Annotated in this window: 51 protein-coding genes and 1 tRNA gene (2 of these 52 cut by a window edge); 22 read left to right on the forward strand and 30 right to left on the reverse strand. The window is 66.5% G+C overall.

Annotated features, from left to right (window positions below; all coding sequences use genetic code 11):
* The 10 genes from rsmB to C7411_RS03105 all read left to right on the forward strand — a co-directional run.
* A protein-coding gene (gene rsmB / locus C7411_RS03060; protein ID WP_110383181.1) for a 16S rRNA (cytosine(967)-C(5))-methyltransferase RsmB crosses the window boundary here: on the forward strand, positions 1-1,504 show its 3' portion. The gene continues 35 nt to the left of window position 1, outside the view; the window shows 1,504 of its 1,539 coding nt (coding positions 36-1,539); its start codon lies beyond the left edge, outside the window; the stop codon is at positions 1,502-1,504.
* Positions 1,501-2,094, forward strand: a complete 594-nt coding sequence (locus C7411_RS03065) for a DUF4390 domain-containing protein (RefSeq protein WP_042266116.1) — start codon at positions 1,501-1,503, stop codon at positions 2,092-2,094. The genes rsmB and C7411_RS03065 overlap by 4 nt, the downstream gene beginning before the upstream one ends.
* Positions 2,084-4,525, forward strand: a complete 2,442-nt coding sequence (locus tag C7411_RS03070) for a sensor histidine kinase (RefSeq protein ID WP_110383180.1) — start codon at positions 2,084-2,086, stop codon at positions 4,523-4,525. Before C7411_RS03065 ends, C7411_RS03070 begins: the two co-directional genes overlap by 11 nt.
* Positions 4,526-5,224 carry a response regulator transcription factor EsaR gene (gene esaR, locus C7411_RS03075; RefSeq protein WP_110383179.1) on the forward strand — a complete coding sequence of 233 codons (699 nt, stop codon included), beginning with the start codon at positions 4,526-4,528 and terminating at the stop codon, positions 5,222-5,224. It begins immediately after the preceding gene.
* Between the two features lie 94 nt (positions 5,225-5,318).
* Positions 5,319-5,394: transfer RNA gene (locus tag C7411_RS03080), tRNA-Phe, on the forward strand.
* Positions 5,395-5,720: 326 nt separating this feature from the next.
* A complete protein-coding gene (gene queC / locus C7411_RS03085; RefSeq protein ID WP_110383178.1) occupies positions 5,721-6,452 on the forward strand; it encodes a 7-cyano-7-deazaguanine synthase QueC in 732 nt (243 codons plus the stop codon).
* 158 nt (positions 6,453-6,610) lie between these two features.
* Positions 6,611-7,243 carry a 7-carboxy-7-deazaguanine synthase gene (queE, locus tag C7411_RS03090; RefSeq protein WP_110383177.1) on the forward strand — a complete coding sequence of 211 codons (633 nt, stop codon included), beginning with the start codon at positions 6,611-6,613 and terminating at the stop codon, positions 7,241-7,243.
* Positions 7,244-7,274: 31 nt separating this feature from the next.
* On the forward strand, positions 7,275-7,718 hold the full coding sequence (queD, locus tag C7411_RS03095) for a 6-carboxytetrahydropterin synthase QueD (protein WP_028203213.1): 444 nt from the start codon (positions 7,275-7,277) through the stop codon (positions 7,716-7,718).
* 232 nt (positions 7,719-7,950) lie between these two features.
* On the forward strand, positions 7,951-8,733 hold the full coding sequence (locus tag C7411_RS03100; RefSeq protein ID WP_110383176.1) for an HpcH/HpaI aldolase family protein: 783 nt from the start codon (positions 7,951-7,953) through the stop codon (positions 8,731-8,733).
* Entirely contained in the window at positions 8,730-9,476 is a 747-nt protein-coding gene (locus tag C7411_RS03105) for a tetratricopeptide repeat protein (RefSeq protein ID WP_110383175.1), read from the forward strand. Before C7411_RS03100 ends, C7411_RS03105 begins: the two co-directional genes overlap by 4 nt.
* 99 nt (positions 9,477-9,575) lie before the next feature.
* Here the strand turns inward: C7411_RS03105 and rodA are convergent, their stop codons facing one another.
* The 5 genes from rodA to C7411_RS03130 all read right to left on the reverse strand — a co-directional run bounded on the left by rodA (position 9,576) and on the right by C7411_RS03130 (position 16,252).
* Complete coding sequence (rodA, locus tag C7411_RS03110) at positions 9,576-10,742, reverse strand: rod shape-determining protein RodA (protein WP_110383174.1); 1,167 nt, start codon at positions 10,740-10,742, stop codon at positions 9,576-9,578.
* A gap of 65 nt (positions 10,743-10,807) precedes the next feature.
* The gene (mrdA, locus tag C7411_RS03115; protein ID WP_110383173.1) at positions 10,808-13,285 is read right to left on the reverse strand and encodes a penicillin-binding protein 2; all 2,478 of its coding nucleotides are present in this window, start codon (positions 13,283-13,285) and stop codon (positions 10,808-10,810) included.
* 113 nt (positions 13,286-13,398) lie between these two features.
* Positions 13,399-13,911: a rod shape-determining protein MreD gene (mreD, locus tag C7411_RS03120; RefSeq protein ID WP_110383172.1), complete on the reverse strand. Its 513-nt coding sequence runs from the start codon at positions 13,909-13,911 to the stop codon at positions 13,399-13,401.
* A complete protein-coding gene (gene mreC, locus C7411_RS03125) occupies positions 13,911-15,017 on the reverse strand; it encodes a rod shape-determining protein MreC (RefSeq protein WP_110383171.1) in 1,107 nt (368 codons plus the stop codon). The genes mreD and mreC overlap by 1 nt, the downstream gene beginning before the upstream one ends.
* Before the next feature lie 191 nt (positions 15,018-15,208).
* Complete coding sequence (locus C7411_RS03130) at positions 15,209-16,252, reverse strand: rod shape-determining protein (RefSeq protein WP_004189550.1); 1,044 nt, start codon at positions 16,250-16,252, stop codon at positions 15,209-15,211.
* 430 nt (positions 16,253-16,682) lie between these two features.
* On the opposite strand from C7411_RS03130, the gene gatC reads away from it, so the two are divergent.
* The 5 genes from gatC to C7411_RS03155 all read left to right on the forward strand — a co-directional run bounded on the left by gatC (position 16,683) and on the right by C7411_RS03155 (position 22,095).
* The gene (gatC, locus tag C7411_RS03135; protein WP_028211911.1) at positions 16,683-16,982 is read left to right on the forward strand and encodes an Asp-tRNA(Asn)/Glu-tRNA(Gln) amidotransferase subunit GatC; all 300 of its coding nucleotides are present in this window, start codon (positions 16,683-16,685) and stop codon (positions 16,980-16,982) included.
* 192 nt (positions 16,983-17,174) lie between these two features.
* Positions 17,175-18,764: an Asp-tRNA(Asn)/Glu-tRNA(Gln) amidotransferase subunit GatA gene (gene gatA, locus C7411_RS03140; protein WP_110383170.1), complete on the forward strand. Its 1,590-nt coding sequence runs from the start codon at positions 17,175-17,177 to the stop codon at positions 18,762-18,764.
* Between the two features lie 2 nt (positions 18,765-18,766).
* Complete coding sequence (gene gatB / locus C7411_RS03145) at positions 18,767-20,242, forward strand: Asp-tRNA(Asn)/Glu-tRNA(Gln) amidotransferase subunit GatB (protein WP_110383169.1); 1,476 nt, start codon at positions 18,767-18,769, stop codon at positions 20,240-20,242.
* Positions 20,243-20,394: 152 nt separating this feature from the next.
* Positions 20,395-21,231: a PPK2 family polyphosphate kinase gene (locus tag C7411_RS03150; RefSeq protein ID WP_110383168.1), complete on the forward strand. Its 837-nt coding sequence runs from the start codon at positions 20,395-20,397 to the stop codon at positions 21,229-21,231.
* A gap of 84 nt (positions 21,232-21,315) precedes the next feature.
* The gene (locus C7411_RS03155; RefSeq protein ID WP_110383167.1) at positions 21,316-22,095 is read left to right on the forward strand and encodes an exodeoxyribonuclease III; all 780 of its coding nucleotides are present in this window, start codon (positions 21,316-21,318) and stop codon (positions 22,093-22,095) included.
* Positions 22,096-22,125: 30 nt separating this feature from the next.
* On the opposite strand, the gene C7411_RS03160 is transcribed toward C7411_RS03155, so the two are convergent.
* The 8 genes from C7411_RS03160 to argB form a co-directional block, all read right to left on the reverse strand.
* Complete coding sequence (locus C7411_RS03160; RefSeq protein ID WP_243413025.1) at positions 22,126-23,256, reverse strand: M48 family metallopeptidase; 1,131 nt, start codon at positions 23,254-23,256, stop codon at positions 22,126-22,128.
* Positions 23,253-24,647, reverse strand: coding sequence for an AmpG family muropeptide MFS transporter (locus C7411_RS03165; protein WP_110383166.1), 1,395 nt, complete (start codon positions 24,645-24,647; stop codon positions 23,253-23,255). Before C7411_RS03165 ends, C7411_RS03160 begins: the two co-directional genes overlap by 4 nt.
* Positions 24,648-24,728: 81 nt before the next feature.
* Entirely contained in the window at positions 24,729-25,337 is a 609-nt protein-coding gene (metW, locus tag C7411_RS03170) for a methionine biosynthesis protein MetW (RefSeq protein ID WP_042265442.1), read from the reverse strand.
* The gene (metX, locus tag C7411_RS03175) at positions 25,334-26,479 is read right to left on the reverse strand and encodes a homoserine O-succinyltransferase MetX (RefSeq protein WP_110383165.1); all 1,146 of its coding nucleotides are present in this window, start codon (positions 26,477-26,479) and stop codon (positions 25,334-25,336) included. The genes metW and metX overlap by 4 nt, the downstream gene beginning before the upstream one ends.
* Positions 26,480-26,799: 320 nt before the next feature.
* Complete coding sequence (locus C7411_RS03180; protein ID WP_207786522.1) at positions 26,800-27,390, reverse strand: HdeD family acid-resistance protein; 591 nt, start codon at positions 27,388-27,390, stop codon at positions 26,800-26,802.
* A 60-nt stretch (positions 27,391-27,450) separates the two neighbouring features.
* Complete coding sequence (slmA, locus tag C7411_RS03185) at positions 27,451-28,137, reverse strand: nucleoid occlusion factor SlmA (RefSeq protein WP_110383164.1); 687 nt, start codon at positions 28,135-28,137, stop codon at positions 27,451-27,453.
* Between the two features lie 45 nt (positions 28,138-28,182).
* Positions 28,183-28,926, reverse strand: coding sequence for a pyrimidine 5'-nucleotidase (locus C7411_RS03190; RefSeq protein ID WP_110383163.1), 744 nt, complete (start codon positions 28,924-28,926; stop codon positions 28,183-28,185).
* A 52-nt stretch (positions 28,927-28,978) separates the two neighbouring features.
* On the reverse strand, positions 28,979-29,878 hold the full coding sequence (gene argB / locus C7411_RS03195; protein ID WP_028203194.1) for an acetylglutamate kinase: 900 nt from the start codon (positions 29,876-29,878) through the stop codon (positions 28,979-28,981).
* A 354-nt stretch (positions 29,879-30,232) separates the two neighbouring features.
* Here argB and C7411_RS03200 point away from each other — a divergent pair, with 354 nt between their 5' ends.
* Positions 30,233-30,469, forward strand: coding sequence for a cysteine-rich CWC family protein (locus C7411_RS03200; protein ID WP_110383162.1), 237 nt, complete (start codon positions 30,233-30,235; stop codon positions 30,467-30,469).
* Here the strand turns inward: C7411_RS03200 and C7411_RS03205 are convergent.
* Entirely contained in the window at positions 30,459-32,102 is a 1,644-nt protein-coding gene (locus tag C7411_RS03205) for a hypothetical protein (protein ID WP_110383161.1), read from the reverse strand. The two genes, C7411_RS03200 and C7411_RS03205, sit on opposite strands and share 11 nt — an antisense overlap.
* A gap of 117 nt (positions 32,103-32,219) precedes the next feature.
* Here C7411_RS03205 and C7411_RS03210 point away from each other — a divergent pair, with 117 nt between their 5' ends.
* Both C7411_RS03210 and C7411_RS03215 read left to right on the forward strand, forming a co-directional pair.
* A complete protein-coding gene (locus C7411_RS03210; RefSeq protein ID WP_110383160.1) occupies positions 32,220-33,653 on the forward strand; it encodes an ATP-binding protein in 1,434 nt (477 codons plus the stop codon).
* Between the two features lie 18 nt (positions 33,654-33,671).
* Complete coding sequence (locus C7411_RS03215) at positions 33,672-34,214, forward strand: response regulator transcription factor (RefSeq protein WP_028203192.1); 543 nt, start codon at positions 33,672-33,674, stop codon at positions 34,212-34,214.
* A gap of 76 nt (positions 34,215-34,290) precedes the next feature.
* On the opposite strand, the gene hslU is transcribed toward C7411_RS03215, so the two are convergent.
* The 9 genes from hslU to C7411_RS03265 form a co-directional block, all read right to left on the reverse strand.
* Positions 34,291-35,652, reverse strand: coding sequence for an ATP-dependent protease ATPase subunit HslU (hslU, locus tag C7411_RS03220; RefSeq protein ID WP_110383159.1), 1,362 nt, complete (start codon positions 35,650-35,652; stop codon positions 34,291-34,293).
* A gap of 36 nt (positions 35,653-35,688) precedes the next feature.
* Positions 35,689-36,225, reverse strand: coding sequence for an ATP-dependent protease subunit HslV (gene hslV, locus C7411_RS03225; RefSeq protein WP_110383158.1), 537 nt, complete (start codon positions 36,223-36,225; stop codon positions 35,689-35,691).
* Between the two features lie 337 nt (positions 36,226-36,562).
* Entirely contained in the window at positions 36,563-36,982 is a 420-nt protein-coding gene (gene dksA, locus C7411_RS03230; RefSeq protein ID WP_028203189.1) for an RNA polymerase-binding protein DksA, read from the reverse strand.
* 596 nt (positions 36,983-37,578) lie between these two features.
* Positions 37,579-38,682, reverse strand: coding sequence for a CobW family GTP-binding protein (locus tag C7411_RS03235; protein WP_181431309.1), 1,104 nt, complete (start codon positions 38,680-38,682; stop codon positions 37,579-37,581).
* A gap of 276 nt (positions 38,683-38,958) precedes the next feature.
* Positions 38,959-40,173 (reverse strand): class I SAM-dependent rRNA methyltransferase, encoded by a 1,215-nt coding sequence (locus tag C7411_RS03245; RefSeq protein ID WP_110383155.1) that lies wholly within the window; start codon positions 40,171-40,173, stop codon positions 38,959-38,961.
* 60 nt (positions 40,174-40,233) lie between these two features.
* Positions 40,234-41,136 carry a tyrosine recombinase XerC gene (gene xerC, locus C7411_RS03250; RefSeq protein ID WP_221206566.1) on the reverse strand — a complete coding sequence of 301 codons (903 nt, stop codon included), beginning with the start codon at positions 41,134-41,136 and terminating at the stop codon, positions 40,234-40,236.
* A 57-nt stretch (positions 41,137-41,193) separates the two neighbouring features.
* Positions 41,194-41,877: a DUF484 family protein gene (locus C7411_RS03255; protein ID WP_110383153.1), complete on the reverse strand. Its 684-nt coding sequence runs from the start codon at positions 41,875-41,877 to the stop codon at positions 41,194-41,196.
* Positions 41,878-42,014: 137 nt separating this feature from the next.
* Positions 42,015-42,893, reverse strand: a complete 879-nt coding sequence (gene dapF, locus C7411_RS03260; protein WP_110383152.1) for a diaminopimelate epimerase — start codon at positions 42,891-42,893, stop codon at positions 42,015-42,017.
* A 58-nt stretch (positions 42,894-42,951) separates the two neighbouring features.
* Positions 42,952-43,839 (reverse strand): lipid A biosynthesis lauroyl acyltransferase, encoded by an 888-nt coding sequence (locus C7411_RS03265; protein WP_110383151.1) that lies wholly within the window; start codon positions 43,837-43,839, stop codon positions 42,952-42,954.
* A gap of 272 nt (positions 43,840-44,111) precedes the next feature.
* Between C7411_RS03265 and metK the strand changes: the two genes are divergently transcribed.
* The gene (gene metK, locus C7411_RS03270; protein WP_110383150.1) at positions 44,112-45,302 is read left to right on the forward strand and encodes a methionine adenosyltransferase; all 1,191 of its coding nucleotides are present in this window, start codon (positions 44,112-44,114) and stop codon (positions 45,300-45,302) included.
* Positions 45,303-45,424: 122 nt separating this feature from the next.
* On the opposite strand, the gene C7411_RS03275 is transcribed toward metK, so the two are convergent.
* Complete coding sequence (locus tag C7411_RS03275; protein ID WP_110383149.1) at positions 45,425-45,793, reverse strand: hypothetical protein; 369 nt, start codon at positions 45,791-45,793, stop codon at positions 45,425-45,427.
* 526 nt (positions 45,794-46,319) lie between these two features.
* On the opposite strand from C7411_RS03275, the gene C7411_RS03280 reads away from it, so the two are divergent.
* Complete coding sequence (locus C7411_RS03280) at positions 46,320-47,081, forward strand: phytanoyl-CoA dioxygenase family protein (RefSeq protein WP_110383148.1); 762 nt, start codon at positions 46,320-46,322, stop codon at positions 47,079-47,081.
* Positions 47,082-47,104: 23 nt separating this feature from the next.
* Here C7411_RS03280 and C7411_RS03285 read toward each other — a convergent pair whose 3' ends face one another.
* Complete coding sequence (locus C7411_RS03285) at positions 47,105-47,311, reverse strand: DUF3185 family protein (protein WP_042265473.1); 207 nt, start codon at positions 47,309-47,311, stop codon at positions 47,105-47,107.
* Positions 47,312-47,553: 242 nt separating this feature from the next.
* On the opposite strand from C7411_RS03285, the gene mgrA reads away from it, so the two are divergent.
* The gene (gene mgrA / locus C7411_RS03290) at positions 47,554-48,597 is read left to right on the forward strand and encodes an L-glyceraldehyde 3-phosphate reductase (protein WP_110383147.1); all 1,044 of its coding nucleotides are present in this window, start codon (positions 47,554-47,556) and stop codon (positions 48,595-48,597) included.
* Between the two features lie 178 nt (positions 48,598-48,775).
* Positions 48,776-49,804, forward strand: coding sequence for a fatty acid desaturase family protein (locus tag C7411_RS03295; RefSeq protein WP_243413026.1), 1,029 nt, complete (start codon positions 48,776-48,778; stop codon positions 49,802-49,804).
* A gap of 134 nt (positions 49,805-49,938) precedes the next feature.
* Here the strand turns inward: C7411_RS03295 and C7411_RS03300 are convergent, their stop codons facing one another.
* From C7411_RS03300 to C7411_RS03320, 5 genes are all read right to left on the reverse strand, one after another.
* The gene (locus C7411_RS03300) at positions 49,939-50,124 is read right to left on the reverse strand and encodes a hypothetical protein (RefSeq protein ID WP_042265480.1); all 186 of its coding nucleotides are present in this window, start codon (positions 50,122-50,124) and stop codon (positions 49,939-49,941) included.
* 331 nt (positions 50,125-50,455) lie between these two features.
* Positions 50,456-51,697 carry an MFS transporter gene (locus tag C7411_RS03305; RefSeq protein ID WP_243413027.1) on the reverse strand — a complete coding sequence of 414 codons (1,242 nt, stop codon included), beginning with the start codon at positions 51,695-51,697 and terminating at the stop codon, positions 50,456-50,458.
* 111 nt (positions 51,698-51,808) lie between these two features.
* Positions 51,809-53,350 (reverse strand): efflux transporter outer membrane subunit, encoded by a 1,542-nt coding sequence (locus C7411_RS03310; RefSeq protein ID WP_110383144.1) that lies wholly within the window; start codon positions 53,348-53,350, stop codon positions 51,809-51,811.
* Positions 53,347-54,618, reverse strand: a complete 1,272-nt coding sequence (locus C7411_RS03315; RefSeq protein WP_110383143.1) for an efflux RND transporter periplasmic adaptor subunit — start codon at positions 54,616-54,618, stop codon at positions 53,347-53,349. The genes C7411_RS03310 and C7411_RS03315 overlap by 4 nt, the downstream gene beginning before the upstream one ends.
* Positions 54,619-54,628: 10 nt before the next feature.
* A protein-coding gene (locus C7411_RS03320; protein ID WP_110383142.1) for an efflux RND transporter permease subunit crosses the window boundary here: on the reverse strand, positions 54,629-56,878 show its 3' portion. 933 nt of this gene lie beyond the right edge of the window; the window shows 2,250 of its 3,183 coding nt (coding positions 934-3,183); its start codon lies beyond the right edge, outside the window; it ends in the stop codon at positions 54,629-54,631.

Here is a 56,878-nt window from a genome sequence, read left to right on the forward strand (position 1 = left end):
GTCTCACGGCAAAAAGCGTTCCGCATCGCCCGCGCGCCAGCAGGGCGCGGCGCCGACGCGCAGCCAGGCCGTGCACCTGGCCCCCGATTCGCTGGGCTTCGCGCTCGACCAGGCCGCCCAGGCGGTCGGCGCGGTGCGCGCCGGTGCGGCGCTGCCCGCCGCGCTCGCGAGCGCCTTCGCCGCCTTGCCCGCCGACTTCGCGCCGCAGGCTCGCGGTGCCGTGCAGGACATCGCGTATCGCACCATGCGGCGGCTCGGCACCGCCGACTGGCTGATCCGGCAGCGGGTGAGCAAGGCACCGCCGCCGCACGTCGCGAACGTGCTGGCCTGCGCCCTGGCGTTGCTCGCCGAAGACGAGGCGAGCGCCGCCTACACGCCGTTTACGGTCGTCGATCAGGCCGTGAGCGCCGTGGCCGCGCGCCGCGAGGCCGCCTTCGCGAAAGGGCTCGTCAATGCGGTGCTGCGCGGCTTTTTGCGCGAACGCGAGACCGCGCTTGCCGCCGCCCAGGCCGATGAAACCGCCCGCTGGAACTATCCGCGCTGGTGGATCGACGCCGTGCGCGCCGCGTGGCCCACGCAGTGGCAGGCGATTCTCGCCGCGGGCAACAAGCAGGGCCCGCTCACGCTGCGCGTGAATGCGCGCCGTGCGAGCGCCGCCGAATACGTCCAGCGGCTCGCCTCCGAAAACATCGCCGCCACGCAGATCGGCGAACACGCTGTGCGCCTCGCCGCTGGGTTGCCGGTCGATCGCATCCCCGGGTTCTTCGCGGGCGACGTGTCCGTGCAGGACGCCGGCGCGCAGGTGGCCGCGCCAATCCTCGGCGTGCGTGACGGCATGCGCGTGCTCGACGCGTGCGCGGCGCCCGGCGGCAAGAGCGGCCATCTGCTCGAGCTTGCCGACATCGACCTGATTGCGCTGGAGAGCGACGCGACACGCGCCGCGCGCATCGGCGAAAACTTCGCGCGCCTCGGTTTCGCGCAGGACGATCCCGCGCATCCCATGCGGCGTGCCAAGATCGTGGTCGGCGACGCGGGCAATCCTGCCGCCTGGCGTGACGGCGAAGGCTTCGATCGCATCCTCGCCGACGTGCCGTGCTCGGCCTCGGGCATCGTGCGCCGCCATCCGGACATTCGCTGGCTGCGCCGCGAGAGCGACATCGCGGCGCTTGCCGCCGAGCAGCGCCGCATCGTCGATGCGCTGTGGCCGCTCGTGAAGCCGGGCGGCGAACTGCTTTACGTGACCTGCTCGATCTTCCCCGAGGAAGGCGAGGCGCAGGCGCGCTGGTTTGAAAGCACCCACGCGGATGCGGTACGATTGGACGCCCCGGGGCAACTGCTGCCCGAGGCGTTCGGCGCGCCGGCCCGGGGGCCAGAAGATGGCGCAGCCGGTGAAGAGCGGCACGATGCCGCTGCAAAGGCCGAAGTGACGACAACTGTCTTTCCCGTTCCCGATCGCACCGCAGATCACGACGGATTCTTCTACGCGCGCTTTCAGAAACGGTGACCATCAAACGCTTCTTCCCGCTGCGCTTCGCGGCCCTGATCTGGCTGGTGCTTGCCGTCGTCGGCTTCGTGGCCGCCGCGCCGGCGCGCGCCGACTCGATCTCGGTGCAGCGCGCGTCGCTCCAGGCCGACAGCAACGGCTGGAGCCTCGACGCCCGCTTCGATTTCGACCTCAACAGCAGCCTGGAAGACGCGGTCAACAAGGGCATTCCGCTCTACTTCACCACCGACTTCGAGCTCACGCGCGCGCGCTGGTACTGGTTCGACGAACAGCCGGTGAGCGTTTCGCAAAGCATTCGCCTGTCGTTCCAGCCGCTCACGCGCGAGTACCGCGTTTCGAGCGGCGGCCTGCAGCTCGGCTTCTCGACGCTCGCGGACGCGCTCGCGGTCATCAAGCACGTCACCTCGTGGCACGTGATCGACCGCAACGACGTGCATCCCGGCGAAACGTACACGGCCTCGGTGCGCATGCAGCTCGACGTCGCGCTGATGCCCAAGCCGTTCCAGATCGACGCCGTGAACAACCGCGACTGGAACCTCGCTTCCGACTGGAAGCGTTTTAACTTCACGGTGACCGAACGTGCTAAATAAAGTGCGCCGCGCCACCAGCTTCAGCAGCGTCGTCGTCAAGCTGCTCGTTTCCACCGTCGCGTTCACCGCGACGCTTCTGCTCGTCCTGCTCGCCGCGGCGAGCGCGAACACCGAGTTCTTCGACCGCTACTACGGCTGGCTCTACGCGGCCAATATCGTCGTGGCGCTGATCTTCCTGTCGGTGGTCACGGCGCTCATGATCGTGATCGTCGTGCGCCTGAGGCGCGGCAAGTTCGGCACGCGGCTGCTCGCGAAGCTCGCGTTCTTCTTCGCGCTCGTGGGCGTGGTGCCGGGCGGCATCATCTATATCGTTTCGTATCAGTTCGTCTCGCGCTCGATCGAGTCGTGGTTCGACGTGAACGTGGAAACCGCGCTCACCGCAGGCCTCAATCTCGGCCGCGGCATGCTCGACGCATCGCTGTCCGACCTGCAAACCAAGGGTCGTCTGATGGCGGAGCAGATCGCGAGCGGCGACGCCGCGGGCACGACGCTCACGCTCCTGCGCGCGCGCGACCAGTTCGGCGTGCAGGACGCGATGATCGTCGAGCCGGTGCGCAGCATGTCGGGCGCCGCGCCCGACATGCACGTGGTGGCGCAGGCGTCGAGCAACTTCTCGTCGCTCATGCCCGCCGACATGCCCACGGCGCTCATGATCGATCAGGCGCGCGGGCGCGGCTACGCGGCGATCGAAGGCGAAGTGGATGGCGACCCGCATCAGCTCGGCTCGAAGGGCGCGCTTCGATTGCGCGTGGTCACGCGCATACCCGATGCGAACACAACGGATCTGCAGCCGGTCGAGCGTTTCCTGCAGCTCGAGCAGCCGGTGCCGGCCGCGCTCGCGCGCAACGCCGACGCCGTGCAGCGCGCGTATCGCGAGTATCAGGAGAAGGCGCTCGGTCGCACGGGCCTGCGCAAGATGTATATCGGCACGCTCACGCTTGCGCTCTTTCTCGCCACCTTCGTCGCGATGATGCTCGCGCTCGCGCTCGGCAACCAGCTCGCGAGGCCGCTCTTCCTGCTCGCGCAGGGCACCAAGGAAGTGACCGAGGGCGACTACACGCCCAAGCGCGAAATCAAGTCGCGCGACGAACTGGGCTTCCTCACCCAGTCCTTCAACGCGATGACGCGCCAGCTTTCCGAGGCGCGCCAGGCCGTGGAGAAGAACCGCGTCGCGCTCGAGCACTCGAAGGCCTACCTCGAAAGCATTCTCGCGAACCTCACGGCGGGCGTGTTCGTGTTCGACCGGCAGTTTCGCCTCACGACGGCGAACCCAGGTGCGGAGCGCATCTTCCGTCAGCCGTTCCAGACGCAGCTCGGCGTCGCGCTCGATCATATCGGCGCGCTCACGGAGTTCGGCGCGATGGTGCGCAAGGCCTTCGCCGATCAGGAAGCGGCGCGCACGGATCGCGAAGGCGGCGATCGCGATCGCGGCCACTGGCAGCAGCAGTTCTCCGTGCCGATTCCGGGCGAGACCGATCCGCTCACGCTGCTCGTGCGCGGCGCGCGCCTCGTATCCGACACGGGCCGCGACGCGGGCGACATGCAGACCTCGGGCTATGTCGTGGTGTTCGACGACATTTCCGACGTGATCTCGGCGCAGCGCTCGGTGGCGTGGGGCGAAGTCGCGCGGCGTCTTGCGCACGAGATCAAGAATCCGCTCACGCCGATTCAGCTCTCGGCCGAACGCCTGCAGATGAAGCTCTCCGACAAGCTCGCGCCAAACGACGCCGAAGTGCTCAAGCGCGGCGCGACCACCATCGTCAACCAGGTCGCGGCGATGAAGCAGATGGTCGACGACTTCCGCGATTACGCGCGCACGCCGCCTGCCGTGCTCGCGAGCCTGCAGCTCAACGAGCTCGTGAGCGAAGTGCTCACGCTCTACGGCGCGGAAGAAGGCAAAAGCGCGATCAAGGTCGAGCTCTCCGACTTGCCGGTGATACGCGGCGATGCGACGCAGTTGCGCCAGGTGATCCACAACCTGCTGCAAAACGCGCAGGACGCGGTGGCCGACACGCAGAATCCTCGCGTGACGCTCGAGACCCGCGCCGTAGAATACGGGGACCCCGACGCGCAAGGCCGCACGCGCGTGGCGGTTCGTCTCACGGTATCGGACAACGGGCCGGGTTTCCCGGCGCGCATTCTCACGCGCGCGTTCGAACCCTACGTGACGACCAAGGCCAAAGGAACAGGACTCGGGCTTGCGATGGTCAAGAAGATCGTCGACGAGCACGGCGCGCGCATCGACATCCGCAATCGAATGAGAGCGGGCGATGTGATCGAAGGCGCGCAGATCTCGATTCTCTTTCTCCAGCTGGCGGGCGACATCCCCCCGGATGCCGCCGCGCCAGGACCCGGACGGTCCGGGGACGGGCAGGCGCGTGCCGAAGCGGAGCAGGGATCAAAAGCAACAGTGCAGACAAGGGCAGCGTAAATGGCAACCATCCTGGTGGTAGATGATGAAATGGGCATCCGGGAATTGCTCTCGGAGATCCTCAGCGACGAAGGGCACGTCGTGGAGCTCGCGGAAGATGCGCAACAGGCGCGCGACTTCCGGCAGCGCCAAGTGCCGGACCTTGTGCTGCTCGATATCTGGATGCCGGACACCGACGGCGTGACGCTGCTCAAGGAATGGGCCGCGCAGGGCCATCTCACGATGCCGGTCATCATGATGTCGGGGCACGCGACCATCGACACGGCCGTCGAGGCGACGAAGATCGGCGCGCTGAACTTCCTCGAAAAACCGATCGCGCTGCAAAAGCTGTTGAAGGCGGTCGAGCAGGGGCTCGCGCGCGGTACGGCCGCGCCGGTCGCGCCGGCCACGGCGGCGGCGGGGAAATCGGCGACGGGCGGACCCGCGGTCGTGGCATCGGCGGCGGCGCTGCCGGTGCTGGGCGCCGACGGCGTGCATGGCATGCAGGCGGGCGCGGCCACGCAAACGGCATCGATCTCGTTCGACATCCCGCTGCGCGATGCGCGCGACGCATTCGAGCGCGCCTACTTCGAGTACCACCTCGCGCGCGAGAACGGCAGCATGACCCGCGTGGCCGAGAAAACGGGGCTTGAGCGCACGCACCTGTATCGCAAGCTCAAGCAGCTCGGCGTGGACCTCGGCAAGAGCAAGGGCGAATGAACGGGGGCGGGTGAGCGGCGCGGCCAGACGCTTCAATTTTGCGAAAGCCACTTGGCAAACGCCGATTTCATCGCTATACTCTTCTTTCTTCGTTGGCCCGGTAGCTCAGTTGGTAGAGCAGCGGATTGAAAATCCGCGTGTCGATGGTTCGATTCCGTCCCAGGCCACCAGAATGCAGCCCCAGGAGATCGTTCGATTCCTGGGGCTTTTTCGTTGTGCACGCGTGGCGCTCCTTGTCCTGCGGCTCCAATTCGAGACATCGCGAAGCATCGCGAGACATCGACGGTATCCAGGGTATAAGGGTGCGCCGATGCCCGTGCAGATGCCCCGGCCTATACTGCATGAGCCGGCTTCATGAGCCGGCGCGGAGGTTGTCCCCGCCGGTCCGCCCGCGCGCATCGAGCATCGCAGGCAGTAATGCAGTCAGCAACGCAGGCAGCAGCGCGGCCAGGCAACGAACGCATTCGCGCGGAAACCTCATACACGGAGTTTCACGGTGACTCGAACAGAAGCGAAGGGCGCGCTCGTACTGTTTTCCGGCGGCCAGGATTCGGCCACGTGCCTTGCTTGGGCGCTCGACCGCTACGAGAGCGTCGAGACGCTCGGCTTCGATTACGGCCAGCGTCATCGCGTCGAACTGGAATGCCGCGAGGGTTTTCGCGCGGCGATTGCCCGCGCATTCCCCGAGTGGGGCGAGCGTCTCGGCGACGATCACATGATCGACCTCTCGGTGCTCGGCTCGATCAGCGACACGGCCATGACGCGCGAGATCGAGATCGAAACCGCCGCGAGCGGCCTGCCGAACACCTTTGTGCCGGGCCGCAACCTGATGTTCATGCAGATCGCCGCAGCGATCGCTTATCGTCGCGGGCTCAAGGTGCTCGTGGGCGGGATGTGCGAAACGGACTTCTCGGGCTACCCCGACTGCCGCGACGACACGATGAAGGCGCTGCAAGTGGCGCTCAATCTCGGCATGGACACGCGCTTCGTGCTGGAAACGCCGCTCATGTGGCTCGACAAGGCCGACACGTGGCGGCTAGCCGAACAGCTGGGCGGCGCAGCGCTGGTGGACATGATCCGCGTGGAAACGCACACCTGCTACGTGGGCGAGCGCGCCGAGCTCCACGCGTGGGGCTTCGGTTGCGGCGAGTGCCCGGCGTGCAAGTTGCGCAAGCGCGGGTACGAAGCGTATCTCGCCGGCGGGAACGTGACGGAAGCCCCGGTCTGAGCATGAGCCTCGGGCCGCGCGTGTGGCTTTCGCAGTGAACGAATAAGGTCCCAAGGGCGCGCACGGGCGGCGCGCCTCCGCGGACACGATGATTTCGCGCCCGAGACCAACCGGCTTTGCACGCGCGTTGCGCGCATGAGCCAGAACCAGGCTGCACGATGACTTACGCGGTAAAGGAAATTTTCTACACGTTGCAGGGCGAGGGCGCGAACGCCGGGCGCCCGGCCGTGTTCTGCCGGTTTGCCGGCTGCAATCTCTGGTCGGGCCGCGAGGAAGATCGCGAGCAAGCCGTTTGCCGCTTCTGCGACACCGACTTCGTCGGCACCGACGGCGAGAACGGCGGCAAATTCCGCACGCCGGAAGAACTCGTCGCGAAGATCGCCTCGCTGTGGCCAGAAGGCGAGGGCAACCGTTTCGTGGTCTGCACGGGCGGCGAGCCCATGCTGCAGATCGACCCGCCGTTCGTCGACGCGCTGCACGCCGCCGGTTTCGAGATCGCGATCGAAACGAACGGCTCGCTGCCGGTGCTCGACACCATCGACTGGATCTGCGTGAGCCCGAAGGCCGACGCGCCGCTCGTCGTCACGAAGGGCAACGAGCTGAAGGTTGTCGTGCCGCAGGAGAATCAGCGCCTCGCCGACTACGCGAAGCTCGATTTCGAGTATTTTCTCGTGCAGCCCATGGACGGCCCGTCGCGCGACCTGAACACGAAGCTCGCCATCGACTGGTGCAAGCGCCATCCGCAGTGGCGCCTGTCGATGCAGACCCACAAATACCTGAACATTCCCTGATTCACGCGAATTTTTCTGAAGAAGCGCCGTGCTGACGATCACCCGAAAACTCGAATTCGACGCGGGCCACCGCATCCCCGACCACCGCAGCCAGTGCCGTAACCTGCACGGCCACCGCTACGTGCTCGAAATCACGCTGGAAGGCGACCTCGTCGAAACCGAGGGCGCGCCCGATCGCGGCATGGTGATGGACTTCGCCGACGTGAAGTCGCTCGCGAACCAGCATCTCGTCGATCTGTGGGATCACGCGTTCCTCGTCTTCGCGGGCGATACGCAGGTGCGCGGTTTTCTCGAAACGCTGCCTGGCCACAAGACGGTCGTGATCGACCGCATTCCGACCGTGGAGAACCTCGCGGCCATCGCGTTCGACATTCTCGCGAACGTGTACGACGCGCACTATGGCGTGAATCTGCGCCTGCACAAGCTGCGCCTGTACGAGACGCCGAACTGCTGGGCCGAGGTCACGCGCGACTGACGCGCGCAAGCTTCGCCTCACCCTCGCTCCGACGACCCGCGCAAGGCGGGTTTTCCGTGCCGGCCGGCAAATTTTTGTCGCGGTATGATCATTGCCGCAAGGCCTGCGCATCCCCGCGTGCGGCCCGACAAACACATAACGGAGCGAGACCTGCCGGCTGCCGCGCTGCCGGGCGGATAAACCCGCCCGCGCCAGGCGTATGCGTCCACGCAGCCTCGCCGGGAGCACGGCGATGAGCACCTTCACGAATCCCCTCAAGGAACGCCTCAGGGAGGCGGATCCGCTATTCGGTCTATGGCTTTCGATGGGCAGCGAAACCGCCGCCGAGGCGCTCGCGCACGCCGGCTTCGACTGGCTGCTGATCGACATGGAGCACGCCCCCAACGACAGCGCCGACACCATCGCCCAGCTGCGCGCCATTGCGGCGGCGCATATGCCCACCGAGCCCGTGGTGCGTCTGCCCGACAGCGAGCCGTGGCTCGTGAAGCACGTGCTCGACGCGGGCGCGCGCACGGTGATGTTCCCGAACGTGGCCTCGGCTGAGGAGGCCGCGCGCGCCGTGAGCCTCACGCAGTACCCCGACGCGCGCACGCCAGGCGGCCAGCGCGGTGTGGCGGGCGTGGTGCGCGCGGCGGCCTATGGAATGCGGCGCGATTACCTCCAGGGCGCGAACGCGCAGATCGCGACGATCGTCCAGATCGAGTCGGCGGCGGCGCTGGGCGAAGTCGAGAAGATCGCGAAGGTGCCGGGTGTCGACTGCCTGTTCGTGGGCCCTGCCGATCTCGCGGCGAGCCTGGGCCATCTCGGCGACTCGAAGCATCCCGACGTGCTCGCCGCCATGCGTCGCGTCGTGGCCGCGGCGCGCGAGGCGGGCGTCGCGTCGGGCATTTTCGCGATGGATCCGGCTGGCGCGAAGCAGTATCGCGAGATGGGCTTCAGCTTCATCGCCCTCGCCGCCGACGTGATCTGGCTCGTGCGCGCAACGCGCCAGGCGCTCCAGGAGGCGAGATCATGAAGCGTCCGAAAGCGCTTTTTGAGCGGCTTCCTGAACGGATCGCGCGCGCGCTCGCCATTGGGTGTCTGGCGGGCGCGGCGCTCGGCGTGAGCGGCGTCGCGGCCGCAGCCGACGCCGCCAGCGCCGCCGCCAGCGCAGGCGCCGAATCCGATCCGCAGACGGCCAGCGCCGTTGCCGACTACAACGCGGGCAATCTCAGCGCGGCGCGTGCCGAGTTCCAGGCGGCGGCCGAGCGCGGCAACCGGCTGGCTCAGTTCAACTACGCGATGATGCTCGTGAACGGCGAAGGCGGCGCAGCCGACGTGGCCGAGGGCCGCAAGTGGCTGCGCAAGGCGGCGGACGCGAACATGTCGCATGCGCAGTACGTGTACGGCAAGATGTACGACGACGGCGACTTCGTCGAGCGCGATCCCGTGCAGGCGCACCAGTGGTTCCTCAAGGCGGCGAAGCAGGGCCATGTGCAGGCGGAGCTTGCGCTCGCAAACCAGTACCTCGACGGGCGCGGCACCACGCGCGACAACAAGCAGGCGTTCTACTGGTACAAGAAGGCCGCCGAGGGCGGCGACATGACGGCGCAATACGTGACCGGCTCGTTCTACGAGCGCGGCGGCGACGGCGTGGCGAAGAACCTCAACGTCGCGCGCGCGTACTATGCCGCCGCGGCGGCCCAGGGCGATCCCGTGGCACGCCTGAAGTACCAGCAGTTGAGCGCAGAGCTGATGAAGTCGGCGCCCACGCAGTAAGCGCCACAAATCGACCGCCGAAAAAAACGCGCCGGACAATGCCGGCGCGTTTTCTTTTACTGCTGCGATCGAGCGGGCCTAACCGCCCCCGCCGAGCCCTCAACTCTGCATCAGCCGCTTCTGGCGTCCCACGCTCATGATGAGCCCGATCGCCACGCCGAGCGTCGTGAGCGCCGTGCCGCCGTAACTCATGAACGGCAGCGGCACGCCCACCACGGGCAGGATGCCGCTCACCATGCCGATGTTGACGAATGCGTAGGTGAAGAACGCCATCGTGAGCGAGCCGGCCAGTAGCCGTCCGAAGAGCGTCGCGCCGTTCGCGGCGATGTAGAGCCCGCGCGCGATCAGACACATGTAGAGCGTGAGCAGCACGAGGCCGCCCGCCATGCCGAACTCCTCGGAGAACACCGCGAAGATGAAGTCGGTGTGCTTTTCGGGGATGAATTCCAGGTGCGACTGCGTACCCTTCAGCCAGCCCTTGCCGAGCGGGCCGCCCGAGCCGATCGCGATCACGGCCTGGATGGTGTGGAAGCCCTTGCCGAGCGGATCGGAAGTCGGGTCGAGCAGCGTGCAGATGCGGTGCTTCTGGTAGTCGTGCATGAGCGGCCAGTTCACCTGCGGCTGGCAGATCTTGTCCTGGAACGCCGCGATCGAGGCGACGGCGATCACGCCCGCGATCAGCACCGGCACGATCAGCTTGAACGAGAGCCCCGCGAAATAGATGACGAAGAGGCCCGACGCGAACACGAGCACGGCGGTGCCGAGGTCGGGCTGCTTGGCGATGAGCCCCACGGGCACGAGCAGAATCACGAAGCCGACGAGGAAGTCGTACCAGCGCATCACGCCTTCGCGGCGCTGGTAGTACCAGGCGAGCATGAGCGGCGTGGCGATCTTGAGGATTTCCGAGGGCTGGATCACCACGCCCACGTTGATCCAGCGCTTTGCGCCCTTGCGCGTGAGGCCGAATAGCGCCACGGCAACGAGCAGCGCGATGCCGAAGGTATAGATCGGCACTGCGAAGCGCATGAGTGTGTTGGGCGGCACATTGGCGAGCGCCCACATCAGCACGAAGGTGAGCATGATGTTGCGCAACTGGTCTTCCACGCGGCCCGGCACGTCGAGGCTCGCGCTGTACAGCGTGACGATGCCCACGCACAGCAGCAGGAACACGGTGAGCGCGAGCGGGCGGTCGAAGCCGAGGAACATCTTGCGCAGCGTGTCGAGCACCGCGCGCTTGTCGATCTTGTCGAACTGAAGGAAAGGCATTGTGTCTCCTGTCGATCCGGAGTTTGCGCTTCAGCGCCTACGCCGGTCCCATGCAAGGTACTTGCTCACTCGTCGATGCCGCCCGTTGCGGGCCTGGGCGGCGGGGCGAGCGTGGCCGCGTCGCTCGCGCCGGCGGGGCGGCGCGGGCGATGGGGGCCGGGACCGAAGTGGCGGGGCTCGGAGGCCGGCGCGGGGCGGGCGGCGCTCGTGTCGGGCATGTCGTTCGCGCCGGCGGTGCCGCCGTTCACGGCGTCGGTTGCAGCGGGCGCATCGGGGCTGACGTTCTGGCGGGGCTTGCGAGCCTTGCCGGCAGCGTTGCTGGCCGGCGTGGGCCGTGCCGCCGCGCCGGAGGCCGCAGCCGCAGCGGAGGCAGCCGCGGCGGAGGCAGGCGCAGCGGCTGCCTCCCCCGAGGCTTGCGAAGCCGCCACAGCAGCGGAAGCCGCCGCGGCCGCAGATGCCGCGCCGGGAACCGGCAGCGGCGTGAAGCCGGCGGCGACCCTCACGGGCTGCACGGCGGGCGTGGCCGAGGCGGCACCCGGCGCCGCGGACGCTGCCGATGCGGCTTCGGGCGGTGCGCCGATCACGGGCGCGGACGCATCCTCCGTGGCCGAAGCCGCCGCGCTCACGGCCGCCTGTTCGACGCCGGGCTTCAAGCGGTCGACGAGCCAGTAATCCAGCACGCGGCGCGCGATCGGGCCTGCGGCCTGCGCGCCCCAGCCGCCGTTTTCGACGATCAGCGCGACGGCGATCTGCGGCTTCTCGGCCGGTGCGAACGCGATGAAGAGCGCGTGGTCGCGCAGATTCTCGGCGAGCGCATGCGCCTTGTACTTGCCGCCCTGCAGCGAGAACACCTGTGCCGTGCCGGTCTTGCCCGCCGAGGTGTACGGCGCGTTGCGGAACACCTGGTAGGCTGTGCCGGAGGGATTCATCGTCACGTTCTCCATGCCGCGCTTCACCACGTCGATATCGGCCTGGCTCACGTTCAGGCGCCCGCTTTCGCTCGGCACCGTGAGGCGCTCCTGCTTCGTGATCGGATTCTCGATCTCCTTCACGAGGTGGGGTTTCATCAGGATGCCGTTGTCGGCGAGCGTGGCCGTGGCGTGCGCGAGCTGCAGGATCGTGAACGAGTTGTAGCCCTGACCGATCCCCAGGCTGATCGTCTCGCCCTCGTACCAACGCTGCTGCTCGGGCTTGCGGTACGCCTTGCGCTTCCACTCGGTGGAAGGCAGGATGCCGCGCGCCTCGCCCGCGATGTCGATGCCGGTGAGCTGGCCAAAGCCGAGCGGCTTCATGAAGTTCGCGATGTTGTCCACGCCCAGGTCGTGCGCGAGCATGAAGAAGTAGGTGTCGTTCGACACCATGATCGCGCGGTTCATGTCGATCCAGCCCTGGCCCGAGCGCACGTCGTTGTTGAAGCGGTGGCCGCCGAACATGTAGTAGCCGGGGTCGGAGAAGCCCCACTGCGGCGTGCGCTTGTGCAGCGTGAGCGCGGCGAGCGCCATGAATGGCTTGTAGGTCGAGCCCGGCGGGTAGGTGCCGTGCAGCGGACGGTTCAGCAGCGGGTGATCGGGCGAGTTGTTGAGCTCGTCCCAGGTCTGCTGGTCGATGCCGTCCACGAACGAGTTCGGATCGAAGCTCGGCGCCGAGACGAACGCGAGAATGTCGCCCGTCGAAGGCTCGATGGCCACGAGCGCGCCGCGCTTGCCTGCGAAAGCCTGCTCGGCCACCTGCTGCAGGCCGATGTCGATCGAGAGCACGAGGTTGTTGCCGGGCGTGGCCTGGGTGCGCGAGAGCGTGCGCACGGGGCGCCCGCCCGCCGTCACTTCCACTTCCTCGAAGCCGGTCAGGCCGTGCAGCTCGGTTTCGTAGCTCTGCTCGACGCCGATCTTGCCGATGTAGTCGGTGCCGTTGTAGTTGTTCGCGTCCAGACGCGGATCGTAGTGCTCGGGATCGCTGTCGTTCTTGTCGGAGAGGTCGTCGATGCGCTCCTGGTCGCGCTGCGAAATCCGGCCGATATAGCCGATCACGTGCGCGGCCGTGGGCCCGAGCGGATACTGGCGGAACAGCCGCGCGCGCACTTCCACGCCGGGGAAGCGGAAGCGCTGGGCTGTGAAGCGCGCGACTTCGTCGTCGGTCAGGCGCGTGCGGATCGGCAGGCTCTCGAAGTTCTTCGAATCTTCGAGCAGCTTCTTGAAGCGGCGGCGATCGCGCGCATCGATCGGGATCACAGTCGAGAGCTCGTCGATCGTGTTGTCGAGCGTGTCGGTGAGCTTCGAGGGCGTGATTTCGAGCGTGAACGCCGAGTAGTTCTTCGCGAGCACGACGCCGTTGCGGTCGGTGATGATGCCGCGGTTCGGCACGATCGGCGCGACGGAAATGCGGTTCTCGTCCGCCTGCAGCGAGTACTTGCTGTGGTTCCAGACCTGCAGATAGAGGAAGCGGAACGCGATCAGCCCGAAGCAGACGAACACGAACAGCCCCGCCGCCGCGACGCGCAGGCGGAACTTCGTGAGCTGCTGCTGGGTGTCCTTGAATTCGGTCATGCTGTCAGACCCGGGCGCCACGGTTCCGATCGCGAGGAGCGGCGGGCCAGGGTGCGTAGGAGGTAGTCAGGCAGGTAGTCAAGCGAGTCTTCCGGCGGCGAGCGGCGCGCCGCTCAAATGGGCCGGGTGTCGTCGGGATCGACGGGGCGGCGCTGCGGCAGGAGCAGCAGCACGCTCGCGACCGGCCAGAGGATCGCCTCGACGAAGCCGCTGATGAGGTAACCCCAGCCCGGAAACGACGCGCCCATCAGCAGGCGGATCACGAACGGCACGACCTGCGCGCCGACCAGCATGGGCGTGACGGCGAACATCTGCAAGCCGATCGACATCCACAGCACGCGGCGGTGAATGGTGATCGCGCCATACGAAAGCAGCGTGTATGCGAGCGCGTGCTCGCCGAGCAGGTTCGCGTTGTGGACGTCCATGAGGAGCCCGAGGAAGAACGCGACGCCCATGCCGACCTTGCGCGGCTGGTGAATGTTCCAGAACAGCAGTACGAGCGCGACGAAGTCGGGCACGCCGGGCAGCTTGCCCCAGGGCAGCAGGTTCAGCAGGAACGCCGCCGCGAGGCTGAAAACGATGAAGTACGGATTGACCGGCTGCAGAATGTATTGCGGACGCGGCATCAATGGCCCCCTTTCTCGACGGCCTTCGCCGCCTCTTCCCGCAGGTTCTCCCTGGGCCTTCTCCCGGGCTGCTTTGGCTGCGCCGGTTTTGTATCTGCCGCGGCCGGTTTGGTCTGCTGCGCCGGGGCCGATGCAGCGGCGGCGGGTTTCGCCTTCGCGTCATCGGCCTTCTTGTCGCTCTTCTTGTCCGCGGCCCTGGCGGGCTTCTTCTTCGCGTCCTTCGCCTCGGCGGCTGCAGCGGCTTCTTCGGCGGCGATCGGGTTGGGCGGCACCTGCGGCACATAGTGCAGCACGAGCACCTGGCGCGCCCCGCGTACGGCGGCGAGCGGCAGGCAGACCACGCGTGCAAACGCGGTATCGGCCTGCTTGTCCACGCGCAACACCTTCGCGACCGGCAGCCCTTGTGGATAGATGCCGTCGAGTCCGCTCGTCACGAGTTCGTCGCCCACTTGCAGATCGGCGCTGATCGGCACGAAGCGAAGATCGAGCAGGTCGCCCTTCGCCGTGCCGTAGATCACGCTGCGCAGGCCCGTGCGCACGACTTCGACCGGCACGGCCTGGTCCTTGTCGGTGACGAGCGTGACTTCGGACTGCATCGGGAATACGCGCGTGACCTGGCCGATCACGCCGTCCTCGCTCAATACCGGCGAGCCGTTCTGGACGCCCTGTTGCGAGCCGCCGCCGATCACGACCTTCTGCGTGAACGGGTCGCGCGTGTCGTACTGGATTTCCGCTGGCGTGGTTTGCGCGCCGATGCGCTGCGAGAGCTGCAGAAGCGCGCGCAGGTGCGCGTTTTCGGCGGCGAGGGAAGCGGCCTCGTTGGCCTGCTGCGAAAGCTGGAGATTGCGCGCGTGCAACTGGGTGTTTTCGGTGCGCAGCGCGGAACTCGTCACGGCCAGATCGGCGGCGCCCATAAAGAAGTCGCGCGGCACGAGGGCCGCGCGTTGCAGCGGGTAGAGGCCCGCGCCGAGTACGCCGCGCACGATTTCGAGCGTCTTGAAACGCGCGTCGGAGACGAGGAGCGCGAGCGACAGCACGACGAAGAAGATCAGCCGTGCGAGTGCCGATGGGCCCTGTTTAAAGAGGGGCGGCGGACTGTATTCCATGGTCGGCGCCGGGGGCGTGTGCGGTTCGGTGAAACAGAGGGTGTAACGGCGGGCACGACGAAGTGTGAAACTTCGGCGCCCCGAAGGACGCCCCGTTGCGGGCGCCGTGGCGGCGCGCGTGCCGCCGCGCCATCAGCGGCGCGGCGACGCCGGAACCGCGCCGCGGGCGAGCGCAGCAGTGCGCGGCGCGCTTACTCGTACGAGAAGATGCTGCCAAGCTTGTCCATGCGCTCGAGCGCCATGCCCGAGCCGCGCACCACGCAGGTGAGTGGGTCTTCGGCCACGAGCACCGGCAGACCGGTTTCTTCGGCGAGCAGGCGGTCCAGGTCGCGCAGCAGCGCACCGCCGCCCGTGAGCATCATGCCGCGTTCCGCGATGTCGGCGCCCAGTTCCGGCGGCGTTTGTTCGAGCGCGATCTTCACCGACGAGACGATCTGGTTCAGCGGGTCGGTGAGCGCTTCGAGAATTTCGTTGCTCGAAATGGTGAAGCTGCGCGGAATGCCTTCCGACAGGTTGCGGCCCTTCACTTCCATTTCCTTGACTTCGGAACCCGGGAAGGCCGAGCCGATTTCCTTCTTGATGGCTTCGGCGGTTTGTTCGCCGATCAGCATGCCGTAGTTGCGGCGGATGTAGTTGACGATCGCTTCGTCGAACTTGTCGCCGCCCACGCGCACCGAGCCCTTGTAGACGATGCCGCCGAGCGAGATCACGCCCACTTCGGTCGTGCCGCCGCCGATGTCGACGACCATCGAGCCCGTGGCTTCCGAAACCGGCAGGCCCGCGCCGATCGCGGCGGCCATCGGTTCTTCGATGAGGTAGACCTGCGAGGCGCCCGCGCCGTGCGCGGCTTCCTTGATTGCGCGGCGCTCGACCTGGGTCGAACCGCACGGCACGCAGATGATGATGCGCGGCGACGGCGAGAACATGCGCGACTCGTGCGCCGTCTTGATGAACTGCTTGATCATCTGCTCGGTGACGGTGAAGTCGGCGATCACGCCGTCCTTCATCGGGCGGATGGCTTCGATGTTGCCCGGGACCTTGCCGAGCATCTGCTTGGCTTCCTTGCCGACTGCCTGAATCGTCTTCTTGCCGTTCGGGCCGCCTTCCTGGCGAATGGAGACGACCGAGGGTTCGTCGAGGACGATGCCCTTGCCGCGCATGTAGATGAGGGTGTTGGCGGTGCCGAGGTCGATCGCCAGGTCGTTGGAGAAGTAGCTACGCAGAAAACCGAACATTCAAAAATCCTGTCTCGCTTGTGGCCGTCCTTCCAGCTTCGTGGGCGAGGGCGGCAGCGGAAAAATTAACAGCCTCAGGGCGACATGCTGCGCCACGAGGGCACTCCGAAATCACGGCGGAGGGCGTCGCAAGGGGCGCCACGAAGGGCCTGAGACTGCGGGGATGATTACCGGAGGCAGCCTGGCTGTGCCGCCCCTTTGATCTTGTCTGGCCGCATTGTGCTGCGTACAGAACCGAAAGGCGGATGCAAGGCGGTCCGGGTTTGGGTCGAACGCGTAATGATACCTTATAATTTTGCCTGTTTTGCAGGATCCGGAAGGCAGTTTTTGACCTCGTCGAAGCTTTCCTTCGGAGCCGGATCCGGCGCGATAAACCGCTGTTGCAGCACCGAATTCCCGCACTGCCGCAGCCCCTTTTTCCGGTGACCGCATGGCCCTGACCCTGAACGATGTGAAGCGCATCGCGCATCTTGCGCGCCTCGAACTGGCCGACGCCGAAGCCGGCAATACGCTCGAACGCCTGAACGGCTTCTTCGGCCTCGTCGAGCAGATGCAGGCCGTGGACACGACCGGCATTGCCCCGCTCGCCCACCCGATCGAGCAGATCGAGGACGTCGCGCTGCGTCTGCGCGAGGACGCCGTGACCGAAATCGTCGACCGCGAAGCGCTGCAACGTCCCGCGCCCGCGGTGCAGGACGGACTTTACCTCGTACCGCGCGTGATCGAGTAGGCGCGCAGCATTTTTTCGCCATTTTCGAATTCCCACGAGTCATCGGAACAGTTCGAAAAGGCACGGACTCCCGAGTTTTCCCGGGTTTTCCGGGAAGCGGCGCACACGTTCGTGAACGTTGGCACACCGCTTTTTGGACGGCGCAACGATCCGATTTCGACCACGCCGTGACGTTCTTCCAGGAATCACGCAATGCATGACAAAAGCTTGACCGAACTGCGCGCCGCGCTGGCTGCGAAGGAGTGCTCCGCAGTCGAGCTGGCCCAGCACTTTCTGGGCCGGATCGAGGCGCACCAGGACCTGAACGCCTTCGTCGACGTCAATCCCGAATTGACGCTCGCCCAGGCAAAGGCCGCCGACGCGCTCCTGCACTCGGGCCACGCGGGCCCGCTCGCGGGCATTCCGCTCGCGCACAAGGACGTGTTCGTCACGCGCGGCTGGCGCTCGACCGCCGGCTCGAAGATGCTTGCAAACTATGTGAGCCCGTTCGACGCGACCGTGGTCGAGCGGCTCGAGCGCGCAGGCATGGTTTGCCTCGGCAAGACCAACATGGACGAATTCGCGATGGGCTCGTCCAACGAGAACTCGCATTTCGGCGCCGTGAAAAACCCGTGGGACACGAAGGCCGTACCGGGCGGCTCGTCGGGCGGTTCCGCCGCGGCCGTCGCCGCGCGCCTCGCGCCCGCCGCGACCGGCACCGACACGGGCGGCTCGATTCGCCAGCCGGCATCGTTTACGGGCGTGACGGGCATCAAGCCCACCTACGGCCGCGTCTCGCGCTACGGCATGATCGCGTTCGCCTCGTCGCTCGACCAGGGCGGCCCGTTCGCGCACAGCGCCACGGATTGCGCGCTGCTCCTGAACGCCATGGGCGGCTTCGACGAGCGCGACTCGACGAGCCTCACGCACGCGCACGAGGACTACACGCGCTTCATCGGCCAAAAGTGGGGCAACGGCGGGGACAACAGCGGGAGCCAGGGCGCCGGCAAGCCGCTCGCGGGCCTGCGCATCGGCCTGCCGAAGGAATATTTCGGCGCGGGCCTCGCCGACGACGTGCGCGCCGCCATCGACGCCGCGCTGAAGACGTACGAATCGCTCGGCGCCTCACTCGTGGAAGTCACGCTGCCGAAAACCGAGCTGTCGATTCCCGTGTACTACGTGATCGCCCCGGCGGAAGCGTCGTCGAACCTCTCACGCTTCGACGGCGTGCGCTTCGGCCACCGCGCCGCCGAATACCGCGATCTGCTCGACATGTACAAGAAGTCGCGTGCCGAGGGCTTCGGTCCTGAGGTGAAGCGCCGCATTCTGGTGGGCACCTACGTGCTTTCGCACGGCTACTACGACGCGTATTACCTGCAGGCGCAGAGGATCCGCCGCATCATTGCGCAGGATTTCCAGGAAGCGTTCAGGCAGTGCGACGTGATCATGGGGCCGGTCGCACCGAGCGTGGCATGGGACCTCGGCGCCAAGGGCGACGATCCGCTGCAGATGTACCTCGCGGACATCTACACGCTCTCCACGAGTCTCGCGGGCCTGCCCGGCATGAGCGTGCCGTGCGGCTTCGGCGCGGGTGCGAATGCGCAGCGGCCCGTCGGTCTGCAGATCGTCGGCAACTATTTCAACGAGGCCCGCATGCTGCAGGTCGCCGACGCCTTCCAGCGCGCGACCGACTGGCATCGCAAGGCGCCGGCAGGGGTGTCGAATGAGCCCCCGCACTCACTTCGTTCGTCGCCCCCCGGGGGGGCGCATGCCTCCCTTGAGGCGGCTCGGCGGGAGGCATGAGCATGGCAACACAATGGGAAGTCGTTATCGGTCTCGAGACGCACGCGCAGTTGTCGACGGCGTCGAAGATCTTCTCCGGCGCATCGACGCAATTCGGCGCGGCGCCCAATACGCAGGCGTGCCCCGTCGATCTCGCATTGCCGGGCGTGCTGCCGGTGATGAACCGCGGCGCCGTGGAGCGCGCGATCCAGTTCGGCCTCGCGATCGGCGCAACGATTGCGCCGCGCAGCATTTTCGCGCGCAAGAACTACTTCTATCCGGACCTGCCGAAGGGCTACCAGATCAGCCAGTACGAGATTCCGGTCGTGCAGGGCGGGCAGATCACCATTCAGGTCCCGGCTAACGAAAAGGCCGGCAACGAAGCCTACGAGAAGACCGTCAACCTGACGCGCGCGCACCTCGAAGAAGATGCCGGCAAGTCGCTGCACGAGGACTTCGCGGGCATGACGGGCATCGACCTGAACCGCGCCGGCACGCCGCTGCTCGAAATCGTCACGGAACCCGAAATGCGCAGCGCCGCCGAAGCGGTGGCGTATGCGAAGTCGCTGCACACGCTCGTCGTGTGGCTCGGCATTTGCGACGGCAACATGCAGGAAGGCTCGTTCCGCTGCGACGCGAACGTCTCCGTGCGTCCGGTCGGCCAGAAGGCATTCGGCACGCGCGCCGAGATCAAGAACCTGAACTCGTTCCGCTTCCTCGAAGAGGCGATCCAGTACGAAGTGCGCCGCCAGATCGAGCTGATCGAAGACGGCGCCACGGTGGTGCAGGAAACGCGCCTCTACGACCCGGACAAGCGCGAGACGCGTTCGATGCGCAGCAAGGAAGACGCGCACGATTACCGCTACTTCCCCGACCCCGACCTGATGCCGCTCGTGATCGATGCGACATGGGTCGAGCGCGTGAAGGGCGAGCTGCCCGAACTGCCCGCGACGATGCAAACGCGCTTTGTCGAGCAGTATGGCGTGACGCCGTATGACGCGAACGTGCTCACGTCCTCGAAGGCGATGGCTGCGTTCTTCGAGGCCGTCGTCGCGAAGGCGGGCGCCGCGCAGGCCAAGGCCGCCGCCAACTGGCTGATGGGCGAAGTCTCGTCGCAGCTCAACCGCGAGGGCCTCGACATCGCAGCCTCGCCGGTCTCGGCCGTGCAGTTCGCCGTGCTGCTCGCGCGCATCGCCGACGGCACGATCTCGAACAAGATCGCCAAGGAAGTGTTCCAGGCGATGTGGGACGAGAAGGCCGCGGACGTCGATGCTGCCGACCGCATCATCGAGGCGAAGGGCCTCAAGCAGATTTCGGACACCGGCGCGCTCGAAGCGATCATCGACGAGGTGCTCGCGGCGAACCAGAAGTCGGTGGAAGAGTTCCGCGCCGGCAAGGAAAAGGCGTTCAATGCGCTGATCGGCCAGGCCATGAAGGCCACGAAGGGCAAGGCGAATCCGCAGCAGGTCAACGAACTGCTGAAGAAGAAGCTGGGCTGAGTTTGGCTCAGTCTGAGTGAATCCCGCCTGATTCGGGCATGCTGGCAAGGCGGCGTCGCGCGTAGCAGTGCGGCGCCGCCTTGCCGCTTCAACCCCCTGCAACGGTGTTAACCGACCGGTGACGCGGTCGTATCCAGAAGAGGAGAACCCACATGGCGAAGCCCCCGAGCCTCGACGATTACCGCGTGCCGTATTTCGGCGAAAAGAAGCAGGCAGCGTTCTCGCTCGGCGCGCTCGATCCTGCCGCGAAACCGTTCTCGACCGGCAGCAAGGACGGCGACCGCAGCCGTCTCTCCGAGATCGGCGTCAAGCTCGACGTGCTGCAGGAGCGTCTGCACGCGCAGCGCCACCAGCGCGTTCTGCTCGTGTTGCAGGGCATGGACACGAGCGGCAAGGACGGCACGATCCGCGGCGTGTTCCACGAGGTCGATCCGCTCGGCCTGCGCATCGTGCCGTTTCGCGCGCCCACGCCGATCGAGGCTTCGCGCGACTTTCTCTGGCGGGTGCATCTGCAGGTGCCCGGTGCGGGCGAGCTGGCCATCTTCAACCGCAGCCACTACGAGGACGTGCTCGTGCCGCGCGTGACCGGCCAGATCGATTCGACCGAATGCGAGCGCCGTTTCCGGCAGATCCGCGAATTCGAGGCGCTGCTTGCCGAGAGCGGCACGTCGATCATCAAGTGCATGCTGCACATCTCGAAGGACGAGCAGAGGAGCCGCATCCAGGCCCGCATCGACGATCCCACCAGGCACTGGAAGTTCGATGTGTCCGATCTGGAGGCGCGCAAGCATTGGGACGCGTATCAGGCCGCGTACCATGACGCGCTCGCGGCCACCTCCACGGACTACGCGCCGTGGTACGTGATTCCCGCCAATTCGAAGTCGCATCGCAACGTCATGGTGGCCGAGTTGCTGCTGCGCCTGATGGAAAGCCTGAAGCTCGAGTTTCCGCCGGCCAAGGCCGAACTCAAGGGTCTCAGGATCGACTGAGACCGGCCGCATCCCTTCGCGCGGCGCAGTTCGGCGCGGCGCGAGAAAACGTAAAAGCAGCGCACAATCAAGAGGAAAGAAGACATGTTGCGTGTGATCACAGCGAATCTGAACGGCATCCGCTCGGCGGCGAAGAAGGGCTTTTTCGAATGGTTCGGCGAACAGAAGGCCGACGTGCTCTGCGTGCAGGAGATCAAGTGCTCGCAGGACGACATGACGCCCGAATTCCTCGCCCCGCACGACTTCACGGGCTACTTCCAGCATGCGGTGAAGAAGGGCTATAGCGGCGCGGGCGTCTACTCGCGCCACGAGCCCGACGACGTCATCATCGGCTTTGGCAGCGCGGAGTTCGACCCGGAAGGGCGCTATGTGGAAACGCGTTTCGGCAAGCTCTCCGTCATTTCGGTGTACGTGCCTTCGGGTTCGAGCGGCGAGGAGCGTCAGGCCGCGAAGTACCGCTTCATGGACGAATTCATGCCGCATCTCGCGGAACTCAAGCGCGAACGAGAAGTGATCCTGTGCGGCGACGTGAACATCGTCCACAAGGAAATCGACATCAAGAACTGGAAGGGCAACCAGAAGAACTCGGGCTGCCTGCCCGAAGAGCGCGCGTGGCTCACGAGCCTCTTCGACGACGTGGGCTATGTGGACGTGTTCCGCACGCTCGACCCGCGCCCCGAGCAGTACACGTGGTGGAGCAACCGCGGCCAGGCGTATGCGAAGAACGTGGGGTGGCGTATCGACTATCAGATCGCGACGCCCGGCATTGCGCACAAGGCGAAAAAGACGTCGATCTTCAAGGACATCAAGTTCAGCGATCACGCGCCGCTGACCGTCGACTACGACTACAAGGTCAAGAGCTGACGCCCGGCCCGGCGCGCTGCGAAACCGCGTTCATGGCGCCGACACCACCTTGCGCTTCTGCACGGCCGGGATGCCCTCGTAGTCGGGCAACTCGGCGAGCGGCTTGCCGATGGCCTTCGCGTAGAGCGGCATCATGTCGGCGAGGCGCTTGGCGATATCGGCGCGCCGCGCCGGCGTGTACGGATGCACGTAGATGAAACCCTGATCGCGGTCGGCGCGCGTCGCCACCGCGAGCTTGTCCCAGAGCGTGAGCGCCGCGCGCGGATCGAAGCCCGCGCGCGAGGCGATATCGCTGCCGATCACGTCGGCTTCGGTTTCGTCGGCGCGGCCGTAGTGCATCTCCACGAGCTGCGAGCCGATACCGAGCGGAAACACGCCGAGATCGGCGAGTCCGAAGAGTTGCGGCACGGTACCCGACTCGATCTGCGCGGCCTCTTGTTCGCCAAGGCGCTCGCGCACGTGCTCGCGCACCGCATGCGCGATCTCGTGGCCGAGCAGCATGCCGAACTCGTTGTTGTTGAGCTTCACGCGGTCGAGCAGGCCGCCGTACACGACGATCTTGCCGCCCGGCAGGGCGTACATGCGGATGTCGTTCGAGCGGATCACCGCCACTTCCCACTTCCAGTTCCGGACGCGATCGCTCCACTTCAGCGCGTAAGGCGCGAGCCGGTCGACGAACGCCCGCACGCGCTGCACGTGCGGATCGCTTTCGGCATAGAGCCGGTTCGAATGGGCCGCGCCGCGCACGATCTCGTTGAATTCCGCCGCGGCCTGCGCTTCGAGCATCGGCGAGGGAATCAGGTTGCGGTACACGGCGGCGTTGCCGAAGCGCACCACGCGGCCCGTGTTCGGCGCACCGGTAGCGACGCTGCCCGGCGCGGCGCTTGCGCCGCTGTTTGCTGCGCCGTTCGCGCTATTTGCGCTATTCGCCGGGTTCGCTGCGGCATTGCCTGCGCTCGGGGCGCTGCTTGCTGGCGGCGCGGCAGGGTTGCCCGGCATGCTCGCCGGGGCGCTCGTGGCGGCCGGATTCTCGGTACCCCACGCATTGCATGCGCAGAGGGCCGGCCAGGCGGCGGCGAGCGCCAGCACGAGCACGCGAGCGCGCTCGCCGCTGCGCTGCGGCTCCCGCGGGCTTTGCGCGACGGTCTCATGCGTGCTCACGACCGGACTCTCCACGGGGCAATACGAATGAGCAGGAGCATACCCGGTACCGCGAGCACCGTGCAGACGATGAAATAGTCGAACCAGCCGATCTTCGCGACTACGTAGCCGCTCGCGGCGGAGGCCAGCGTGCGCGGCACGGAGGCGAGGCTCGTGAACAGTGCGAACTGCGTGGCGGTGTAACGCGGATCGGTTGTGCTTGCAATATAGGCAGTGAACGCGGCGAGCGTGAGTCCCGTCGCAAAGGTCTCGAAACCGTAGACGAGCGCGAGCGCGACGGCGCGCGGGTCGAGCGTGAGCTGCACGTTGGCGCCGAAGAGACCCGCGGCCCACGAAACCGCGTGGCTCACGGCGAGCACGGCGTCGTAGATGGCGGCGAGCGAGGGCGATCCGGCGCCGAGTTGCGCGAGCCACGCGAAACCCAGAGTAGAAATCATTTGCAGGAAACCGAAGATCCACAGACCGCGCCCAATGCCGATCTTCACAAGCGCCACGCCGCCGATGATGCCGCCTGCGAGGCTCGCGCCGAACGCCGTCATTTTGGCGATCACGCCGATCTCGGTGCGCGAATAGCCGATATCGAGGAAGAACGATGTGGACAGGGTGGTCGCCATCGTGTCGCCGAGCTTGTAGAGGAAGATGAAGGCGAGCACAAACAGTGCCGCGGCCAGACCGTCGCGGCGCACGAATTCGGCAAACGGCTGCACGATCGCTTCGCGCAGGTTCCTGGGCGGCGCGCCGTGTACTTCGGGCTCTTTCACGACGAGCGTCATGATCATGCCGGGAATCATGAACGCCGCCGTCACGACGAACACGGTGCTCCACGGCAGGTGGTCGGAGAGGATCAGCGCGAGCGAACCCGGCACGAGCGCCGCGATCTTGTAGGCGTTCACGTGCACGGCGTTGCCGAGACCCTGCTGCGTATCGGTGAGCAGTTCGCGCCGGTAGGCGTCGATCGAGATGTCCTGGCTCGCGCCGAAGAACGCCACGAGCGCGGTGAGCGCGGCCACGGTCCAGATCGAATCTTTCGGCGAAACGTAACCGAGCGTGCCGATGGCGAGCGCCACCAGGATCTGCGTGACGAGCATCCAGCCGCGCCGCCGCCCCGGGCGCCAGCCCGGCAGGCGCGGCACGTAGCGGTCCATGAGCGGCGCCCAGACGAACTTCCAGGTGTACGGGAACTGGATCAGCGCGAAGAGGCCGATCTCCTTGAGATTGACGCCCTCCGAGCGCAGCCACGCCTGCACCAGATAGACGAGCGTGAAGAGCGGCAGCCCGGAGGTAAAGCCGAGGAACACGCAGATCAGCATGTGCGTATTCAGATACGCACGCCAGCCGGGGTGGGATTCGTGAGCGGTAAGAGCGGGTGCCTCGTGGGGCGGATTCTGCATGTCGTCGTTAGCGGCGGCGGTGTTGGGTGCGGTTCCTGACGAACCGGTCGGGCAGAAAAACACGCGACGCCGCGTACGGCGTCATTTTTTTCTCACGCGATAGACCGCAAGACTACCACGCCAGTTCACACCCCAACGAACGGTCTGACCCCCATGGAGCACGGCGCGGTCGAGAATTTCGATGCCCACCTCGGGCGCGAGCGCCTCGAAGTCCTTCACCGTGAGAACACGCACATTAGGCGTGTTATGCCACTGGTAGGGCAGCGACTTCGAAACCGGCATGCGTCCGCGCAACACCGAAAGCCGGTGCGGCCAGTAGCCGAAGTTCGGGAACGAGACGATGCACTCCTTGCCCACGCGCGCCGTCTCGCGCAGGATGGCGGCCGTCTGGTGAATGGTCTGCAGTGTTTGCGAGAGGATCGCGAAGTCGAAACTCGCGTCCTCGAACAGGCGCAGGCCGTCTTCCAGGTTCTGCTGGATCACGTTGATGCCGTTTTTCACCGAGGCGAGCACGCCCGCGTCGTTGATCTCGATGCCGTAGCCCGAACATTCGAGCTCCTCGCAGAGCAGCGAAAGCAGCGCGCCGTCGCCGCAGCCGAGGTCGAGCACCGTGGCGCGCGGTTCGATCCAGCGCGCGATGGTGCGAAAGTCGGGACGGGCGGAAAGACTGTCGAAAGCGCTCTGGTTCATGCGCCCACCTCAGCAGCAATACGTTCGTAGTAAGCGCGCACCACATTGTGATAGCGCGCGTCGTCGAGCAGAAAGGCGTCGTGGCCGTGCGGCGCGTCGATTTCCGCGTAGGTCACCTGGCGCTTGTGATCGAGCAGCGCCTTCACGAGTTCGCGCGAGCGCGCGGGCGCGAAACGCCAGTCGGTCGCGAAGCTCGCCACGAGGTATTGCGCCTTCGTGTGCGCGAGTGCGCGCGTGAGGTCGCCGTCGTACGCCTTGGCGGGGTCGAAGTAATCGAGCGCGCGCGTGATCAGCAGGTAGGTGTTGGCGTCGAAGTAGTCGGCGAACTTGTCGCCTTGATAGCGCAAGTACGACTCCACTTCGAATTCCACGTCGAAATTGAAGTTGTAGGCGTTCTCGGCGCCTTCCGCGCGGCGCAGCGCCCGGCCGAATTTCTCGGCCATGTCGTCGTCGGACAGATAGGTGATGTGGCCGATCATGCGCGCCACGCGCAGGCCGCGGCGCGGCTTCACGTTGTGGGCGTAGTAGTCGCCGCCATGGAAGTCGGGGTCCGAGAGGATGGCCGAACGCGCGACCTCGTTGAACGCGATGTTCTGCGCCGAGAGCTTGGGCGTGGAGGCGACCACGATGCAGTGGCCGAGGCGATCCGGATAGCGCAGGCTCCACGCAAGCGCCTGCATGCCGCCAAGGCTGCCGCCCATCACCGCGGCGAACTTCTCGATGCCGAAGCGATCGGCCACGCGCGCCTGGGCGTCCACCCAGTCCTCGACGGTCACGACCGGAAACTTCGCGCCATAGGGCTGGCCGGTGGCCGGGTCGAGGCTCATCGGGCCGGTCGAGCCGAAGCACGAGCCGAGATTGTTCACGCCGATCACGAAGAAGCGGTTGGTGTCGAGCGGCTTGCCCGGGCCGACCATGTTGTCCCACCAGCCCACGTTTTTGGGGTCGTGCGCGTAGACGCCCGCCACGTGGTGCGACGCGTTGAGCGCGTGACAGACGAGCACCGCGTTGCTGCGCGCGGCGTTGAGCGTGCCGTAGGTTTCGACCACGAGGTCGTACCCGGCCAGCGCCGTGCCGTTCTGCAGTTGCAGGGGCGCGTCGAAATGCAGTGTTTGAGGAGCGACGATGCCGATCGATTCCATTCGTTCCGCCTTGGTTTTTCGGGCGGCTAAACGGTGTCGGCGGGCGCGGAGTGCGAAAGGAGTGGCGCAGCTGACGACCTCTTTAGCCGCATTTATATCGAACTCCCGGGCCGAAATTCAACGACGGCCCTGAAGTTCACGCGCCCGCAATCGAGTCAGCAAATCGGCGCGTGGGTATTGCAAAAGGAACGCAGAGTATATCGGAAAAAGTGCAAAGCGACGCGGCACGCGGGAAAGGCAGGCCGGGCGGCGCGCTGCCGCCCGGCGCCTTGGACCGCCGCTTCACGTGCCCGCGCACCGCGCGAGGCCGCGAAGCCTTATCACTTCCCGGGGGCGGGCGGATGCGCGTTGCGCCAGCGGCGCAGCTGCAGGGCCGCGATGATCATCAGGAGGCCGTAGAGGACCGCATACGCGGCGATCACCCAGATCAGCGAGAGCGCGCCCGCGCCGGGGAACATCGCGAAGAAGAAGCCCACCGTGGCCGAGAGCAGCCCCGAAATGCCGACCGCCCACGGATGCGCGATGGCGTGCCGGTACTGGATCGCATAGACGATTTCGAAGATGCCCGTGAAGAACGCCCACACGCCGATGATCATCACGAGGACGATGGCCGTCTCGCCAGGCCAGAAGAACGCCACGAGGCCGGCGATCACGCCGATCAGACCGATGATGATGTAAGTCCAGCGCCGCGTGCCGCCGCCGCGCGCGCCGTAGATGAGCGCGAACGCGCCGTCGACGAGGGCGTAGGCGCCCCAGACGATGGCGAGCGTGAGCACGGTGAGGCCGGGCAGCGAGAAGGCGAGCACGCCGAAGAGGATGGCGGCGATGCCGCGCGCGACGAGCCAGCCCCAATGGGCGGAGAGGCCCATCAGGATGGGCGGCAGGCCGAGGGGAGGAACGGGACGGTTCATGCGACGGTTCTCCTGGTAGCGACGCGAGCAGCCGCCACGAAAAAAAGCCGCGCGGCCGCGCTATTGAAGAATGATGCGGATCTGCTCGTCGGCGTGCTCGCCCGGTGAGCGAGTGAAACCGCTTTGCGCGTAGCGATGCCAGCAACCGATCACATAGCGCACGACCAGATTCGCCCGGACCGTTGGATCGTATCCTTTGGCGGCAGGCTTCGCGTTGACATGGTCAGACCCCGAAATAGCCTGGCGCTCGGCCTCCTGTGCGAGGTCGACGCGCAGGCACTGGCGCAGCGACGCCTCGACGCGGTCGAGCATCTGGTTCACGCGCTCGGCAAGGCGCTCGTGCTCGCCCACGAGGGCCTCGCAGGTCAGCACGCGGGTCATGCCGGCGTTGCGTGTGGAAAAGTTGACGAGCATCAGGGCGATCGCGCGCGCCTGCAGGACGCCGCTCGGTTCTTTTTCGACGATCTGGTTGATGAGCCCGAAGAGCGTCTGCTCGATGAAATCGATCAGGCCCTCGTACATCTGGGCCTTGCTCGCGAAATGGCGGTACAGCGCGGCCTCGGAAACCCCCAGGCGCGCGGCCAGCGCCGCGGTGGTGATTTTTTCGCCGCGCGGCGCCTCGAGCATGGTGGCGAGCGTCTGGAGAATGTGGATACGGCGTTCGCCCGGCTTCGGGCGGGGGGCGCGGCGGGCCGCGCCCGGCGATTCTGCTGCTTCGACTGCTTCACGCGTTTGTGTCGGCTGCATGGATATCGTCCCTGGCGTTGGCCTCTGGGTGTGCGCTCCCCCGTTTTACCTCGAGCGTCCCGACTGCAGGCCTGGTTTCAGGGATTTTAGCGAACGAATGCGACGATCGACATAGTGAGGCTTGCCGGTGCCCGGCAGGTGCGCAGGCAAATGCCCGGTGATCCAGACGGTGCGGATGCCGAGGCGCCGGTAGCGCTTGAGATGGCTGCGCGTGTCTTCGATCAGGATCGCATCGGCGAGCGCCACGCCCGCCCGGCGAAGCGTGCCGCGCAGCATCGCGCAGTCGGGCTTGGCGCGCCAGTGGCTGCGCGAGCGCATGCCTTCGATGGCGATCACGCGTTCGAAGCGCCGCTCGATGCCGAGCGCCGCGAGCACCGCGTGCGCGTAGTCCTCGGGGCCGTTGGTGAGAACGATCTTGCGCCCGGGCAGCGCGGCGAGCGTGCGGGCGAGACCGCGCTCGGCATGCAGCATGCCGTGCAGGTCGTCGAAGGTGTGCACGACCTTCAGGAAGTCGTGCGGGTCGATCGGATGGTGGCGCGTGAGGCCGAGCAGCGTCGCGCCGTAGCGGCGCGTGTAGCTCGTGCGCAGGTGATTGGCTTCGTCGCGGCTCACGCCGAGCGCATCGACGATGTACTGCGTCATGCCGGCATTGATGGCCGGAAAGATCGCACGCGACGCATTGTGCAGCGTGTTGTCGAGGTCGAAAAGCCAGACCGGGCTGCCCGCTGCGCGGGCGACGCGGCGCGGCCGGTGCCGGGCACGCCTGGCATGAAGGCTGGAGTCGGTCATCGCGGACGTGGGACACGGCGGCGGCACCGCGCCGCCGCCGGGAGGACGGGGCTTAATGCGAGCGGATCATCGTGCCGAACGGCTGCTCGGTCAGGATTTCCAGCAGCACGGAGTGCTCGATGCGGCCGTCGATGATGTGCACCGAGCGCACGCCGCTCTTGGCCGCGTCGAGCGCCGACGAAATCTTCGGCAGCATGCCGCCCGAGATCGTGCCGTCTTCGAAGAGGGCATCGATCTCGCGCGCCGAGAGGTCGGTGAGCAGATTGCCCGCCTTGTCCATCACGCCCGGGATGTTCGTCATCATCACGAGCTTTTCGGCATTGAGCACCACGGCGAGCTTGCCCGCCACGAGGTCGGCGTTGATGTTGTACGAGAGGCCGTCTTCGCCGAAGCCGATCGGCGAGATCACCGGAATGAACGCGTCGTCCTGGAGCGCCTTCACGACCGCCGGGTTGATTGCCTCGACTTCGCCCACCTGGCCGATGTCGATGTACTGACCGGGGTTGTCGCGGTCCGGCATCATCAGCTTGCGGGCGTGGATCAGGCCGCCGTCCTTGCCGGTCAGGCCGACCGCGTGACCGCCGAAGTGGTTGATGAGCGTGACGATGTCCTGCTGCACCTCGCCGCCGAGCACCCACTCGACGACTTCCATGGTTTCTTCGTCGGTCACGCGCATGCCCTGGATGAACGTGCCTTGCTTGCCGATCTTCTTGAGCGCCGTGTCGATCTGCGGGCCGCCGCCGTGCACGATGACCGGATTGATGCCCACGAGCTTGAGCAGGATGACGTCGCGCGCGAAGCCCTGCTTGAGCCGCTCTTCGGTCATGGCGTTGCCGCCGTACTTGATGACGACGGTCTTGCCGTGATACTGGCGAATATAGGGCAGCGCTTCGGCCAGGATTTCGGCTTTCAGGGTGGGGGCGATCTGCGAAAGGTCGATGGGCTCGGACATGGCGGCGGAGACTGGACGAAAAACGGACGAAACTCGCGGACGAAGATCCGCGGACGAAAAGCGCGGCCGCAAAACGGTCGAAACAGGCCGGATTGTACAGGACTGGCGCGGTGCAGCAGGGAAAACGGCGGGGAAAACGACGCGCATTTCAGGCTCGGCGAGGCCCATGCGCAACACCGGCGCGAGTGCCTCGGCAGCGCCGCGAAACGGGGTGAGAAACGGGGTGAGAAACGGGACGAAACCGGCGGGGAATGGCGGGGATGGCGGGCGTGAAAAGCGGGGCTCAGGACGCGCGCGCCGGCTGTGGCATCATCTTCCTGTCGCCAACCCATGGCTTCGAGAGGAGTGCGCGCCATGACCGCCTCCGCCGTGCCCGCCACCGGCATGAAAAGCGCCCGTTGCCCGCGCTGCGGCAATAGCTTCGATTGCGGCAGGAATACCGAACCGTTCGATTGCTGGTGCAAGTCGCTGCCCGCGCTGCCCGCGAGCGAGCTGGACCCGCGCGGGCGCTGCCTTTGCCCCGAATGCCTCGCGGCGGCGGCGGCTCCGGCAGCGGGAGCCGCGCACAAGGGCAGGCGCGCTATGCCCTGAATGGCGCGCCGTGCGCGAGCGCCGCGAAATCGGCGCTCACCTCGTCGAGCACGGGCTCCCACTGTTTGAAGGTCGTTTGACGATACAGCCGGGTATGCGGATACCACGGGCTGTCGCGGCGATCCAGCAGCCAGACCCAATGCGGATTCACGTCCAGCAGCACCCAGGCGCGCTTGCCGAGGGCGCCCGCAAGATGCGCGCTCGACGTGCACACGGAAATCACCAGGTCGAGCGCGTCGACGAACGCGGCGGTGTCGTCGAAGGTCTTCCACTGCCCGCTGAAGTCGGTCACTTCGAAGCCCGCTTCGCGCGCTACGGCAATGTCATGCTGCGCGCCGGGCTGCAGCGAATAGAACGCCACGCCCTCGATGCCGCCGAAGTGCCGGGCATACCGCTCGAGCCCGACGCGGCGAAACGGATTGCGTTTGTGCGTGAGGCTGCCCGTCCACGCGAGCCCGACCTTCAGGCGCCTTTCGCCCGCAAGGCGTTCGCGCCAGCGCGCCGCCGCCACGGGGTCGGCCTTCAGATAACCCCTGGGGCCCGGGATCGTCGCTTCCCCGGCGCCGAATATGAGCGGCAGGCTCAACAGCGAGACTTCGCAATCGTAGGGCGGCAGGTTTTCGACGGGGCCGCCCGCGCAGTACAGGTCGCAATGGCTGCCGAGGCTGCGCGCGAGCAGCGCGCCCATCTGCGGAAACGAATTCCAGACGAGCCGGCCGCCTTCGCGATGCACGCGCCCGGCGAGCATGGGCACGTAGCGGCAGAATTGCAGCAGGTCGCCCATGCCCTGTTCGCCCCATACCAGCAATGTGCGACCCGCGAGCGGCTCGCCTCGCCACTCGGGCTTCGGGAACACCGGGCGCCCTGCGGCCAGTTCGCTCGACCCCTGCCAGCGCATCTCGTGTCCGGGCCAGCCTTCGGCATAGTTGCCCCGCAGAAGCTGGATCATCGACAGGTTCAAGCGTAGCGATGCGTCGTTGGGCGCATACTGGCAGGCGGCGCGCGCCGCGCGTTCAGCCTCGTCCCACTGCTGGGCTTCCTTGCAGGCCATCGCATGGTTGTTCAGGGCGAGCGGGCTTTGCGGTGCGAGTTCGAGCGCGCGGCGGCTCGCGTGGAGTGGGCGCGCCGCGTCGGTGTCGGTTGGGAACACACGGGCAAGGTTGATCCAGGCGTTGACGTTGTCGGGCGCTTCGGCGACCGTTTCTTCGAGCAGCGGCAGAATCTCACGGTCTCCAAAATTGATCTGCATCAAAGCTGTAGCAAGATTGTTGCGCAGATTGGGAAACGTCCGCGCGATTCCCAGCGCGTGGCGGTAAGGTTCTACCGCTTCGGCGTGACGGTTTGCAAACTGCAGCGCGAGGCCCGCGGCGAACCACGCGGCGGCCCGCTTCGGCGAGAGCCGGGCGATTGCGGCGCTCAGGCGCACGGCTTCTTGCGCCATGGCGCTATCCTGTGCGCGAGCGGCGATGGTCATGAGCGCGTCGTCGTCGAGGCCGCGCAGCGCAGCGCGCGTGGCGGCCAGCAATTCGTGTGCGCACGCACCGGCCGCCTCGGCGGTCCCAGCGGCGGCGTCGATGAAATCGAAAAAGAGATTGCGCACGGTGTGGAGTACGTCGGGGGGCGAGGCCTGCATTGTTCCGTCTTGCTTGTCAGAAAGCGCCGAGGTAATTGTGCTCGGCGGATGACATAGATTGAACCAAACCCTTTCAAGATGATGAATCAGAGAAGTCTTAACCGGTAAACTGACGGCATGTATCGCATAACTGTCAGTGCTCGCGTCAATCTCAGCCACCTATTCTGGCTGCGCAGTCTCGCCATCATTGGCCAGCTCTGCACGATCGCGTTCGTGCAGCTCTTCATCGGCGTGCAGTTGCCGCTGCCCGCCATGCTGTTCGTGATCGCCATGGAAGTGGCGTTCAACGGCGTGACCTGGCTGCGCGTCACGCAGGATCGTCCCGAGTCGAATCTCGAACTGTTCGGCCAGCTCTGGGTCGATCTCGGCGCGCTTTCCGCGCTGCTCTTTCTTTCCGGCGGCACGACCAATCCGTTCGTCTCGCTCTACCTGCCCTCGCTCGCCATCGCGGCCGCCGTGCTGCCGTGGTATCTCACCGCCTGGCTCGCGGCCTTCGCGGTGGCCTGCTACGTGCTGCTCGGCTTCGACAACGTGCCGCTCAATCTCGACAATCCCGCCAACCTGTTCGACTACTACCGCGCGGGCATGTGGGTGAACTTCATGGTGAGCGTGTGCCTGATCGTGTGGTTCGTCGCGCGTATGTCGCGTGCGCTGCGCCAGCGCGACACCGCGCTCGGCGACGCGCAGCAGCGCCTGCTGCGCGACGAGCGCGCCGTGGCGCTGGGCGTGCAGGCCGCCACCGTGGCGCACGAGATCGGCACGCCGCTCTCGACCATCGCCATGCTCACCGAGGAGCTGCGCGACGTCGCGCGTACGGACAAGGGCCTCGAACCGTATGCCGCCGACCTCGAGCTGCTCGACAGGCAGATCTCGCTTTGCACTTCGGCGCTCGCACGGCTGAGGAGCCGCGCGTCGTCCACGGGCGCCCGCCAGCTCGTGGGCGAATGGCTCGGGCCGTTCGTCGAGCAATGGCGCCTGCGCCATCCGCACGTGAAGTTCGAACTCGTCGACAACGGACCGGGCGACTTCGCCCTCGACGACACCGTCGCCGTTGGCCAGATCCTCACCATCCTGCTCGACAACGCCGCGCGTGCGAGCCGCGATTTCGTGATGCTGCGTGCCTATGCGGCCGCGCGGGCCGGTTACGTCGAATTCGAAGTCAGCGATGCGGGGCCCGGAATCCCGTCGTCGTTGCGCGCATCGCTGGGCGCCGCGCCCGTCGACAGCACCCAGGGCGGTCACGGCGTCGGGCTGTATCTGGCGTTTTCGTCGGCGGCGCGGCTTGGCGGCTCGATCGAGCTCGACGACGTCACGCCGCCCGGCAGCGCGTCGGGCGAAGTGAGCGGCGCAGAGGACGAGACGCCGACTGGCGGCGCAACCGGGGGCGGCATGCGCACGCGCCGTGCGCGCGGCACCCGCGCGGTGCTGCGCTTGCCGGCGAAGCAGGTCAAGGCGGGTCAGGCAAACCCTGCGGCGGCGCGCGAAGGCGCAGCGCCCGCGGGTTCGGAGATTGGATCAGGTGATGGGCCGACCCGGCCCGGCGCCGCGTAACAACACGGAGAATTAGGCATGAGCGATATGAGTTTTCTGGTCATCGACGACGACGAAGTGTTCTCCGACATCCTCACGCGCGGCCTCACGCGGCGCGGCTTCGAGGTGAAGCAGGCACACAATGCTGAAGAGGCGATTCGCTTCGCCAACCAGCAGAAGTTCTCGCAGATCACCGTGGACCTGCATCTCGGCAACGACTCTGGCCTTTCGCTCATCGCGCCGCTGCGCGAACTGCAGCCGGACGCCCGCATGCTCGTGCTCACGGGCTACGCGAGCATCGCCACGGCGGTGCAAGCCGTGAAGGACGGCGCGGACAACTATCTGGCCAAGCCCGCCAACGTCGAGATGATTCTCTCTGCACTCCAAAGCGACGCGAGCGCCATGCAGGCCGAAGAGGCCATCGAGCACCCGGCGCCGCTCTCGGTCGCGCGGCTCGAATGGGAGCACATCCAGCGCGTGCTGGCCGAGCACAACGGCAACATCTCGGCCACGGCGCGCGCGCTCAACATGCACCGGCGCACGCTGCAGCGCAAGCTCGCGAAGCGCCCGGTGCGCCAGTAAGGCAAGTCCGGCGCGGCAAAAGATAAGGGACCCCGTGGGGTCCCTTATTTCATGCGCCACGCACCCTGCGCCGCGCCTAGAGCACGTAACGCGACAGGTCTTCGTCCTGCGCCACTTCACCGAGCGCCCGGTCGACATAGGCGGCGTCGATGGTCACGCTCTTGCCCGCGTGATTGCCGGCCGCGAACGACACATCTTCCAGCAGCTTTTCGATCACCGTGTAAAGACGGCGCGCGCCGATGTTCTCGGTCTTCTCGTTCACGGAGAAGGCGATTTCCGCGAGGCGGCGAATCCCGTCTTCGGCGAAATCGAGCTGCACGTCCTCGGTCGCGAGCAGCGCCTGGTACTGCTTCACGAGGCTCGCGTCGGTCGCGACCAGAATCGCTTCGAAGTCCTTCACGGAGAGCGAATCGAGTTCCACGCGAATCGGGAAACGGCCCTGCAGTTCGGGAATCAGGTCGCTCGGCTTCGAGAGATGGAACGCGCCGCTCGCGATGAACAGGATGTGATCGGTCTTGACCATCCCGTATTTCGTGTTGATGGTCGTGCCTTCCACGAGCGGCAGCAGATCGCGCTGCACGCCCTGACGCGAAACTTCGCCACCGCTGCCCTCGTTGTTGCGCGAGGCGATCTTGTCGATTTCGTCGAGGAACACGATGCCGTTCTGCTCGACGTTCTGCACGGCCTTTTGCTTGACCTCTTCGTCGTTGAGCATCTTGCCGGCTTCCTCGTCGGTCAGCAGCTTGAGCGCTTCCTTGACCTTCACCTTGCGGCGCGTTTTCTTGCCGCCGCCGAGATTGGCGAACATCGAGCGGATCTGCTCGGTCATGTCTTCCATGCCCGGGGGGCCCATGATGTCCATGCCCACTTGCGGCTGCTCGACGTCCAGCTCGATTTCCTTGTCGTCGAGCTGGCCTTCGCGCAGGCGCTTGCGGAAGGTCTGCCGCGTGGTGCCGTCGTTGTCACCCCGGCCGCTTTCGGCGTGGCTCGCCGCATCGGACGAGCCGAAGCCTACCGGGCGCGCCGTCGGCAGCAGGATGTCGAGAATGCGGTCTTCGGCCTGATCCGTCGCCTTGCTGCGCACCTTGCGCATTTCCGTTTCGCGCGTCTGCTTCACCGAGATTTCGATGAGGTCGCGCACGATGCTGTCCACGTCGCGGCCCACGTAGCCCACTTCGGTGAACTTGGTCGCTTCGATCTTGATGAACGGCGCGTCCGCGAGCTTGGCGAGACGCCGCGCGATTTCGGTCTTGCCGACGCCCGTCGGCCCGATCATCAGGATGTTCTTCGGCGTGATTTCCTGGCGCAGCGGCTCGGCGACCTGCTGGCGGCGCCAGCGGTTGCGCAGCGCGACGGCCACGGCTTTCTTCGCGTTCGCCTGGCCGATGATGTGCTTGTCGAGTTCCGAGACGATCTCGGCGGGGGTCATGGTGCTCATCCTGATTCCTTCTCGTCTGTACAGTCGGTTGGCGAGTTATTCGATGGTTTCGATCACGCGGTTGTGATTCGTGTAGATACACATGTCGCCTGCGATCTCGAGCGATTTTTCGACGATCTCGCGCGGCGTGAGTTCGGTGTTCTCCACGAGCGCGCGGGCCGCCGCCTGTGCATAGGCGCCGCCCGAACCGATCGCGCAGATGCCGCCTTCCGGATCGAGCACGTCGCCGTTGCCGGTGATCACGAGCGTCGTGGTCGCGTCGGCGGCGATCAGCATGGCTTCGAGGCGGCGCAGCATGCGGTCGGTGCGCCAGTCCTTGGCGAGTTCGACGGCGGCGCGCGTGAGGTTGCCCTGATGCTTTTCGAGCTTGGCTTCGAAGCGGTCGAGCAGCGAGAACGCGTCGGCGGTGCCGCCGGCGAAGCCGACCATGACCTTGCCGCCGTAGATGCGCCGGACCTTCTTCGCGCCACCCTTCATGACGATGTTGCCGAGGGTGACCTGGCCGTCGCCGCCGAGCGCGACCTTGTCGCCGCGCCGCACGGATACGATCGTCGTGCCGTGAAATTGCTCCATGTGCTTTCCTTTTTACCGTTGATGCCGGGTGGGATGCGAAGGTGATGTGCCTGCCGCCTTCGGGTGGGCGCCGCGGTGCTCGCGCGCCGTGCACGCCGGGGGCGCCGCCGCCCTGAATCCGGATGCGCCGCGCGCGCCTCTCGCGCGCCGCGAACGCATATCAATTGCAGTTTAGGGCGGCGCAGGACATATCAAGGGCCGCGGGCGCAGAAAACGGCTCGGCGGCCAGCGGTGAAATGGCGCGCGCAAAAGAAAAAAGCGCACGGTGCTCCGTGCGCTTCGACAGGGAAGGCAAGTTGCTAGCCGCGCAAGCAGGGCTTCGCGGCCGGAAAAAAGCTCAATCGCCGAACAGCTTCTGGCGCAGTTCGCGCCGCTCTTGCGCTTCGAGCGAGAGCGTGGCGGTAGGACGCGCGAGCAGACGCGGGATGCCGATCGGCTCGCCCGTCTCTTCGCACCAGCCGTAGTCGCCGGAATCGATGCGGGCGAGCGATTGCTGCACCTTCTTGAGCAGCTTGCGTTCGCGGTCGCGCGTACGCAGCTCGAGCGCATGCTCTTCTTCGATCGTCGCGCGGTCGGCCGGATCGGGAACGATCACGGTTTCGCGCAGATTCTCAGTGGTCTGGCCCGCATTGCGGAGAATTTCCGCCTGCAGCTGTTCGAGCCGGTTCTTGAAGAAGGCGAGCTGATCCTCGTTCATGTAATCCTTGTCGCTCATCTTCAGGATTTCGGCTTCGGTCAAGAGTCGTTTCGTCGTCATCTGGCTTGCTTCTTCAATGAGTGAGGCAAAACTGGCACATCTTGCCTGCACTTTTGTGTTGCCCGCAGTGGCCGCGGTGGCCAATACCAACCTTTACCACTTTGCCAGGCGCAGTCACCGCGCCGTTATATGCGCGCTGGCGGGCACGGACGATGAACTGTCGTGACGCCCGAAGCGCCGCTGCGGGGCCGAACTCCTCTGGAAACCGGTCATCAGATGCTTCTGAGGCATATATCGTACCGACTGCGCGCTGCGACCGTTGCGCTGCCGGCGGGGCGTCCCTCGGCTGGATTGCGGGGCACCTCTCTTCCAGTGGGGCCGTATTGTAACCGAACCGCAAACTCGCGCCGCAAGCGGGAAATCCCTGCGGCGGCCCGCCTGTCGCCAGGCCGTTTTGCGAACCGGTCGATATCCAGAAAATATAACGCGCCAATCGTGAAAAAGCGATGGTCGGGTACGTTATTTGACGCCCGAACCCGCAAGGAGGTCCTGGCGCACGCCGCAAATTCTGCCCCCGCGCCGCGCTGCAGCGCGCAATGTCCAGACGGAAACGCCCGGCAGCGGGCCGGGCGTATCGGGAAAAGCGTGGAAATCCGTCAGGCGAGGCAGGCGTCGAGCCCGTCGGTGATCAGATCCTGCGGCAGCTCGATGCCGATGAACACCATCTTGCTGCCCTTCTTCTCGATCGGCAGCCACTTGGCGGCCAGGTCGCTGCCCATCATCTGGTGCACGCCCTGGAACACGACCTTGCGGTCCACGCCCTTCATGTAGAGCACGCCCTTATAGCGCAAGAGGCGCTCGCCGTAGATCTGCAGGATGCCGCCAAGGAAGTCTTCGAGGCGGTTGGGATCGAACGGACGGTCGCTGCGGTAGACGAACGACTTGATCTTGTCGTCGTGGTGCGCGTGATGGTGGTGGCCGTGATCGTGGCCTTCGTGGTTGCACTGGCCGTGATCGTGGTCGCAACCGGCGTGGTCATGCGCATGGTCATGATCGTGATGCGCGTGGCCGTGATCGTGCGCGTGATCGTGATCGTGCGCGTGATCGTCTTCGGCGAGGAAGTCGGGGTCGATCTCGAGCTTCGCGTTCAGATTGAAGCCGCGCAGGTCGAACACTTCCTTGATGTCGGCGTCGCCGAAATTGACCTGGCGGATCTGCGCCTTCGGGTTCATGTGCAGCACGCGGTGGCGCAGGTCGGCGAGTTCCTCCTCGTCGACGAGGTCGGCCTTCGTGATGAAGAGGCGGTCGGCGAAACCCACCTGGCGCTGCACCACTTCGTGCTCGTCGAGCTGATGGTTGCCGTGCTTGGCGTCCACGAGCGTGATGATCGCGTCGAGCAGGAATTCGTCGGCGATCTCGTTATCCATGAAAAACGTCTGCGCAACGGGGCCCGGATTCGCGAGGCCGGTGGTTTCGATCACCACGCGGTCGAAGTCGAGCTTGCCGTCGCGCTTTTGCTGCGCGAGGTCGCCGAGCACGCGCGCGAGGTCGCCGCGAATCGTGCAGCAGATGCAGCCGTTGCTCATCTGGATGATCTGCTCGGTGCTGTCCTGCACGAGGATCTCGTTGTCGATGTTCTCTTCGCCGAACTCGTTCTCGATCACGGCGATCTTCATGCCGTGCTTCTCGTTCAGGATGCGCTTGAGCAGCGTGGTTTTACCGCTGCCGAGGAAGCCGGTCAGGATGGTGACGGGAATCATGCTGGTTGCCATGCTGTCTGCCTGGTAGGTGTTCGAGGGGTACGTTCAGGCGCGCCGCTTCGTGCTGTCGCTGCCTTCGAGTGTTACAACATAACTGTCTATTGAAACATATCTGCGCCGCGCCCGCTTGCGGCGGCCGGGCGCGAGGCCCGCGAGACCCGCGAGACCCGCGAGACCCGCGAGACCCGCGAGACCCGCGCGATCCAATCGGGGGCGCGAACAGCCGGCCCGAAAGACGTTCCGGCGTGGCGCCGAAAAGCCTCAAGTAAGGCCGTCTCAGGCGATTTGCAACAGCAGGCCCTTCAGATATTCGCCTTCCGGAAACGCCGTGAGCAGCGGGTGATCCACACCCGCGCCAAGGCGCTTGAGGATACGCGCATCCACCCTGGCGTCGGCGGCGGCGCCCGCCACGATCTTCTGGAACAGCGCCGGATCGATCGCACCCGAGCACGAATACGTGAACAGCAGGCCGCCCGGACGCAGCAGCTTGAAACCCGTGAGGTTGATGTCCTTGTAGGCGCGCGCGGCGCGGTCCACGTGCTCGCGCGAGGCCGCGAACTTGGGCGGATCGAGCACCACGAGATCGAAGCGCTCGCCTTCGTCGTAGAGGCGGCGCAGCGTCTTGAAGGCATCGGCGTCGAGCCAGGCGGCGCGCGCGGGGTCGAAGCCGTTCGCCTCGACGTTCCTCTGCGCCGTGGCGAGCGCTTCGCCCGAGGAATCGATCGACACCACGCGTTTCGCGCCGCCCTTCATGGCCGCGAGCGAGAAGCCGCCGGTGTAGCAGAAGCAGTTGAGCACTTCGCGCCCGCGCGCGTACGTCTGCACGAGCGCGCGGTTGTCGCGCTGATCCACGTAGAAGCCGGTCTTGTGCCCGTTGCGCACGTCCACGTGATAGCGCACGCCGTTTTCGCTCGTGATGATCGTTGCGGGCGGTTCGTCGCCGGCGAGCAGACCGGTGGTCTGTTCGAGCCCTTCCTTCTCGCGGATCGACACGTCCGAGCGCTCGTACACGTTCGGGCAGCCCGTTGCCGACGTGAGCGCGGCGACGATCGCTTCCTTCCACGCCTCGACGCCCGCCGCCATGAACTGGCACACGAGCTGGCCGCGGCCGCTTTTTGCAGCCTCGCCGCCGTCTTCGACGTAGTAGTCGACGATCAGGCCAGGCAGGCCGTCGGCCTCGCCGAAGATGAGGCGCACCGCGCCCGTGTTGCTCACCATCGCGCGGCGGTCGGCCGCGGCGCGCTGCACGCGCCGCTTGAAGAACGCGTGGTCGATCGGCTCGTTTTCGTCGAAGCTCCACACGCGCGCGCGGATCTGCGAATGCGGGCTGTAGGCGGCGCGCCCGAGAAAGCGGCCGTCGGCCGAGCGCACGATGACGGTCGCGCCCGGCGCGGGCTTGCCTTCCACGCGGTCGATCGCGTTCGCGTAGACCCACGGATGGCGGCGCAGCAGGGATTTTTCTTTGGACGGCTTGAGGGTGACGATATTCATGATGGGTTCGATGGGTCGCGGCACGGCTACCGCGCAGCGTGGCGCGAGCGCCCTGGCGTATCAATCGCGCTTCTTGGCGCGCGGATGGGCGGTGTCGTAGACCTTCGCGAGATGCTGAAAGTCGAGCGACGTATAGACCTGGGTGGCCGAAATGCTCGCGTGGCCGAGCAGTTCCTGTACGGCGCGCAGGTCGCCGCTCGACTGCAGCAGATGCGTGGCGAACGAGTGGCGCAGCACGTGCGGGTGCACGTTCGCGGGAATGCCCGCCGCGATGGCGGCGCGCTTCACGCGCTCGCGCACCACGCCGGGCGCCATGCGGTTGCCGCGCACGGAGAGAAAGAGCGGGGCGTCGTCGTGCCTGACGAAGGCGCTGCGGGCGGCAAGCCAGGCGTCGAGCGCGTCGAGCGCCTTGCGCCCGACCGGCACCATGCGGTGGCGGTTGCCCTTGCCCAGCACCTCGACTTCGGCGGCGTCGCGCTTGAGCCAGCCCGCCGATTCGTAGCCGTCGCGCTTGACGTAACGCACGTCGAGTCCCACGAGTTCGGCGAGCCGCAGCCCCGACGAGTAGAACAGCTCGAGCATCGCGCGGTCGCGCAGGGCCTCGGGGCCGCCTTCCTGCGTGCCGGCGACGGCAGGCGCTTCCATGAGATGCGCGGCGTCGTCGACGGAAAGCGCCTTCGGCAACGTTTTGGCGCGCTTGGGCGCTCGCACGGCGGCCACGGGATTCGCGTCCATTTCGATGCGCCCCGCGAGCCAGCGATAGAAGGCGCGCCAGGCCGAAAGCCGGTGCGCGATCGAGCGCGCCGAGAGGCCGCCCGCATGCGCGCGCGCCACCGCGCCTCGCACTTGTGCGGCGCTGATCGCTTCGAGCGGCTTGCCGCCGGCGAGCTTTTTCAGCTCGTCGAGCTCATGCGTATAGCCGCGCAGCGTGTGCGCCGAGAGCCGCCGCTCGTGTTCGAGCATCGCGAGATAGTCGGCGATCGGGTCGGTTGGGTTCACGTCGGGCGGCTTGGGTGTGTGTCAGTGCGGCAGCAGGCGCGAGAGCGCCGCGCTCGCCAGTGCACCGATCTGCGTGAGAAAGTCGGTGGCCATGCCTTCGTGGAAGCGGCGCGGGTCGGGCGAACCCATCACCAGCAGGCCGAAGGCTTCGCCCACTGGCGCGTCGTTCGAGTCCACAACGGGTGCGCGCAGCGCGATGATCGCGACCGATTCGGCGGCGCCGTCGGCCGGGTCGAGCCATTGCGCGGCCTCGAAGCCGGTGTTCGCGCCGCAATACGGCGTGTCGAGACTATTCGCGAAGATGCGCACTTCTTCGCCGGTTTGGCGCGCGAAATCGGCCTGGCTGTAGGCCTCGGCCACGTCCCACATGCGCAGCGCCGCCTGCGGCATGTCGAACACGTCGCGCAGGTTCTGCGTGATCGAGCGCGGCAGCGCGTACGGATCGCGCTCGGCGATCATGCGCGTGGTCCAGCGGTTGAACTTCGCGGCGATCGAATCGTTCTCGTGGCCGTAGCGCAGCAGCTCGGAGAGGCGGCGCTCGAGATGCTTGTTCTTCTCGCGCAGCATTTCCATCTGGCGCTCCTGCAGCGAGACGGCAGCCTTGCCGTGCGGATTGCCCAGCTTGATCGTCGCGAGCAGTTCGGCGTGCTCGACGAAAAAATCGGGGTGGGCGAGCAGATAGTCGGCAACTTCGCGATCGTTCATGTTGTGGACGCGTTGTAGTTGTGAGGCGCGCGCAGCGGCGCGCAGTCTGTCATGCGGCTGATTGCTTTCGAGTATTCGTGCGGCGCGACGTTCTCTCGTTGCGCGCGCCGTACAAGGCCGATGGTACGTGCCAGGGCCTAGCCGGCCAGCTCGATCTCGCCTTCGAACACCGTGGCGGCCGGGCCCGCCATGCTGAGCGCGGTGGATTCGTCGCGCGCGCCGTCCCAGGCGATGGTCAGCAGGCCGCCGTGGGTATGCACCTTCACGGGCGTATCGAGCAGCCCGCGGCGAATGCCTGCCGCCACGGCCGCGCATGCGCCCGTGCCGCACGCGAGCGTTTCGCCTGCGCCGCGCTCGAATACGCGCAGCTTCACTTCGTTGCGCGAAACGATCTGCATGAAACCGGCATTCACCTTGTTCGGGAAGCGCGCATGCGTTTCGATGGCCGCGCCTTCTGCCTTCACCGGGTACGCCTCGACGTCGTCCACGACCTGCACCGCGTGTGGATTGCCCATCGAGACGACCGACACCCAGCGCCGCGCGCCGTGCATTTCGCCACCCAGGTCGAGCGGCCAGAGCGTGTCGTTGCCTTCGCGGCGGCCTTCGAGGCCGTTCGCGTCGAACGGCACGAGCGCCGGTTCGAACTCGGGGCGGCCCATGTCGACGACGACTTCACCGTTTTCCTGCACGACGAGCGTGATCGTGCCCTTCTGCACCTGCACGCGCACGCGGTTCGAATCGGTCAGCTTGCGGTCGCGCACGAATTTCACGAAGCAGCGCGCGCCGTTGCCGCAGTGCTCGACCTCGCCGCCGTCGCAATTGAAGATGCGGTAGCGAAAGTCCACGCCTTCCACGGTCGGCTTCTCGACCAGCAGCAACTGGTCCGCGCCGATGCCGAAGTGGCGGTCGGCGAGCGCACGCACACGCTCGGGCGTGAGCGCGAGGTCCTGGCTGTAGCCGTCGAGCACGACGAAGTCGTTGCCCGCGCCATGCATCTTGGTGAATTTGAGTTTCATGCCGCTATTGTAAGCGAGGCCCGGGCGAAAACCCGGGCCCGGGTCGTGTGCGCGACGCTCAGCTGTATACGCCAGGCTCGCCCGGCGGCCGCGTCTTGAAGCGCTTGTGGACCCAGTAGTACTGCTCGGGAATGCGCGGAATCTGTTCTTCGAGGAAGGCGTTCATGCGGCGTGCGTCGAGATCGTCGTCGCCGGTCGGATAATTTTCCCAAGGTTTGAACACTTTCAGCCGATAACCCTTGTAATCGGGCAGCACCTCGCCGATAAACGGTACAACCTGCGCATGACCCACCTTCGCCAGACGCCCCACCGCCGTGAGCGTGCACGCCGGCACGCCGAAGAAGGGCACGAACGTGGAGTTGCGCATGCCGTAGTCCATGTCGGCGCCGAGCATCACGGGCTTCCTGTCGCGCAGCCACCGCAGCACGGCGCGCGCGCTGTCCGCGCGGCTCACCATTTCCGCGCCGAAACGGCTGCGTCCCGCCTTCGCCGCAGCTTCGAATTCGGGGTTCGAGAACGGCTGGTAGAGCGAGCCGCACGGCCGGTGCAGCGAGTAGTTCAGGAACATGGAGCCCGCCTCGATGCCCACGAAATGCAGGCCGAGAAAGAGCGTGGGCGGCAGGTTCGGATCGGTCAGATCGATCTCGCTGTCGAGCTCGACGATTTTTTCGAGCTTCTTTGCCGAGGCGAACCATTGCACGCTGCGCTCCATGTAGCTGCGAATGGCGTGACGGAAGTGCAGCCCCGCCACTTCCTCGCGCTTTTCGTCGCTCCACTCGGGGAAGCACAGGCGCAGATTCGTATGAACGACGCGCTTGCGCCGGCTCGGGATCTTGTAGAGGAGCCAGCCGAGGCCGTCGCCCAGACGCGCGACGAAGCCATAGGGCAGCATCGCGAACAGCTTGAGCAAGCCGATGGCGAAACGGGAGCCGAGTTTGCCTAACATGCGGCAACTCCGCTGCAGGGCTTGCGAACTGTGGAAGGGGCGATGGACGGCACGCGGGGGAGACTCTGCGACAATTTAAGGAAGTCGCTATAATAAGGGCTTCGCCGAGTTAATAGACAACTTGCGGGGCGAAGCCGGTGGGCCGTGAACGACACGCGATCGATCGCGAATCATGGCAACCGGGCAGCAATTCCGCTAAAGCGTCGCCGCTTCAAAGCTCCCGAAGCTGGCTACGTGAACTCAACCGTCACCAGCTACAAGGAGCCTGACACGTGGCAAACGACTATTTCTTCACCTCCGAATCCGTCTCCGAAGGCCATCCGGACAAGGTCGCCGACCAGATCTCGGACGCGATCCTCGACGCCATCCTCACGCAAGACAAGTACTCGCGCGTTGCAGCGGAAACGCTGTGCAACACGGGTCTCGTCGTGCTCGCCGGTGAAATCACCACGACGGCCAACGTCGACTACATCCAGGTCGCGCGCGACACGATCAAGCGTATCGGCTACGACAACACCGACTACGGCATCGACTACCGCGGCTGCGCGGTGCTCGTCGCTTACGACAAGCAGTCGCCGGACATCGCCCAGGGCGTCGACCGCGCGCACGACAACAACCTCGACCAGGGCGCCGGCGACCAGGGCCTGATGTTCGGCTATGCATGCGACGAAACGCCCGAACTGATGCCGCTGCCGATCCACCTCTCGCACCGTCTGGTCGAGCGTCAGTCGAACCTGCGCCGCGACGGCCGTCTGCCCTGGCTGCGTCCGGATGCGAAGTCGCAGGTCACGATCCGCTACGTCGACGGCAAGCCCCACGCCATCGACACCGTCGTGCTCTCCACGCAGCACTCGCCGGACATCGATCTCGGCACGCTGCGCGAAGCCGTGATCGAAGAGGTCATCAAGCCGGTGCTGCCGGCCGACCTCATCAAGGGCGACATCAAGTTCCTCGTGAACCCGACCGGCCGCTTCGTGATCGGCGGCCCGCAGGGCGATTGCGGTCTCACGGGCCGCAAGATCATCGTCGATACGTACGGCGGCGCAGCCCCGCACGGCGGCGGTGCGTTCTCGGGCAAGGATCCGTCGAAGGTGGACCGCTCGGCAGCCTATGCTGGCCGCTACGTCGCGAAGAACATCGTGGCCGCCGGCCTCGCGTCGCGCTGCCTGATCCAGGTGTCGTACGCCATCGGCGTGGCTGAGCCGACCTCGGTCATGGTCAACACGTTCGGCACCGGCAAGGTGTCGGACGCGACCATCACGAAGCTCGTACGCGAACACTTCGACCTGCGTCCGAAGGGCATCATCCAGATGCTCGACCTGCTGCGCCCGGTCTACGAAAAGACCGCCGCTTACGGCCACTTCGGCCGCGAAGAGCCGGAATTCTCGTGGGAAGCGACCGACAAGGCGCTGGCTCTGGCCGAAGCCGCCGGCACGGAGCCGGTGGCTGCAGCCGTCGCGTAAGCGTTCGCAAGCCGGCCTCGCGCCGGCTCAAACGAAGCAAAACCCCGCAGGGCGCAAGCCCATGCGGGGTTTTTTGTTTTCTGCGGACTTTTGCGGACCGCGCAGCGCGGGTCGCGCGGGTATCAGCGCATGGCGAAGCCGAACCAGCCCGTGCTGCTCGCGGCCATACGGCGCGGCTTGCGCGTGCTGCGCGCCACATGAACCGTGGAGGGCGCGGCGAGCGTGCGCAGCGGCGCATTCGGACGATAGAGCAGCGTGCGCAGCGAGAAGTGACGCGAGCCCGAGCGCATGCGCAGCACGGAGAAGAACGAGTGGAACCAGGTGCGCATGCTGTCGACGGGCTTCGTCTCGCGCACCTGTTGCGCGAGCGCGCGGGTGCGGGCGGCGTGGTGTCGCAGTGCGCGTATCAGGTGACGGCGGGCGGGGCGCGCCGCTTTCAGGGCGGTGTGGGCGGCGTGGGTCATGCGTTGAGTATCGAAGAGGGTATGCATGGCGGTTGAGCAATCGGGTTCGAGGTGCGCCTTGCGCGACGCTTTGCGTCGAGCAGCAAACGTGCCTGTCTTCCAGGGCGTCACGATCCGGGTGGACGGGAGACGGGCCGCAAGGCGCGGCACAGGAGGCGACGCGACGGATTCTTCTGTTGGAGCGCCTTGTGTGGCAAGGCGTTCACGGCGATCCGCCCGTGCGATGAGAGTTCGGCGAAGTCAAACAACATGCGCAACAGGCTACACGCGAATCATGACCGCAGAAAGTCGGTTAATACCCGGTCCTGCGCGTCTTTGATGCACACGATCCTGCCCTTTGTCTTCATCGCGGTGCGCGCGCGCCATTCGCGTGCGGCTCGACGCCCGGCGCGCATGGAGCCACCTCGTGTGAGAGCGTGGTCCTTCCCGCCGTGCCGGCACGCTTTACAATCGGTGAGTCGGCGCGCGCCGACGCCGCAGCCGCGTCGTTTGAAGAAGCGATGCACGCGGGCTGCGGCCCTTGCTCGCATCGAGATCGCATAACGGAAGTCCCATGTCAGTCCAGTCAAAGAAAGAACAGGTGCAGGCGCTGCGCGAGCGCGGCTTCGTGGTCGTGCCGGGGCTCGTCTCGCCCGAGCGCTGCGAGGCGATCAAGCGGGTTGCGCAGGAGCAGCTGCTGGCCGCTGCCGCACCGCTCGAATTCGAAGCCGATTTGCGCTACCCCGGCGCGCCCGAATCGAAGGACGCTCCCGGCGGCCATACGGTGCGGCGCCTGCTCGACGCCTACTCGCGCCACGCGCTGTATCGCGAGTGGGCCACGTCGCCGGAAATCGCAGGTTGGATGGAGCTGTATTTCGGCGAGGAGCCGGTCCTGTCGCGCGCGCATCATAACTGCGTGATGACGAAGCACCCGCACTACGGCAGCCTCACGGGCTGGCACCGCGACGTGCGCTACTGGTCGTTCGAGCGCGACGACCTCGTTTCGGTCTGGCTCGCGCTCGGACCGGAGAAGATGGAAAACGGCGGCCTGTGGTTCGTGCCGGGCTCGCACGACGCGCCGTTCACCTCGGACAAGTTCGACGCCGCAAAATTCTTCCGCGCCGACCTGCCCGAGAACAAAGCGTGGATCGACCGCGCCGTCGCACCGGCGCTCGCCGCCGGCGATGTGGTCTTCTTCCACTGCAACACGCTGCATTCGGCGGGGCAGAACCAGAGCGATCAGGTGAAGTTTTCGCTCGTGTACACCTATCACGGCGCGAGCAACGTGCCGCTGCCGGGCACGCGCTCGGCGTCGAAGCCCGAAGTGAAGTTCTGAGCCGGCGCAGCCGTGCCTCGCGCCTAGCGCCGGCGCCCCGACATCGCGAGCCCGGTGATGCCCGCGAGCGTCGCGGCGATGCCGCCCCCAATCAGGAGGATCGTGCGGTCCGTGGGTGCGCCGGTAAACAGGCGCGACATGTCGTTCGCGAACGAATGGAGCGACTGGCCGCCGAAGTACAACAGGACGACGCCACAGGCGATGAGCGCGATCGAAACCGCTTTGGCCATGAACAACCTCTCGCAAAGGATGGACGCCGCAGTGTAGGCGAGTGGCCGCGGCGCGTCCAGGGTGCGGTTTTTCTTGCAGCCTGACGCGCGCTTACGCACCTTGCATCGCCTTTCCCGCATAGTGGGCATCTGCACGGCTTGGGCGGATTGGCTAACATAGCTGCCTCACGCGAGCGGCGCGCTTCACCGCGCGTCGCGCCCATCCCTTCGCTCACTTCCCGTTTTCGCCGAGGATTCAAACCATGGCTTACGAAGCAGCCTCAGAACGCTATTCGGACATGCAATACCGCTTTTGCGGCAAGTCGGGGCTCAAGCTGCCCGCGCTGTCGCTCGGTCTGTGGCACAACTTCGGCGACACCACGCCGATATCGACCCAGCGCGAGATCCTGCGCACCGCGTTCGATCTCGGCATCACGCACTTCGACCTCGCGAACAACTACGGCCCGCCGTACGGCAGTGCCGAAACCAACTTCGGGCGCATTTTCAGGGACGATTTCCGTCCGTACCGCGACGAGCTGCTGATCTCGTCGAAGGCGGGCTGGGACATGTGGCCGGGTCCGTACGGCCAGGGCGGCGGTTCGCGCAAGTACGTGCTCGCGAGCCTCGACCAGAGCCTGCAGCGCATGGGTCTCGACTACGTCGACATCTTCTATTCGCACCGCTTCGACGTGGAAACGCCGCTCGAAGAAACGGCGGGCGCGCTCGCCACGGCCGTGCAGCAGGGCAAGGCGCTTTATGTCGGCATCTCGTCGTATTCGCCCGCGAAGACGCGCGAAATGGCGAGGCTCCTCGCCGAATACAAGGTGCCGCTGCTGATTCACCAGCCCTCGTACAACATGCTCAACCGCTGGGTCGAGGAAGAACTGCTCGACACGCTCGAGGACCTGGGCACGGGCAGCATTGCGTTTACGCCGCTCGCGCAGGGCGTGCTGACGAACAAGTACCTGAACGGCGTGCCCCAGGACGCGCGCGTGAACCGCCCGGGCGGCGGCTCGCTCAAGAGCGAGCACCTGAGCGCGCAGAACATCGACCACGTGCGCAAGCTCAACGAACTCGCGCAGCGCCGCGGCCAGAGCCTCGCGCAGATGGCGATCGCCTGGACGCTGCGCGGCGGCCGCGTGACCTCGGCGCTGATCGGCGCAAGCCGCGCGGAGCAGGTGCGCGAGAACGTCGCGGCGCTGAAGAACCTGGCGTTCTCGACGGAAGAACTCGCGGAGATCGACCGCTATGCGACCGAAGGCGGCGTGAACCTGTGGGAGAAGCCGTCGACCGATCAGCCCATCTGAGCGGCACGCTTCGGCCCGCTTCTGCCCGCTTTCCGGAGCAAAGAACCGTCTCCTCGCGAGACGGTTCTTTATGTGCGAACGATCGGCGCACATCGGCCATGACCGCACGGCGCGCCATTCTTCGCCTTGTCATGTGGCCCTGCTAACGTCGCGGCAGCCTTTGCCGCGAGGAATCACCATGGAGTTCCCGAGCGCCGAAACCGAAGCGCTTTCCCCGTCCGCCATCCACGCTGAACCCGCCAGGCGGCCAACCCGCCCACCGCAGCCTGCCACGGCGGCCCGCATGAACGCCGCGCTGATCGCGTTCGCGTTCACGGCGCTCTGCTACGAACTCATCGGATTGCCGCTGTTGCTGGATGCAGCGGGCGGCCCGACGCTCGCCCTGCTGGCGACGCTCGCGCCCGTCGTGCTTGCCACGCCGATCCACTGGGGCCTCATTCACGAAGGCATACACGGACAACTGGCGCGCGACCGGCGCATGAACGAGTGGCTCGCCCGCGCGCTCTCGATCGGTCTGGCCATGCCGTTCGACGCCGTGCGTTTCGGACACCTGATGCATCACCGCTTCACGCGCGAGCCGTTCGACCGGCCCGATGTGCACGACATGCACGACGCGGATGGGCCGCGCTGGCGTCGTCGCGTGGCGTACTACGGGCGGCTGATGGGCGGGCTGTACCTCGCCGAATTGCTGTTGCCGCTGCTGGCGCTGATGCCTGTGCGGTTCGCACGCGCGATCATCGAGCGCGGCGTGGGGGCGCACGGTCGCGAAGGCATGCAGGTGCAGCGGCTCTTCGCGAACCACGCCGCCGATCCCGTGAGGCGCCGCCGCGCGCGGCGCGACTGGTTTGCGTCGCTCACCCTTTATGCGGTTTCGTTCGCCCTCTACGGCAAGGCCTGGCCCGTGCTGCTCGCAGCGATGTACCTGCGCGGACTATGGCTCTCGCTTGCCGACAACCTGCCGCACTACGGCGTCGCGCTCGACGAACCGGGCCGCGCGCGGGACTTTCGCGTGCCGCGCGCGCTGGGCGTGCTGCTGATGAATCACCATCTGCATCGCCAGCATCATCTGCATCCGACGCTGCCCTGGACGGCGCTGCCAGCGCTCGCGCACGCCGAAGCGGCCGCAGGCGCGGCGGCGCGCGCGGGCTATCTGGCCGCTGCGTTGCGTCAGTTCAGGGGCTTGCAGCCGGGCATCGATCCCGGCTGAGAGGGAGGGGACGAGCGAATGGCGCGCGTGCGCGCAAACCGCGGCACTTCGAGCCGCGAGGATGCCGCTACGTCACTGCGCGCCGGCGCTTCGCGAGCCGCCTTGCGTCCAATGATGCGTGCGAAAAACGTACGCTACATCAGCGCCGGCAGCGTCTCGACGAGTGCAACGGCCGCGAGTGCGCCGATCAGCGCGCCGATCACGCGCAGCGTGTTGTGTCTGAATTCCGTCGCGCACGGCACCGCGCCAAGAAAGAGCGCGCCAGCGAGGGCCATCGGGATGATCATCACGAAATCGCCGATCGTGAAATAACCTTCCATGCTCGTCTCCTTATCGTATGGGCGACGAAGGCTCGCAATGGTTGTCGTTCTCGTCGTCATGCCGATGGCAAGACGTTGCGGCCCCGGGCCTGAAGTCGAGTATAGGTGAGGGCGGCGAGCACGGCGGCGCGCGCGTGCGCCGCGAGGTTCCCCGTGATGCGCCTGCCACGCCGCAAAAGCCCGCCAGAGGCGGCGTTGCGCCGCGGTGCGAGGCGCGCGGGCCGCCAATCCCGAGTCGTCTGAATATTACGAAAATCTTTCGATTGCGGTGGCGGGCAGCACACAAAAGCGAGGATGCGCACGTTGCATGCCGCGCAGGCGGCGTCCCGGCTCAGGCCGCTCCGGCGCGCTCGCGTCTGCGCAACGTGAGCGCCAGTACGAGCCCCACGGCCAGCAGCACGATCACGAGGCCGGCCACGCCGCCCCAGCCCGCGCCGGCCCAGAAGTGCCCGCCGATCGAACCCATCACGCTCGACCCGAGGTAATAGGCGAGCAGGTAAAGCGCGGCCGCCTGGCCCTTCGCTTCGCGCGCGAGCCTGCCGATCCAGCCGCTCGCCACCGCATGCCCCGCGAAGAAACCGATGGTCAGGCAGGCGATGCCCGCCGCAATCGCCGCGAGCGGCGCGAACAAGGTGAGCACGACGCCCGCAAGCATCAGCGCGAGGCTGGCGATCAGCACGCGGCCGCGCCCGAACGTGTCGGCCATGCGGCCCGACCATGGCGAGGCGACCACGCCGGTCAGGTAGACGAGGAAAATCGCGCCGATGGCCGCCTGGCTCATGTGATAAGGCGGCGCGATCAACCGGTAGCCGATGTAGTTGTAGAGCGTGACGAAACTGCCCATCAGCACGAAGCCCATGGCGAACAGCATGGGCAGGCCGGGCTGGGCGAAATGGCGTAGCAGCGCAGCGCGATGATGCGCGAAGCCCAGGCCGCTCTTCGGCGCGAAGTGGCGCGAGGGCGGCAGGAGCGAGCGGAACGCGAGCATGGAGGCGAGCCCGAGGACGCCGATGACGGCCACGGCCGCACGCCAGCCGAACAGATCGGTCGCGATGCCCGTGATCACGCGCCCCGCCATGCCGCCGATCGCCGTGCCGCCCACGTAGAGGCCCATCGAAAGGCCGAGGCCGTCCGGGTGCATTTCCTCGGCGAGCCAGGCCATGGCCACGGCAGGCACGCCGCCGAGCGCGATGCCCTGGAGCGTGCGCAGCACGAGCAGCTCGTGCCAGTGCGGCACGAAGGCGGTGGCGAGCGTGAGCAGCGACGAAGCGCACAGCGACGCGGTCATCATGCCGCGCCGGCTCCAGCCTTCGGAGATGAAGCCTGCGACGAAGATCGCGATGGCGAGCGCGGCCGTGGTGAACGAGAGCGAGAGGCTGCTTTGCGCGGGGCTCACGCCGAAGGTTTCGGAGAACGCGGGCAGGAGCGGCTGCACACAGTAGAGAAGCGAAAAGGTGGCGTAGCCGGCGAACAGCAGCGCGAGGCTTGCGCGCCAGAATTCGGGGGTGCCGCGTTCGATGTACGGAACGGCGGTGGGCGCGCAAGTGCGCGGGGCGCCCGGTGATGCGGTCACGACTTGATCTCCTGTCCCGCGCAAAGCGCAGATATTGCAAAGGCGCAACGATACGCCTGTTGGGCAAATGGCGTTGTCGAGCGCTGCAGGCCGGGTGCCTGGCGCAGCCGCTTAGCCTGGAGAGCGCAAGGCGCCCGGCGCGCTCGCCGCAGCGCCCGGCGGCCCGCTGGCGGGCTGCGCTTTTGGCGCATCGTCCGGGTGGACCAGCGCCGCATCGCCCGGCAAATCCGCCGTGCCCCAGCCGCCGCCCAGCGCCTTCACGAGCGCGACGCTCGCCGCCATGCGCCGGCGCGAGATCGCCACCGCCTGGCGCTCGTTGGTGAGCGCCGTGGTTTGCGCGACCACCACGTCGAGGTACGTGATCGCGCCGCTCAGGTAGCGGTTGTTGATGGTGACGAGCGTGCGCCGCGCGGCATCCACCGCGCGGTCCTGGGCCGCCGCTTCCTGTTCCAGCACGCGCAGCGCCGCGAGGTTGTCCTCGACCTCGCCGAAGGCGTCGAGCACCGTCTGGCGATACTGCGCGACGTTCTCGTCGTACTGGGCGCGCGCTTCGTTGCGCACCGCCTCGCGCCCGCCGAAGTCGATCAGCGTGCCCGCGAGCGTCGGCCCGAGCGACCAGAAGCGCGCGGGCGCGACGAGCCACTGGCTGAAGTGGGTCGCCTCGAGCCCGCCCGTGACCGCGAGCATGAGGCTCGGGAAGAATGCCGCCGTCGCCACGCCCACCTGCGCGTTCGCGGCGGCGACGCGGCGCTCGGCAGCCGCGATGTCGGGGCGCCGTTCGAGCAGCGTCGATGGCACGCCCGGCGGGCTCGCGACCGCGCGCACCACGTAGGCCTCCTTCGGCGCGGCCGCGAGCGTGAACGTGGAGGGCGACTGTCCGATGAGAATCGCGATGGCATGCTCGAGCTGCGCGCGCTGCACGCCGAGATCGATCGCCTGCGCCTCGGTGGTCTGCAGCTGCGTTTGCGCCTGGCCCACATCGGCGTCGGTGGCGATGCCGCCCGCGTAGCGGTTCTGCGTGAGTTCGAGCGACTCGCGGTATGCCTTGATCGTGTCGTCGAGCAGTTGCCGTTCGCGGTCGATGCCGCGCAGCTCGAAGTAGTCGGTCGCGAGTTCGGCCTGCATCGAGAGCAGCACGGCCTGCCTGTCGGCGGCGCTCGCCTGCGCATTCGCCTTCGCGGCCTCGACGTTGCGTGCCACGCGGCCCCAGAGGTCGGGCTCCCATGTGGCGTCGATGCCCACGGCGTAGTCGTTGATCGTTTGACCGGCCTTCGACGTGTACAGCACATTCTGCGAAGTGCGGTAGCGCGAAAAGTCGCCGCTTGCCGTCACGAGCGGGAAAAAGCTCGAGCGCTGCTGCGCGACGTTCGCACGCGCGGCGCGAAAGTGCGCCTGCGCGGCCTGCACGTTCTGGTTCGCGCCTTCGACCTGGGCTTCGAGTGCGTCGAGCGTGGCGTCCTCGTAGATCGTCCACCACGCGCCGCGCGACGCGTCGTCGGCGGGCTGAGCAAGCGTCCAGCCCGTGCCTTCGAGTTCCTTGAACGTCGCGGCCACGGGCATGGCCGGGCGCACATAGTCGGGCCCGACCGTGCAGGCGCCGAGTGCCGCAAGCATGGCCAACGCGAGAAGTCGAATCCGCGCACGCTTCATCATTCGCCCTGCGCCTGCGCGGAATTGCCCGCAGTGCCCGCAGCGCCCGCCGCGCCCGCACCGCTCGCGCCATGCGCGGCACCGGCCTCGTGCTCGCCGCGCGGCTGCACGATGCGCACCGGCGTACCGTCGACGATCGCATCCTGCGGATTGACGATCACGCGCTCGTTTCCCGTGAGCCCCGCCGCCACCGCCACGCGCGTGCCGAAGTCGGTGCCGGGCGTGACCTTTACGAGCTTCACGCGGTTTTGCGCATCGACGGTCGCGACCTTCACGCCGTCCGGGCGGAACAGGAAGGCGTTGCCGGGCAGCGTCATCGGCGTGGCCGAGCCGTCGAGCGCGAAGTGGACCTGCGCATACGCGCCGGGCAGCAGTTCGCCGCTGCGGTTGTCCACGTCGACTTCCACTAGCATCGTGCGCTGCTGCGCGTCGACCGCGCCCGCCGTGCGCGCGACGACGCCTGGAAACTGCTTGCCCTGCTCCTCGTTGAGCGTGAGATACGCGTGCTGCTGCACGCGGATCTGCTGCGCGTAAGCCTGCGGCACGTTGGCGTACACGCGCAGACGGTCGGCCTGCGCAAGATGAAACAGCTCCTTTTGCGAGGTGCCGCCGTTGCCCGCGTCGATGAGCGCGCCCACGTCCACGTTGCGCGCGGTGACGATGCCGTCGAAGGGCGCCGTCACGCGTTCGTACGACTGCAGCTGCGAGAGCCGCGAGACGTTGAAGCGCGCACTGTCGAGCGTGGCCTTTTTCGCGAGCATGTCGCCGACTTTTTCGTCGGTGTCCTGTTTCGCCACCGAGCGCGTTTGCAGCATCTGCGTCCAGCGGTCGGCGGTGGTTCTGGCGAGTGCGTAGTTCGCTTCGGCGTTGGCGAGATCGGCGCGCGCGGCGCGCAGCTGGTCGTCCACTTCGGGCGCGTCGATTTCGGCGAGCAACTGGCCCGCCTTCACGTGCGCGCCGATGTCGAAGTACCACTTGCGCAGATAACCGCTCGTGCGCGCGTAGATCGGCGTATCGAGAAACGCCTGCACGTTGCCCGGCAACACGAGATCGAGCGCGCGCGCCGAGCGTTGCGGCGTGACCACCTGCACGGAAAGCGTGCTCGCGCTTTTCGCCTCGCGTTCGAGCGCCGCGTGCGCGTTATGGCGCGACCAGATGCCCTGCGCGGCGAGCCCGAGCACGACGAGCGCGGCGAGCACGATGGGCCAGCGCCGCGGCTTGTGGGGACGATGCGGCGCTTGCGGCGAAGGCGTTGGCGAATGAGTCGTCATGACAGGGTATTCACGATTTGGGCACCACGTTTTCACTGGCGCGCTGGCGGCGCTCGCCGAGCTTGCGGTAGATGAGCGAGAACACCACGGGCACGAAGATCAGCGTGGCGAGCGTGCCCACCGCGAGACCGCCGATCACGGCGCGCCCGAGCGGGGCGTTCTGCTCGCCGCCTTCGCCAAGGCCGATGGCCATCGGCACCATGCCGATCACCATGGCGAGCGCGGTCATGAGCACCGGGCGAAAGCGTGTATAGCCCGCTTCGATCGCAGCGCGCGCCGCGTCGCCGTGCAGGCGCAACTGCTCGCGCGCGAAGCTGATGACGAGAATGGAGTTCGCCGTGGCGATGCCGATACACATGACTGCGCCCGTGAGCGCGGGAATGGAAAGCGTGGTGTGCGTGAGGAACAGCATCCAGACAATGCCCGCGAGCGCGCCCGGCAGCGCCGTGATGATGATGAACGGATCGAGCCACGACTGGAAGTTCACGACGATCAGCAGATACACGAGCACGATCGCGAAGACGAGCCCGCCGAACAGTCCGGAGAACGAATCGTTCATTGTCTGGACCTGGCCGCGCAGCTTGATGCTCGACGTCTTTGGCAGTTCGCCGCGCGTCTCGCCGATGATCTTCGCGATGTCGTCGGAAACGGCGCCGAGATCCCGTCCGTCGGCGGTACCGTAAATGTCGATGGTGGTCTGCGCGTCGTAGTGCGTGACCACCGCGTCGCCCGCCACGCGCTGCATGCTCGCGAGCGAGCCGAGTATGTTGCTGCGCCCGTTGGCGGTGAGCGGAATGTTGGCGAGCGACTGCAGCGAATCGATCGTGTATTGCGGGGCTTCGGTCACGACGTTGTAGCTCACCCCGTTGACCGGATTGAGCCAGAACGTCGGCGTGGTCTGCTGGCTGCCCGAGAGCGTGATGAGCAGGTCGCTTGCCACGTCCTTCTGCGTGAAGCCCGCCTGCTGCGCGCGCGTGCGGTCCACGTCGATGAAAATGCGCGGCAGGTCCGCGGGCTGCTGGATGCGCGCGTCGGCGAAACCGGGCACGCCGCGCAGCCGCGCGAGCAGGTTCGCGGCGAACGCGCGATTGCCGGCCACGTCGCGGCCCACGATCTGCACGTCGATGGGCGAAGGCATGCCGAAGTTCAGCGTCTGGCTCACGATATCGGCGGGCAGGAAGGCGAACTGCACGCCCGGGAACTCGTCGTTGAGCGTGCGCCGCAACAGGCGCACGTACCCGGCGCTCGGGTGATGGTCCTCGTTCAGCGAGATCAGCACGTCGGCGTCGGAGGTGCCGATGGTGCCCGTGTTGCTGTACGAGAGGTTGATGCCCGAGACCGGCAGGCCGATGTTGTCGATGATCGAATGCAGCTCGTTAGGCGGAATCAGCGTGCGCACGCGCTTGTCGATGCGGTCGACGAGCACGGCGGTTTCTTCCACGCGCATGCCGGTTTTCGCGCGCACGTGCAGCGCGATGGTGCCCGCATCGACCTGCGGAAAGAAGTCGCGCCCGAGGAACGGCATGAGCAGCAACGACGCGCCACAGCAGCCGAGAAACGCCACGACGAACCACCCGGGACGCTTCACGCGCGCCGCGAGAAACACGCGATACCGCTCGCGCAGCGCTTCGAAGCCGCGCTCGAACGCGAGGTGCACGCGCATGAACGGATTGCGCGTCGCGCCATGCAGGTGATGCGGGCCGGCGGGCCTGTGATGATGGCGCATCAGGTACTTCGCGAGCGTGGGCACGAGCGTGCGCGAGAAGAAGTAGGAGGCCAGCATCGCGAACACCACGGCTTGCGCGAGCGGAATGAAGAGGTAATGCGCCACGCCCGTGAGGAGGAACATCGGCACGAACACGATGCAGATGGAGAGCGTGGAGACGAGCGTGGGAATCGCGATCTGATGCGCGCCGTCGAGAATCGCCTGTTCCAGCGTCTTGCCTTGCTCCAGTTGCTGGCTGATGTTCTCGATCGCGACCGTTGCGTCGTCAACCAGAATACCGACCGCGAGCGCGAGCCCGCCCAGCGTCATGATGTTGATGGTCTCGCCGAGCGCCGCGAGCACGATCACCGAGGTGATCATCGAAAGCGGAATCGAGATCGCGATGATGAGCGTGGCGCGCCAGTTGCCAAGGAACAGCAGGATCATGAGCGCCGTGAGCGCCGCCGCAATGAGCGCTTCGCGCAGCACGCCCTGCACGGAGGCGCGCACGAAGAGCGACTGGTCGGCGACCGGGTCGATATTGAGCGACGGCGG

It is taken from the genome of Paraburkholderia silvatlantica (assembly GCF_003096715.1).
Lineage (GTDB): Bacteria > Pseudomonadota > Gammaproteobacteria > Burkholderiales > Burkholderiaceae > Paraburkholderia > Paraburkholderia silvatlantica.

Excerpts from the sequence above, each read along its gene's own strand:
- C7411_RS03165 (WP_110383166.1), bottom strand. The coding sequence starts at position 24,647 with ATGCAGAATCCGCCCCACGAGGCACCCGCTCTTACCGCTCACGAATCC.
- gatB (WP_110383169.1), top strand. The coding sequence starts at position 18,767 with ATGGCAACACAATGGGAAGTCGTTATCGGTCTCGAGACGCACGCGCAG.
- C7411_RS03150 (WP_110383168.1), top strand. The coding sequence starts at position 20,395 with ATGGCGAAGCCCCCGAGCCTCGACGATTACCGCGTGCCGTATTTCGGC.
- C7411_RS03235 (WP_181431309.1), bottom strand. The coding sequence starts at position 38,682 with ATGATTCCCGTCACCATCCTGACCGGCTTCCTCGGCAGCGGTAAAACC.
- C7411_RS03265 (WP_110383151.1), bottom strand. The coding sequence starts at position 43,839 with ATGTTAGGCAAACTCGGCTCCCGTTTCGCCATCGGCTTGCTCAAGCTG.
- C7411_RS03255 (WP_110383153.1), bottom strand. The coding sequence starts at position 41,877 with ATGAACGATCGCGAAGTTGCCGACTATCTGCTCGCCCACCCCGATTTT.
- C7411_RS03205 (WP_110383161.1), bottom strand. The coding sequence starts at position 32,102 with ATGCAGGCCTCGCCCCCCGACGTACTCCACACCGTGCGCAATCTCTTT.
- mrdA (WP_110383173.1), bottom strand. The coding sequence starts at position 13,285 with ATGACCGAATTCAAGGACACCCAGCAGCAGCTCACGAAGTTCCGCCTG.
- metX (WP_110383165.1), bottom strand. The coding sequence starts at position 26,479 with ATGGAATCGATCGGCATCGTCGCTCCTCAAACACTGCATTTCGACGCG.
- C7411_RS03200 (WP_110383162.1), top strand. The coding sequence starts at position 30,233 with ATGACCGCCTCCGCCGTGCCCGCCACCGGCATGAAAAGCGCCCGTTGC.
- argB (WP_028203194.1), bottom strand. The coding sequence starts at position 29,878 with ATGTCCGAGCCCATCGACCTTTCGCAGATCGCCCCCACCCTGAAAGCC.
- C7411_RS03180 (WP_207786522.1), bottom strand. The coding sequence starts at position 27,390 with ATGAACCGTCCCGTTCCTCCCCTCGGCCTGCCGCCCATCCTGATGGGC.
- C7411_RS03130 (WP_004189550.1), bottom strand. The coding sequence starts at position 16,252 with ATGTTCGGTTTTCTGCGTAGCTACTTCTCCAACGACCTGGCGATCGAC.
- C7411_RS03300 (WP_042265480.1), bottom strand. The coding sequence starts at position 50,124 with ATGGAAGGTTATTTCACGATCGGCGATTTCGTGATGATCATCCCGATG.
- C7411_RS03190 (WP_110383163.1), bottom strand. The coding sequence starts at position 28,926 with ATGACCGACTCCAGCCTTCATGCCAGGCGTGCCCGGCACCGGCCGCGC.
- C7411_RS03105 (WP_110383175.1), top strand. The coding sequence starts at position 8,730 with ATGAAGCGTCCGAAAGCGCTTTTTGAGCGGCTTCCTGAACGGATCGCG.
- C7411_RS03155 (WP_110383167.1), top strand. The coding sequence starts at position 21,316 with ATGTTGCGTGTGATCACAGCGAATCTGAACGGCATCCGCTCGGCGGCG.
- xerC (WP_221206566.1), bottom strand. The coding sequence starts at position 41,136 with ATGCTCGAACACGAGCGGCGGCTCTCGGCGCACACGCTGCGCGGCTAT.
- slmA (WP_110383164.1), bottom strand. The coding sequence starts at position 28,137 with ATGCAGCCGACACAAACGCGTGAAGCAGTCGAAGCAGCAGAATCGCCG.
- C7411_RS03245 (WP_110383155.1), bottom strand. The coding sequence starts at position 40,173 with ATGAATATCGTCACCCTCAAGCCGTCCAAAGAAAAATCCCTGCTGCGC.
- mgrA (WP_110383147.1), top strand. The coding sequence starts at position 47,554 with ATGGCTTACGAAGCAGCCTCAGAACGCTATTCGGACATGCAATACCGC.
- C7411_RS03100 (WP_110383176.1), top strand. The coding sequence starts at position 7,951 with ATGAGCACCTTCACGAATCCCCTCAAGGAACGCCTCAGGGAGGCGGAT.
- metW (WP_042265442.1), bottom strand. The coding sequence starts at position 25,337 with ATGAACCAGAGCGCTTTCGACAGTCTTTCCGCCCGTCCCGACTTTCGC.
- rodA (WP_110383174.1), bottom strand. The coding sequence starts at position 10,742 with ATGCCTTTCCTTCAGTTCGACAAGATCGACAAGCGCGCGGTGCTCGAC.
- hslV (WP_110383158.1), bottom strand. The coding sequence starts at position 36,225 with ATGGAGCAATTTCACGGCACGACGATCGTATCCGTGCGGCGCGGCGAC.
- C7411_RS03215 (WP_028203192.1), top strand. The coding sequence starts at position 33,672 with ATGAGCGATATGAGTTTTCTGGTCATCGACGACGACGAAGTGTTCTCC.
- gatA (WP_110383170.1), top strand. The coding sequence starts at position 17,175 with ATGCATGACAAAAGCTTGACCGAACTGCGCGCCGCGCTGGCTGCGAAG.
- C7411_RS03275 (WP_110383149.1), bottom strand. The coding sequence starts at position 45,793 with ATGCATACCCTCTTCGATACTCAACGCATGACCCACGCCGCCCACACC.
- gatC (WP_028211911.1), top strand. The coding sequence starts at position 16,683 with ATGGCCCTGACCCTGAACGATGTGAAGCGCATCGCGCATCTTGCGCGC.
- queE (WP_110383177.1), top strand. The coding sequence starts at position 6,611 with ATGACTTACGCGGTAAAGGAAATTTTCTACACGTTGCAGGGCGAGGGC.
- C7411_RS03210 (WP_110383160.1), top strand. The coding sequence starts at position 32,220 with ATGTATCGCATAACTGTCAGTGCTCGCGTCAATCTCAGCCACCTATTC.
- C7411_RS03295 (WP_243413026.1), top strand. The coding sequence starts at position 48,776 with ATGGAGTTCCCGAGCGCCGAAACCGAAGCGCTTTCCCCGTCCGCCATC.
- mreC (WP_110383171.1), bottom strand. The coding sequence starts at position 15,017 with ATGGAATACAGTCCGCCGCCCCTCTTTAAACAGGGCCCATCGGCACTC.
- mreD (WP_110383172.1), bottom strand. The coding sequence starts at position 13,911 with ATGCCGCGTCCGCAATACATTCTGCAGCCGGTCAATCCGTACTTCATC.
- C7411_RS03310 (WP_110383144.1), bottom strand. The coding sequence starts at position 53,350 with ATGATGAAGCGTGCGCGGATTCGACTTCTCGCGTTGGCCATGCTTGCG.
- dksA (WP_028203189.1), bottom strand. The coding sequence starts at position 36,982 with ATGACGACGAAACGACTCTTGACCGAAGCCGAAATCCTGAAGATGAGC.
- C7411_RS03285 (WP_042265473.1), bottom strand. The coding sequence starts at position 47,311 with ATGGCCAAAGCGGTTTCGATCGCGCTCATCGCCTGTGGCGTCGTCCTG.
- C7411_RS03315 (WP_110383143.1), bottom strand. The coding sequence starts at position 54,618 with ATGACGACTCATTCGCCAACGCCTTCGCCGCAAGCGCCGCATCGTCCC.
- hslU (WP_110383159.1), bottom strand. The coding sequence starts at position 35,652 with ATGAGCACCATGACCCCCGCCGAGATCGTCTCGGAACTCGACAAGCAC.
- dapF (WP_110383152.1), bottom strand. The coding sequence starts at position 42,893 with ATGAAACTCAAATTCACCAAGATGCATGGCGCGGGCAACGACTTCGTC.
- C7411_RS03280 (WP_110383148.1), top strand. The coding sequence starts at position 46,320 with ATGTCAGTCCAGTCAAAGAAAGAACAGGTGCAGGCGCTGCGCGAGCGC.
- esaR (WP_110383179.1), top strand. The coding sequence starts at position 4,526 with ATGGCAACCATCCTGGTGGTAGATGATGAAATGGGCATCCGGGAATTG.